Origin of the sequence: Coralloluteibacterium stylophorae, from assembly GCF_018122625.2 — a bacterium.
In the GTDB taxonomy this organism is placed as follows: Bacteria; Pseudomonadota; Gammaproteobacteria; order Xanthomonadales; family Xanthomonadaceae; genus Coralloluteibacterium; species Coralloluteibacterium stylophorae.
Genome location: NZ_JAGQFT020000001.1, coordinates 1 through 56699, shown reverse-complemented (window position 1 = coordinate 56699; position 56699 = coordinate 1). Strand labels below are relative to the sequence as shown.

Annotated in this window: 49 protein-coding genes (1 of these 49 running past the window's edge); 30 read left to right on the top strand and 19 right to left on the bottom strand. The window is 72.9% G+C overall.

Features of this window, described 5'->3' with window-relative positions; translation table 11 throughout:
* From KB893_RS00240 to KB893_RS00225, 4 genes are all read left to right on the top strand, one after another.
* A protein-coding gene (locus tag KB893_RS00240; RefSeq protein WP_211925158.1) for a tryptophan halogenase family protein crosses the window boundary here: on the top strand, window positions 1-599 show its 3' end. The gene continues 898 nt to the left of window position 1, outside the view; the window shows 599 of its 1497 coding nt (coding positions 899-1497); its start codon lies beyond the left edge, outside the window; it ends in the stop codon at window positions 597-599.
* Window positions 600-681: 82 nt separating this feature from the next.
* A complete protein-coding gene (locus KB893_RS00235; protein ID WP_213173285.1) occupies window positions 682-3264 on the top strand; it encodes a glycoside hydrolase family 3 protein in 2583 nt (860 codons plus the stop codon).
* 50 nt (window positions 3265-3314) lie between these two features.
* A complete protein-coding gene (locus tag KB893_RS00230; RefSeq protein WP_211925156.1) occupies window positions 3315-4088 on the top strand; it encodes a polysaccharide deacetylase family protein in 774 nt (257 codons plus the stop codon).
* 193 nt (window positions 4089-4281) lie between these two features.
* Window positions 4282-6186, top strand: a complete 1905-nt coding sequence (locus KB893_RS00225; protein ID WP_211925155.1) for a 3'-5' exonuclease — start codon at window positions 4282-4284, stop codon at window positions 6184-6186.
* A 319-nt stretch (window positions 6187-6505) separates the two neighbouring features.
* Here KB893_RS00225 and KB893_RS00220 read toward each other — a convergent pair whose 3' ends face one another.
* Complete coding sequence (locus KB893_RS00220; protein ID WP_211925154.1) at window positions 6506-7501, bottom strand: aldo/keto reductase; 996 nt, start codon at window positions 7499-7501, stop codon at window positions 6506-6508.
* Window positions 7502-8398: 897 nt separating this feature from the next.
* Here KB893_RS00220 and KB893_RS00215 point away from each other — a divergent pair.
* A complete protein-coding gene (locus KB893_RS00215) occupies window positions 8399-8956 on the top strand; it encodes a flavin reductase family protein (RefSeq protein ID WP_211925153.1) in 558 nt (185 codons plus the stop codon).
* Window positions 8957-8972: 16 nt separating this feature from the next.
* Window positions 8973-9368 carry a GFA family protein gene (locus KB893_RS00210; RefSeq protein WP_211925152.1) on the top strand — a complete coding sequence of 132 codons (396 nt, stop codon included), beginning with the start codon at window positions 8973-8975 and terminating at the stop codon, window positions 9366-9368.
* 101 nt (window positions 9369-9469) lie between these two features.
* On the opposite strand, the gene KB893_RS00205 is transcribed toward KB893_RS00210, so the two are convergent.
* Window positions 9470-10159 (bottom strand): SDR family NAD(P)-dependent oxidoreductase, encoded by a 690-nt coding sequence (locus KB893_RS00205; protein ID WP_211925151.1) that lies wholly within the window; start codon window positions 10157-10159, stop codon window positions 9470-9472.
* Between the two features lie 76 nt (window positions 10160-10235).
* A complete protein-coding gene (locus tag KB893_RS00200; protein WP_211925150.1) occupies window positions 10236-11480 on the bottom strand; it encodes a cation:proton antiporter in 1245 nt (414 codons plus the stop codon).
* A 118-nt stretch (window positions 11481-11598) separates the two neighbouring features.
* Between KB893_RS00200 and KB893_RS00195 the strand changes: the two genes are divergently transcribed.
* The 9 genes from KB893_RS00195 (at window position 11599) to KB893_RS00155 (ending at window position 20923) form a co-directional block, all read left to right on the top strand.
* On the top strand, window positions 11599-12420 hold the full coding sequence (locus tag KB893_RS00195; protein WP_211925149.1) for a methyltransferase domain-containing protein: 822 nt from the start codon (window positions 11599-11601) through the stop codon (window positions 12418-12420).
* 170 nt (window positions 12421-12590) lie between these two features.
* Window positions 12591-14513: a hybrid sensor histidine kinase/response regulator gene (locus KB893_RS00190; RefSeq protein WP_211925148.1), complete on the top strand. Its 1923-nt coding sequence runs from the start codon at window positions 12591-12593 to the stop codon at window positions 14511-14513.
* Window positions 14514-14803: 290 nt separating this feature from the next.
* Window positions 14804-15409, top strand: a complete 606-nt coding sequence (locus KB893_RS18765) for a cold shock domain-containing protein (RefSeq protein WP_211925147.1) — start codon at window positions 14804-14806, stop codon at window positions 15407-15409.
* A gap of 178 nt (window positions 15410-15587) precedes the next feature.
* Window positions 15588-16001 (top strand): hypothetical protein, encoded by a 414-nt coding sequence (locus tag KB893_RS00180; protein WP_211925146.1) that lies wholly within the window; start codon window positions 15588-15590, stop codon window positions 15999-16001.
* Window positions 16002-16110: 109 nt separating this feature from the next.
* Window positions 16111-16449, top strand: a complete 339-nt coding sequence (locus KB893_RS00175) for a four-helix bundle copper-binding protein (RefSeq protein WP_211925145.1) — start codon at window positions 16111-16113, stop codon at window positions 16447-16449.
* A gap of 322 nt (window positions 16450-16771) precedes the next feature.
* Complete coding sequence (locus KB893_RS00170; RefSeq protein ID WP_211925144.1) at window positions 16772-17131, top strand: DUF805 domain-containing protein; 360 nt, start codon at window positions 16772-16774, stop codon at window positions 17129-17131.
* Window positions 17132-17257: 126 nt separating this feature from the next.
* Window positions 17258-18064: an alpha/beta hydrolase gene (locus KB893_RS00165; protein WP_211925143.1), complete on the top strand. Its 807-nt coding sequence runs from the start codon at window positions 17258-17260 to the stop codon at window positions 18062-18064.
* A gap of 122 nt (window positions 18065-18186) precedes the next feature.
* The gene (locus KB893_RS00160) at window positions 18187-20568 is read left to right on the top strand and encodes a catalase (RefSeq protein ID WP_211925142.1); all 2382 of its coding nucleotides are present in this window, start codon (window positions 18187-18189) and stop codon (window positions 20566-20568) included.
* A gap of 94 nt (window positions 20569-20662) precedes the next feature.
* Window positions 20663-20923 carry a hypothetical protein gene (locus KB893_RS00155; RefSeq protein ID WP_211925163.1) on the top strand — a complete coding sequence of 87 codons (261 nt, stop codon included), beginning with the start codon at window positions 20663-20665 and terminating at the stop codon, window positions 20921-20923.
* Between the two features lie 623 nt (window positions 20924-21546).
* On the opposite strand, the gene KB893_RS00150 is transcribed toward KB893_RS00155, so the two are convergent.
* From KB893_RS00150 to KB893_RS00140, 3 genes are read right to left on the bottom strand one after another with little or no spacing between them, the layout of a single operon-like run.
* On the bottom strand, window positions 21547-23064 hold the full coding sequence (locus KB893_RS00150) for an efflux transporter outer membrane subunit (protein WP_211925141.1): 1518 nt from the start codon (window positions 23062-23064) through the stop codon (window positions 21547-21549).
* Complete coding sequence (locus tag KB893_RS00145; RefSeq protein WP_211925140.1) at window positions 23061-26162, bottom strand: efflux RND transporter permease subunit; 3102 nt, start codon at window positions 26160-26162, stop codon at window positions 23061-23063. Before KB893_RS00145 ends, KB893_RS00150 begins: the two co-directional genes overlap by 4 nt.
* Before the next feature lie 6 nt (window positions 26163-26168).
* Window positions 26169-27281: an efflux RND transporter periplasmic adaptor subunit gene (locus tag KB893_RS00140; protein ID WP_211925139.1), complete on the bottom strand. Its 1113-nt coding sequence runs from the start codon at window positions 27279-27281 to the stop codon at window positions 26169-26171.
* Window positions 27282-27429: 148 nt separating this feature from the next.
* Here KB893_RS00140 and KB893_RS18635 point away from each other — a divergent pair, with 148 nt between their 5' ends.
* The 3 genes from KB893_RS18635 to KB893_RS00130 are packed head-to-tail and all read left to right on the top strand — an operon-like array spanning window position 27430 to window position 29968.
* Window positions 27430-28023 carry an AI-2E family transporter gene (locus KB893_RS18635; protein ID WP_338026810.1) on the top strand — a complete coding sequence of 198 codons (594 nt, stop codon included), beginning with the start codon at window positions 27430-27432 and terminating at the stop codon, window positions 28021-28023.
* Complete coding sequence (locus KB893_RS18630; protein WP_338026809.1) at window positions 27924-28427, top strand: AI-2E family transporter; 504 nt, start codon at window positions 27924-27926, stop codon at window positions 28425-28427. The genes KB893_RS18635 and KB893_RS18630 overlap by 100 nt, the downstream gene beginning before the upstream one ends.
* Window positions 28424-29968 carry an FAD-dependent oxidoreductase gene (locus tag KB893_RS00130; protein ID WP_211925138.1) on the top strand — a complete coding sequence of 515 codons (1545 nt, stop codon included), beginning with the start codon at window positions 28424-28426 and terminating at the stop codon, window positions 29966-29968. Before KB893_RS18630 ends, KB893_RS00130 begins: the two co-directional genes overlap by 4 nt.
* Window positions 29969-30013: 45 nt before the next feature.
* Here KB893_RS00130 and budC read toward each other — a convergent pair whose 3' ends face one another.
* The 3 genes from budC to KB893_RS00115 form a co-directional block, all read right to left on the bottom strand.
* On the bottom strand, window positions 30014-30781 hold the full coding sequence (budC, locus tag KB893_RS00125; protein WP_211925137.1) for a meso-2,3-butanediol dehydrogenase: 768 nt from the start codon (window positions 30779-30781) through the stop codon (window positions 30014-30016).
* 121 nt (window positions 30782-30902) lie between these two features.
* A complete protein-coding gene (locus KB893_RS00120) occupies window positions 30903-32231 on the bottom strand; it encodes an MFS transporter (protein WP_211925136.1) in 1329 nt (442 codons plus the stop codon).
* A complete protein-coding gene (locus KB893_RS00115) occupies window positions 32228-33172 on the bottom strand; it encodes a LysR substrate-binding domain-containing protein (RefSeq protein WP_213173284.1) in 945 nt (314 codons plus the stop codon). The genes KB893_RS00120 and KB893_RS00115 overlap by 4 nt, the downstream gene beginning before the upstream one ends.
* A gap of 92 nt (window positions 33173-33264) precedes the next feature.
* Here KB893_RS00115 and KB893_RS00110 point away from each other — a divergent pair, with 92 nt between their 5' ends.
* Window positions 33265-34287: a YeiH family protein gene (locus tag KB893_RS00110; protein ID WP_211925134.1), complete on the top strand. Its 1023-nt coding sequence runs from the start codon at window positions 33265-33267 to the stop codon at window positions 34285-34287.
* Here KB893_RS00110 and KB893_RS00105 read toward each other — a convergent pair whose 3' ends face one another.
* Together KB893_RS00105 and KB893_RS00100 are read right to left on the bottom strand one after the other, a co-directional pair.
* The gene (locus KB893_RS00105; RefSeq protein ID WP_338026808.1) at window positions 34288-35958 is read right to left on the bottom strand and encodes an alpha-amylase family glycosyl hydrolase; all 1671 of its coding nucleotides are present in this window, start codon (window positions 35956-35958) and stop codon (window positions 34288-34290) included.
* Window positions 35955-37730, bottom strand: a complete 1776-nt coding sequence (locus tag KB893_RS00100; protein WP_211925133.1) for an alpha-amylase family glycosyl hydrolase — start codon at window positions 37728-37730, stop codon at window positions 35955-35957. The genes KB893_RS00105 and KB893_RS00100 overlap by 4 nt, the downstream gene beginning before the upstream one ends.
* Window positions 37731-37887: 157 nt before the next feature.
* Here KB893_RS00100 and KB893_RS00095 point away from each other — a divergent pair, with 157 nt between their 5' ends.
* The 5 genes from KB893_RS00095 to ypfJ all read left to right on the top strand — a co-directional run bounded on the left by KB893_RS00095 (window position 37888) and on the right by ypfJ (window position 43046).
* A complete protein-coding gene (locus tag KB893_RS00095) occupies window positions 37888-39114 on the top strand; it encodes an MFS transporter (protein WP_211925132.1) in 1227 nt (408 codons plus the stop codon).
* A 34-nt stretch (window positions 39115-39148) separates the two neighbouring features.
* Entirely contained in the window at window positions 39149-39511 is a 363-nt protein-coding gene (locus KB893_RS00090) for a DUF6164 family protein (RefSeq protein WP_211925131.1), read from the top strand.
* Between the two features lie 105 nt (window positions 39512-39616).
* A complete protein-coding gene (locus KB893_RS00085; RefSeq protein WP_211925161.1) occupies window positions 39617-41533 on the top strand; it encodes a monovalent cation:proton antiporter-2 (CPA2) family protein in 1917 nt (638 codons plus the stop codon).
* Between the two features lie 24 nt (window positions 41534-41557).
* Entirely contained in the window at window positions 41558-42127 is a 570-nt protein-coding gene (locus KB893_RS00080) for a CcdC protein domain-containing protein (RefSeq protein ID WP_211925130.1), read from the top strand.
* Window positions 42128-42185: 58 nt separating this feature from the next.
* Window positions 42186-43046 carry a KPN_02809 family neutral zinc metallopeptidase gene (ypfJ, locus tag KB893_RS00075; protein ID WP_211925129.1) on the top strand — a complete coding sequence of 287 codons (861 nt, stop codon included), beginning with the start codon at window positions 42186-42188 and terminating at the stop codon, window positions 43044-43046.
* Window positions 43047-43121: 75 nt separating this feature from the next.
* Here ypfJ and KB893_RS00070 read toward each other — a convergent pair whose 3' ends face one another.
* Window positions 43122-43982, bottom strand: coding sequence for a pirin family protein (locus tag KB893_RS00070; RefSeq protein WP_211925128.1), 861 nt, complete (start codon window positions 43980-43982; stop codon window positions 43122-43124).
* A gap of 302 nt (window positions 43983-44284) precedes the next feature.
* On the opposite strand from KB893_RS00070, the gene KB893_RS00065 reads away from it, so the two are divergent.
* Window positions 44285-45496 carry an endonuclease/exonuclease/phosphatase family protein gene (locus tag KB893_RS00065; protein ID WP_211925127.1) on the top strand — a complete coding sequence of 404 codons (1212 nt, stop codon included), beginning with the start codon at window positions 44285-44287 and terminating at the stop codon, window positions 45494-45496.
* A gap of 149 nt (window positions 45497-45645) precedes the next feature.
* On the opposite strand, the gene KB893_RS00060 is transcribed toward KB893_RS00065, so the two are convergent.
* The 3 genes from KB893_RS00060 to KB893_RS00050 form a co-directional block, all read right to left on the bottom strand.
* Complete coding sequence (locus KB893_RS00060) at window positions 45646-46419, bottom strand: SDR family oxidoreductase (protein WP_211925126.1); 774 nt, start codon at window positions 46417-46419, stop codon at window positions 45646-45648.
* 109 nt (window positions 46420-46528) lie between these two features.
* Window positions 46529-47179, bottom strand: coding sequence for a hypothetical protein (locus tag KB893_RS00055; protein WP_211925125.1), 651 nt, complete (start codon window positions 47177-47179; stop codon window positions 46529-46531).
* Between the two features lie 46 nt (window positions 47180-47225).
* Window positions 47226-47546, bottom strand: coding sequence for a hypothetical protein (locus KB893_RS00050; protein ID WP_211925124.1), 321 nt, complete (start codon window positions 47544-47546; stop codon window positions 47226-47228).
* A 133-nt stretch (window positions 47547-47679) separates the two neighbouring features.
* On the opposite strand from KB893_RS00050, the gene KB893_RS00045 reads away from it, so the two are divergent.
* On the top strand, window positions 47680-49128 hold the full coding sequence (locus KB893_RS00045) for an aminotransferase-like domain-containing protein (RefSeq protein WP_275945908.1): 1449 nt from the start codon (window positions 47680-47682) through the stop codon (window positions 49126-49128).
* Here KB893_RS00045 and KB893_RS00040 read toward each other — a convergent pair whose 3' ends face one another.
* On the bottom strand, window positions 49129-49335 hold the full coding sequence (locus tag KB893_RS00040) for a twin transmembrane helix small protein (protein WP_211925123.1): 207 nt from the start codon (window positions 49333-49335) through the stop codon (window positions 49129-49131).
* A gap of 202 nt (window positions 49336-49537) precedes the next feature.
* On the opposite strand from KB893_RS00040, the gene KB893_RS00035 reads away from it, so the two are divergent.
* The gene (locus KB893_RS00035) at window positions 49538-50254 is read left to right on the top strand and encodes a c-type cytochrome (RefSeq protein WP_211925122.1); all 717 of its coding nucleotides are present in this window, start codon (window positions 49538-49540) and stop codon (window positions 50252-50254) included.
* The gene (locus tag KB893_RS00030) at window positions 50251-51561 is read left to right on the top strand and encodes a c-type cytochrome (protein WP_211925121.1); all 1311 of its coding nucleotides are present in this window, start codon (window positions 50251-50253) and stop codon (window positions 51559-51561) included. Before KB893_RS00035 ends, KB893_RS00030 begins: the two co-directional genes overlap by 4 nt.
* Window positions 51562-51567: 6 nt before the next feature.
* Here KB893_RS00030 and KB893_RS00025 read toward each other — a convergent pair whose 3' ends face one another.
* Window positions 51568-52203, bottom strand: a complete 636-nt coding sequence (locus tag KB893_RS00025) for a glutathione S-transferase N-terminal domain-containing protein (RefSeq protein WP_211925120.1) — start codon at window positions 52201-52203, stop codon at window positions 51568-51570.
* A gap of 149 nt (window positions 52204-52352) precedes the next feature.
* Here KB893_RS00025 and KB893_RS00020 point away from each other — a divergent pair, with 149 nt between their 5' ends.
* Entirely contained in the window at window positions 52353-53417 is a 1065-nt protein-coding gene (locus tag KB893_RS00020; protein WP_211925119.1) for an NADP-dependent oxidoreductase, read from the top strand.
* Here KB893_RS00020 and KB893_RS00015 read toward each other — a convergent pair.
* Complete coding sequence (locus KB893_RS00015) at window positions 53414-54619, bottom strand: M23 family metallopeptidase (RefSeq protein WP_213173283.1); 1206 nt, start codon at window positions 54617-54619, stop codon at window positions 53414-53416. The genes KB893_RS00020 and KB893_RS00015 overlap by 4 nt on opposite strands.
* Window positions 54620-54644: 25 nt before the next feature.
* Window positions 54645-55670 carry an aldo/keto reductase gene (locus KB893_RS00010; protein WP_211925117.1) on the bottom strand — a complete coding sequence of 342 codons (1026 nt, stop codon included), beginning with the start codon at window positions 55668-55670 and terminating at the stop codon, window positions 54645-54647.
* 153 nt (window positions 55671-55823) lie between these two features.
* Between KB893_RS00010 and pssA the strand changes: the two genes are divergently transcribed.
* On the top strand, window positions 55824-56447 hold the full coding sequence (gene pssA, locus KB893_RS00005) for a CDP-diacylglycerol--serine O-phosphatidyltransferase (protein ID WP_246505145.1): 624 nt from the start codon (window positions 55824-55826) through the stop codon (window positions 56445-56447).
* Window positions 56448-56699 lie beyond the last annotated feature (252 nt).

The following is a 56699-nucleotide window of genomic DNA, read 5'->3' as shown; positions in this document are numbered from 1 at the left end:
GCCCGCTCGCCGAGCCGCGCCTGATCCGCTTCAAGCCCTGCCAGCGCCACCAGGCCTGGTCCGGCAACTGCGTCGCGATCGGCCTGTCCAGCGGCTTCCTGGAGCCGCTCGAATCCACCAGCATCCACCTGATCCAGCGCGGCATCCTGCGCCTGCTGCAGATGTTCCCGGGCAACGGCATCAGCCCGGCCGACGTCGCCGAGTACAACCGCCAGGTGGCGGGCGAGGTCGAGCACATCCGCGACTTCCTGATCCTGCACTACCACGTGACCCGCCGTGCCGACACGCCGTTCTGGCGTACCTGCCGCGAGATGGAGATCCCGGCGTCGCTGCGCCACCGCATCGATCTCTTCCGCGAGACCGGCCGTGTCTTCCGCGCACCGGGCGAACTCTTCACCGAGAGTTCGTGGACGCAGGTGATGCTCGGCCAGGGCCTGGTGCCGGAGCAGCGCCACCCGGTCGCCGACCTGATGGGCGACCAGGAGCTCGGCGGCTTCCTCAACGGCATCCGTGCCGGGATCGAACGCACCCTCGCCCAGCTTCCGCCGCACCAGACCTACGTCGAGCAGTACTGCGCCGCCGCGCGCCCGACGCCGTAGCACGCGGTGCCGCGCGGCCTGGAGCCGCACGGCATCGGACACCCACCGTCGACCTTCCCCGGTCGACACGCCAACCCTGGAGATGCATGTGAACCCCGTGCGCCCCACCCTGCTCCACGCCAGCCTGATCGCCGCCCTCGCCCTCGGCGCCTCCGCCGTCCACGCCCGGCAGGACGGAGCCCCGCTGAAGGACTGGCCGCGCATCCAGAGCGCCGTCGCCACCGACGCGGACATCGAGAAGGAGGTCGCCCGCATCCTCGCCGGGATGACGCTCGAGCAGAAGGTCGGGCAGATGACCCAGCCGGAGATCAAGTCGATCACCCCGGAGGAGGTCCGCCGCCACCACATCGGCTCGGTGCTCAACGGCGGCGGTTCGTGGCCCGGGATGGAGAAGCGCGCTTCCGTGCAGGACTGGGTGGAACTGGCCGACGCCTACTACGAGGCGTCGATGTCGACCGACGCGAAGACGCCGGTGCCGATCATCTGGGGCACCGACGCGATGCACGGCCACAGCAACGTGTTCGGCGCGACGCTGTTCCCGCACAACATCGGCCTGGGCGCCGCGCACGATCCGGCGCTGATCCGCGAGATCGCCCGCGCCACCGCGCACGCCACGCGTGCGACCGGCATCACCTGGGTGTTCGCGCCCACCGTCGCCGTCGCCCAGGATCCGCGCTGGGGCCGCACCTACGAGAGCTACTCGGCCAGCGGGGAACTGGTGCACGACTACGCCGTCGCCGCCGTCCAGGGCCTGCAGGACACGCTCGGCAGCGAGGGCAGCGTGGTCGCCACCGCCAAGCATTTCATCGGCGACGGTGCCACCGACCAGGGCCGCGACCAGGGCAACGCGCTGGTGTCGAAGGCCGAGATGATCAACGTCCACGGCCAGGGCTACTTCGGCGCGCTCGAGGCTGGTGCGCAGACGGTGATGGCGTCCTTCAGCAGCTGGCACGACGAGGAAGGCGGCGTCGACTACGGCAAGATGCACGGCGCCGGGCCGCTGCTCACCGGCGCGCTCAAGGAGAAGATGGGCTTCGACGGTTTCGTGGTCTCCGACTGGAACGGCATCGGCCAGCTCCCCGGCTGCACCGACTCGAGCTGCGCGCAGGCGATCAACGCGGGCATCGACATGGTGATGGTGCCCGATGCCTGGAAGGCCTTCATCGACAACACCGTGCGCCAGGTGCGCAGCGGCGAGATTCCCGAAGCGCGCATCGACGATGCGGTCAGCCGCATCCTGCGCGTCAAGCTGCGCGCCGGGTTGTTCGAGCACAAGCCCTCCGACAGCCGCTACGCCGGCGACGAGGAGGCCCTGCGCCATCCCGAACTCGCCCGCCGCGCGGTGCGCGAGTCGCTGGTGCTGATGAAGAACGCCGACGCCGCCCTGCCGCTGAAGGCGGGCCAGCGCGTGCTGGTGGTCGGCAAGAGCGCCGACAGCCTCTCCAACATGGCCGGCGGCTGGTCGCTGACCTGGCAGGGCACCGACAACACCAACGACGACTATCCGCACGGCACCAGCCTGCTCGATGCCCTGCGCAAGCGCCTGGGCCCCGACCACGTGGTCTTCAGCGAGACCGGCAAGGACGTCGAGGCGCGGGAGTTCGACGCAGTCGTGGCGGTGATCGGCGAGACCCCCTATGCCGAGGGCATCGGCGACATCATGTCGTCGGACACGCTGACCCACAGCCAGCGCCATCCCGAGGACCTCGCCGTGCTCGAGGCCGCCGCGGCCACCGGAAAGCCGGTCGTCACCGTGTTCCTGTCCGGCCGGCCGCTCTACACCAACGACCTGATCAACCTCTCCGATGCCTTCGTCGCCGCGTGGCTGCCGGGTACCGAGGGCGAAGGTGTGACCGATGTGCTGTTCGCCAGCGCCGGCGGCGCGCTCGACGCCAGCGGCCGGGTCGCCGCACCGATGGCCGCGGGCGATGCGTCGCTCGACTTCCGCGGCCGCCTGACCTTCCCCTGGCCCGGCACCCCGTGCTGGAAGCCGGGCGAGCAGGCGCAGTTCGCGCCGGGCTACGGCCTGAGCTACGCGCAGCCGGCCCGCCTCGGCGAGCTGCCGGTGTCGGATGTCGAGGCCTGCGGCGAAGCCACCGCGCTGCCGATCTTCCGCGGCTCCGACGCTCCGACCTTCACCATGCACCTGGCCGCGGGCAGCGAGATGCGCGCGCTGGGCAACGACCTCAACGCCACCGTGCGCTGGCCGGAGGCCGAGCCCGCCGTCGAGGTCCGCACCGTGCAGGTCAACGTGCAGCAGGACGCCAAGGAGGTCACCTGGCTGAAGCCGGCCCGCGTGTTCTCGCGCAGCGCCTCGCGCGACAACCTCAATGCCATGGCGGCCTCCGACGCCGCGCTGCAGTTCGACATGAAGCTGGTGCACGCCCCGGAGTCCGAAGTGATCCTGGCGATGGAATGCGGCCAGGACTGCGCCGCTGGCATCGATCTCGCCCCCGCGATCGCCGACATGCAGGCCGGGCAGAAGCGCACGGTCACGGTGCCGCTGTCGTGCTTCGCCGAGCGCGGACTCAAGCTCGACAGCGTCAACGTGCCCTTCAGCGTCGAGGCCGATGCACCGTTCGCCGCCGCCTTCACCGACATCCGCATCGCGGTCGACGCCGCGAACGAGTCCGGCGCGATCGACTGCGGGACGCTGGCGCAGTGACGGCACGCGCGCGCCGGGTCGCAGCGGGCGGGGCGCTGGCGTTCGCGTCGATGCTCCTCGCGGCCGTCCCGGCACGTGCCGACGGCTTCGCCTGGCCCGGCGGCGCCAGGGCCGCCGTCAGCCTCGCCTACGACGACGCCCTGCCCTCGCAGCTCGACCATGCCATCCCGGCGCTCGACCGCGCCGGGCTTCGCGCCAGCTTCTATCTCACCCTCGCCAGCGACACCGTCGCCACGCGCCTGCCCGAATGGCGCGCCGCCGCCGCGCGCGGCCATGAGCTCGGCAACCACACGCTCTTCCACCAGTGCTCGGCCAGCGCGCCGGAGCGCGACTGGGTGACGCCCGACGTCGACCTCGACCGCATCACCATCGCGCAGATGGCGGCGCAGGTGCGGCTCGCCAACGTGATGCTGCACGCGATCGACGGCCGCGATGCACGCACCCTCACCGTGCCCTGCGGCGACGCCGTCGCCGCCGATGGCAGCTACCTGCCCCAGGTGCGCGCGGAATTCGTCGCCATCAAGTACGGCCGCGGCGCGGTCGCGCCGGACATGGACTCGCTCGATCCCTGGGCGGTCACCATCGAGGCGCCGGTGGGCGCGAGCGGCGCCGACCTGATCGCCCTGGTCGACGCCGCCGTCGCCCGCGGCACCATGCTCAACCTGACCTTCCACGGCATCGGCGGCGACCATCTCGGCGTGTCGACCGAGGCCCACGAGCAGCTCCTCGCCCACCTCGCCGCCCATCGCGACAGCATCTGGACCGACACCTTCCTCGCGATCATGCGCCACGTCAGGACCGAACAGGCCGCGCCCGCGCCCTAGGCGGCCCGCCCTGTCCCCTGGCCGGAAGTCGGAATGAGGGCGGGCGCAACGCGCGCGGACGTGTCGGACCGGCACCGGCTCCCCGGCTGACGGCAGGACGCCGGCATGTCGGGCATCCCCCGATAGGCAGCCCGCACCACGATGTGGCACATCTCTCCGTCTGCCATGGACGGATGCCACTTTGGGGGCGTGGATGGCCACCTTCATTCCAGGACGGAACACCTGCCTGCCGCGCATGACCGCGGGCGAGCGCCGGTTCGCGCTGCGGCTCGAGGAGAAGCTCGAGGACGACTACCTCGTCTGGTACGACCTGCCGGTCGGGCCCAGGCGCCGGCAGCCGGACTTCGTGCTCCTGCATCCCAACCGCGGCCTGCTGGTGCTCGAGGTCAAGGACTGGAAGCTCGAGACCCTGCACCACATCGACAGGGCCTCCGCGCGCATCGCCACCGAGCGCGGCCTGGTCAGCGTCGCCAACCCGCTCGCCCAGGCCCGCGCCTATGCGCTCGAACTGAAGACGGCGCTCGAGCGCGACCCCGCCCTGCGCCACCTCTCCGACCACCGCCACGCCGGCAAGCTGATGGTGCCGATCGGCCACGGCGTGGTGCTGACCCACATCACCCGCGCCCAGTTCGATGCCCATGGGCTCGAGCACGTGCTTCCGCCCGACTGCGTCGTCTGCCGCGACGAGATGCTCGAATCCACCGACGCCGAGGAGTTCCAGGAGCGCCTGTGGACGATGTTCGACGCCTACTTCTGGCAGGCGCTGACGCTCCCGCAGATCGACCGCATCCGCTGGCACCTGTTCCCGGAGATCCGGGTGACATCGCCGGTGCAGGACGACATCTTCGGTAGCGACCAGTCCGGCAACGACGCGATCGGGGTGCCCGACCTGGTCCGTGTCATGGACCTGCAGCAGGAACAGCTCGCGCGCTCGCTCGGCGACGGCCATCGCGTCATCCATGGCGTCGCCGGCAGCGGCAAGACCATGATCCTCGGCTACCGTTGCCTGCACCTCGCCCAGGCGAGCCAGCGGCCGATCCTGGTGCTCTGCTACAACCGCACGCTCGCCGCGCGCCTGGCCCAGCTCATCGATGCCCGCGGCCTGCAGGCCAAGGTCAGCGTGCGCACCTTCCACGCCTGGTGCGGCGACATGCTGCGCACCTACGCCGTGCGCGGCCCGGCGCGGCCGGCGAAGCCGGACGGGGCCTTCTTCGCCGCCCAGGTGCAGGCCGTGATCGACGGCGTCGACGCCGGCGCCATCCCGCCCGGCCAGTACGGCGCGGTGCTGGTCGACGAAGGCCACGACTTCGAGCCCGAATGGCTGCAGCTGGTCGCCCGCATGGTGGACCCGGCGACCAACTCGCTGCTGCTGCTCTACGACGACGCCCAGTCCATCTACGCCGCGCCGAAGCGGAAGAAGTTCACCTTCGCCAGCGTCGGCATCCAGGCCCAGGGGCGCACCACCATCCTGCGGCTCAACTACCGCAACACGCAGGAGATCCTGGCGCTGGCCAAGGCCTTCGCCGGCGACGCCCTGGCCGGCACCGAGGGCGACGAGGACTCGCCGCACGTCGTCCCGCCCGAGAGCGCCGGCCGCCGCGGCCCGCCGCCCGAGGTGATCGAGTGCGCCTCGCCGCGCCATGAGGCCCAGCTCGTCGCCCAGCGCATCGCCGACGCCCTGGCGTCCGGCCAGCATCCGAACGACATCGCCGTGCTCTACCGCAACCACTGGACCCATGGCGTACTGGTGGAGACCGAACTGACCCGGCTGGGCGTGCCCTGGCGCAGCGCCAGCACTCCGCGCGGCAAGAGCACCCTCTTCGACGGCCCGCCCGCCGTGAAGCTGGTGACCCTGCATTCCAGCAAAGGCCTGGAGTTCGACTCCGTGTTCCTGCTGGGCCTGGGCGACCCGCCCCGCGAGCCCACCGACGCCACGACCGAGGCGCGGCTGGTCTATGTCGGGATGACGCGCGCGATGGGGAGGCTGGTGGTGACGCGCACCAACGGCGGAGCGGCTGCCCCGGCGGGCACGAACTCCGCGACCGCGCCGGGATGCAGGCGGCGTGCGACCGAGGGATCCATGGAGGGGATGGCATGAGCGCGCCATCCCGTACGGATTCGAGGGCCTCTCGCCTGCCGCACAGGTGGGTTGTGGTGGGCATCTGCCTCCACTTGATCGCGTTGATCACCTCCCTCGGCGCCTTGGCGCTCGCACCTCGCGCGCCCTCCCCGATCCTGCTGTCGGTCGGCGGGCTCCTGGGCTCGTGGAATCGCATGCATGGCGGTCGCCGTGCTTTCAGCGTTCTGACTTCGGTGCCGCGCGAGATGACGAGCGCCGCCTACTCCGCCTCGCGCATCCACTCACGACGCTACACAATCCGGTCCGTTGCGATGCGCGGATCGGCCGGGCGTGGCCCTCACCGATGCACGCTCCCCATCGTCGCATCCGGGTAGCGATTGCCGGAGGCCGCCTGCGGCGGGAACACGGCGTCGATACGCGACAGCTCCTCGGGCGTCAGCGCGAGCTCGAGGGCGGCGAGGTTCTCCTCCAGATAGGCGATGCGCTTGGTGCCGGGAATCGGGACCAGGTCCTGGCCCTGCGCCAGCACCCAGGCCAGGGCGAGCTGGCCGGGCGTGCAGCCGCGTGCCTGCGCAAGCTCGCGGACCTGCTCGACCAGGGCGAGATTGCGGCCGAAGTTGGCGCCCTGGAAGCGGGGGCTGTTGCGGCGGTAGTCGTCCGGCTCGAAGTCGTCGGGCGTGCGGATCGCGCCGGTGAGGAAGCCGCGCCCGAGCGGCGAGTACGGCACGAAGCCGATGCCGAGCTCGCGCACGGTGGCGAGCACGCCGTTGTCCTCCGGGTCGCGCGACCACAGCGAGTACTCGGTCTGCACCGCGGTCAGCGCATGCACCGCGTGCGCGCGGCGGATGGTCTCCGGCGCCGCCTCCGAGAGGCCGATATGGCGCACCTTGCCCGCCTCCACCAGGCGCGCCATCGCACCGACCGTGTCCTCGATCGGCACGTTCGGGTCGACGCGATGCTGGTAGTAGAGATCGATGTGCGCCACGCCCAGGCGGCGCAGGCTCGCCTCGCAGGCGGCGACGACATACTCGGGTCGGCCGTCGATGCCGCGCACGGACGGATCGGAGGGATCCATGCGGATGCCGAACTTCGTCGCGAGGAACACACGGTCGCGGCGATCGGCGATGGCCTTCCCCACGAGCACCTCGTTGGTGTGCGGGCCGTACATGTCCGCGGTGTCGAGCAGGCTGACGCCGCGCTCGAGCGCGCGATGGATCACCGCGATCGACGCGGCATCTTCGCCGCGCCCGCCGTAGAAGGCGCTCATGCCCATGCAGCCGAGGCCGAGGGCGGAGACGGCGGGGCCGTTGCGGCCGAGAGTGCGGGTCTGCATGGCTGACTCCTTGCGGCGATGGAGGAAGGGAGGACGCCACGCGACGATCTATCCAGGACGCGCCGCCGGCGACCACGGATCATGACTCCGGTGCGGTGACGGCGCGGCCAAGTCGTCCCGCATCATCCCGGCCCCGCTGCGTCCCCATGCACGGCCGCAGCGCCCCCGACCGCGGCGGCGCGGCTGGGCTCCAGGAGCATGTCGGGCGCGGTCGTCCGCGGCCCGGCGTCGCCCGGCAGTACCGCCTCGAATCCGCAGACCCGCGACGAGAGCCGGTGCCGGGGAGGGGGTGGCGGGCCGCGGCGGAAGCTCCAGCCCACCCTGCCTGTGCCGCCACCTCGTGACGCCAGGCTCCGCGGCTGTGATTCCGTCGATGCGACGGCGCCGGAGCAGCGAGGCCGGCGTCCTGCCGCGGGTATCGAGCCGGAGATGGATGACGCCCGGGGGACCAGGGCCGCGATCGCGGTCGCGGCACCGACGGCGGACACGACCGCGACGAACGAGCACACCGCCTCGCCGGTGCGCTCGCCGGAGCCTCTGGCAGGCGGACGCGGGCGCGCCGGGCTGGGGCGGCCGGGCGCCGTGCCCCGACAGCGTGTCGGGAACGTCCCGACAGGCGACCATCACCTTCGTCACATGGCGCACGGCGACGCGCCGCGCATGCTTTGCGGCTTACGCGGGCGCCGGCGCAGCCCTCGCAGTGATGCGCCAGCCGGTGCCTTCCCCGCACCCCGGGTCCCCTTTCCCCAACGCCCGTGCCCGGCGCCCGCGTCCCCTCCTCCGCCTCTCCAGCCTGCACGGCCCGCGGCATCCGGAGGCGAGCCTGCACGGCGCCATCGCAGTGGACATCGGAAGCTCCAGCGCCGCATCCGCGGCCACTGGAACGGAGACGGCTCGATGGCGCGCAGCGTCCGCACCCAGGACTTTCCGCTGGCCCAGGTCCGGCGCTGGCTCGAGCCGGGTGCGGTGGTGCTGATCTCCTCGCGCTGGCAGGGCCGCGACAACATCATGACCGCCGGTTGGCACACGGTCATGGACTTCACCCCGTCCCTGGTCGGCTGCGTGATCGCCCAGGGCAACCACAGCCACGCAATGATCCGCGACAGCCGCCAGTGCGTGATCAACCTGCCGACCACGGCGCTGACCGAGGCGGTGGTCGGCATCGGCAACAGCACCGGCGCCGAGGTCGACAAGTTCCGGACCTTCGGTCTCACGCCCGCGCCGGCGACCCGGGTCGAGGCGCCGCTGATCGGCGAGTGCCACGCCCAGTTCGAGTGCGTGCTGCACGACGACGCCCTGGTCGCGCGTTACGGCTTCTTCGTGTTCGAGGTGGTCGCGGCGCACGTCGCCGTCTCGCCGCAGCGCCCGGAGACCCTGCACTACCGCGGCGGCGGCGAGTTCATGCTGCCGGGCCGCTACGTGTCGCGGAAGGCGAAGTTCACCAAGGTGTCGTGACAGCGAGGGATCGGCGATGCTCGAAGGCGGTTGCTACTGCGGCGCGGTGCGCTACGCGACAGAGGACGAGCCGCGCAATCCGACCGTCTGCCACTGCACGGACTGCCGCCGCGTTGCCGGTGCGGCCTCGGTGGCCTGGTTCAGCGTGCGGCGCTCGGCCCTGCGGTGGACGGCGGCGGAACCTGCGAGCTTCCGCTCCAGTCCGGCAGTCGAGCGGACGTTCTGCGGGACCTGCGGCACCTGCCTGACCTGGTGGGGCCGCGACGAGGCGGCGTGGATCGACATCACCATCGCCAGCCTCGACGACCCGGACCGCGTGCCGCCGCAGGATCACACCTTCGTCGGGGAGCGCACCGACTGGGACGTCATCGGCGACGGCCTGCCCCGCTTCGAGCGCACGCGGCACGGTTAGGGCGTGTGCGGCGGACGCCGACCGGTACGGCAGAGGTCCGCCGGCTGCCGCGCGCGCCAGGGCGGGGCGGGCGCGTGCCGGCGGCGGCGCGGGCCGCGGTCCTAGCGCACGTAGCTGGCGCCGTTGATGTCGAGCACCGCGCCGGTCATCGAGGGCGGGGCCGCGAGCGCGGCGAAGGCGGCGACCTCGGCGACCTCGGTCGGATCGGCGACGCGCCCGAGCGGGATGTCGGCCAGCAGCCTGTCGCCGCCGCGGCTGGCCATGTAGTCGTCGGCCATGCCGGTCATGGTGAAGCCCGGGCAGATCGCGAACGCCAGCACGCCCTGCGCGGCATGTCCGCGCGCGATGGTCTTGGTCATCGCCACCATGCCCGCCTTGGAGGCCGCATAGTGCCAGTGGGCGGGGCTGTCGCCGCGATGGGCGGCGCGACTGGCGACGTTGACGATGCGGCCTCCGCCCTGCCCCGCGAACTGCCGCACCGCGTGTCGGCAGAGTTCGGCACTGGCGCTGAGGTTGACCTGCAGCGTGCGCGCCCAGCGCGCCGACCATTCTGCATCGGGCAGGTCGATCGGCGCGGCCTCGAAGATGCCGGCGTTGTTGATCAGCACGTCCACCCGGCCCCCGAGCCGTTCGTTGGCGTTCGCCCACAGCCGTGCCGGCGTGGCCGGGTCGGCGAGGTCGCCGTCGGCACTTCCGGTGGCGACAAGGCGCACGTCCTCGCGCTGCAGGCGCCTGGCGATGGCCGCGCCGATGCCGCGCGTGCCGCCGGTCAGGAGGATGTGGATGGGCATGGCCGCTCCCGGGGTCGAGAAGCCCCGCATTAGAGCGGTGTCCGGCGGATGCGGGCAACGCCCCGGTGGCGTCGCTTCAGCCGACATGCTCCTCGCGGAACACGCGGCGCACCACCTTCCCGATCGTCAGACCCTGGGCCAGGATCGAGAACACCACCACCATGTAGGTCAGCGCGACCACGATGTCGCGCTCCGGGCCGGCCGGCAGCGACAGCGCGAGCGCCACCGAGATGCCGCCGCGCAGGCCGCCCCAGGTGAGGATGCGCCACGACCCCCTGGGCAGGCGGAAGCGCTCGCCGAGCAGGCGGATCGGCAGGCCGACGGTCGCAAGCCGCGCGGTCAGCGTCAGCGCGATCACCGCCAGCCCGGTCAGCAGCAGTTCGCCGGAGAAGGCGATGAGGATCACCTCCAGCCCGATCAGCACGAACAGCACCGCGTTGAGGATCTCGTCGACCAGCTCCCAGAACATGTCGATGTGGCGACGCGTGGTGTCCGACATCGCCCGCGCCCGTCCCTGATTGCCGACGATCAGCCCCACCACCACCATCGCCAGCGGTCCGGAGACGTGCAGGTGGCTGGCGAGCGCGTAGCCGCCGATCACCGCCGCCAGCGTGATCAGCACCTCCTCCTGGTAGGAATCGATGCGCCTGAGCATCTGGTAGGTGACGAAGCCGATCGCCAGCCCCAGGGCGATACCGCCGCCGGCCTCCTCGAGCAGCAGCAGACCGCCCTCCGCCGCGCCCGGAACGTGACCGCCGGCCACCACCGCCAGCAGCAGCGAGAACACCACCACGCCGACGCCGTCGTTGAACAGCGACTCGCCGGCGATCACCAGCTCCACGCTGTGCGGCGCCCCGGCCGAGCGCAGGATGCCCATGACCGCGATCGGGTCGGTGGGCGAGATCAGCGCGCCGAAGATGAGGCAGTAGGCCAGCGGCAGGCCGATCGAGAACAGCGACAGCACGCTCCACAGCGCGAAGCCGACGACCAGGGTCGAGGCCACCGTGCCGACCACCGCAAGCAGGCCGATCTGCCAGCGGTAGGCACGCAGCTGGCTGAGGTCGATGTGCAGCGCGCCGGCGAACAGCAGCAGCGAGAGCATCCCCTCCATCAGCACGTCGGAGAAGTCGATCTCGCGCAGCAGCGACTCCTCGTAGCTGCGCAGCATGCCGAAGCCCAGCGCGTCCAGGCCGATCGCCAGCAGCGACAGCACCAGGGCGATGCCCATCACCCCGATCACCGACGGCAGCCCGACGAAGCGCCGGTTGAGGTAGGCCACGACCGCAGTGATGCAGAGGAAGACGGCGGCGAGGTCGAGCATCGGCGGTTCTCCAGCGGGCGGCGCGCACGGGACACGCATTGTGGCCCAGCATCGGGGCGCGTCGGCTATGCTTCGGACCCTGCCGCGTCGCCGGCGCCGCATCGTCACGGTCCAGGCCTTGAGACTCGGACGACTCCAGATCCGCCTGCTCCCGCGCGACGCCGGACGCGCACCGGGCGAGCCGCATGCCGCCCGCCTCGCCTTCCGCTGCAACGTCTGCGGACAGACGCAGGAACAGCCGGTCGCCGCCCTCGAGCGCGAGCGCCCCTCCTGTGCAGGATGCGGCTCCAACGTGCGCTTCCGCTCGCTGGTCGCTGCGCTCTCGGAGCGCCTGTTCGGGCGCAGCGTCGCGGCGGTCGACTTCCCGCAGCGCAAGGACCTCGCCGGCATCGGCATGACCGACTGGTCCGGCTACCGCGACATCCTCGGGCTGAAGTTCGACTACCGCAGCACCTACCTGCACAAGCCGCCCCGGCTCGACATCCTCGCTCCCGCCGAAGCCGACCTCGGCGCCCACGACTTCCTGTTGTCCAGCGACGTGTTCGAACACGTGCTCGCGCCGGTGCAGCGCGCCTTCGACAATGCCTGGCGCCTGCTGAAGCCCGGCGGCGTGTTCGTGATGACCGTGCCCTACTGCGTCGGCGCGCCGACGCGCGAGCATTTCGGGGAGATGACGTCGTTCGCCATCGAGGATGGGCCGGAGGGTCGCGTGCTTCGGGCCGCCTACGCCGATGGCGGCACGCGCAACTTCTCCGACCTGGTCTTCCACGGCGGCGACGGCACCACCCTGGAGATGCGCGTGTTCGGCCTGGCCGATCTCATCGGCCATTTCGAGCGCGCGGGCTTCGACGACATCCGTGTCCACGACGCACCCGACTACGACCACGGCATCCTCCACCACGGCGCGCCCTGCGTGCCGATCTCCGCCCGCCGACCCTGACCGGCCCTTCCCGTCCGCGGCGCCAGCGGCCGCGCATGCGGCACCGGACGTGATCGACCCGCGCGGATGAGGCAGACTTGCCGCCCGTTCCCACCGGGCACCGCCGCAGCGGGCCGGTCGATCCACCGGCATCGCCCGCGGGAGCGCGAATCGCTGGAGGGGTCATTCCGATGCACGAGCGCGATGCCGGCGCCGATCAGCTGCCGAGCGAGGCCTACCGATTCCTGGTCGACGCGGTCGCAGACTATGCGATCTACATGCTCGATCCCGGCGGCCGGGTGATCAGCTGGAACACCGGAGCCGAGCGCATCAAGGGCTACGCCCGCGACGAGATCCTCGGCCAGCACTTCTCCCGCTTCTTCACCGAGCCTGACCGGGCCGCGGGGCGGCCGCAGCAGGCGATCGAGGCGGCCCTCGGCAGCGGCCACCATCACGACGAGGGCTGGCGCCTGCGCAAGGACGGCTCCCGGTTCTGGGCGCTGACGGTGCTCGAGGTCGTCCACGACGACGACGGCAGGCTCGTCGGGCTGGCCAAGATCACCCGCGACATGTCGCAGCAGCGCGCGCTGCAGCAGGCGCTGGTCGACAGCGAGCGGGCGTTCCGCCTGCTGGTCGAAGGCGTCACCGACTACGCGATCTACATGCTGGACCCGCACGGCCGCATCAACAGCTGGAACACCGGCGCCGAGCGCATCAAGGGCTACGTCGGCGACGAGGTGATCGGCGCGCACTTCTCCATGTTCTACACCCCCGAGGATCGCGACGCCGGGCATCCGCAGCGCAACCTGCGCCTGGCCCTGGAGCAGGGCCGCTACGAGGCCGAAGGGTGGCGCGTGCGCAAGGACGGCAGGCGCTTCTGGGCCAACGTCGTCATCGACCCGATCCGCGCGCCGGGCGGTGGCCACGTCGGCTTCGCCAAGGTCACCCGCGACATCACCGAGCGCCGCGAAGCCCAGCAGCGCCTGGACGAGGTGCGCGAACAGCTGCAGCAGGCGCAGAAGCTCGAGGCGATCGGCCAGCTCACCGGCGGCGTCGCGCACGACTTCAACAACCTGCTGACCATCATCCGCGGCGCCGCCGACCTCGCCGGCCGCTTCGACTGCGACGAGCGCGTGCGCCGGCAGATCGACGTCATCGCCAGCGCCGCCGAACAGGGCGCGGCGATCACCCGCCAGCTGCTGTCCTTCGCCCGCCGGCAGCCCCTGCACACCGCGCCGGTCTCGCCCGCCGAGCTGGTGCGGCGCATCCTGCCCCTGCTGCGCCAGCCCCTGCGCCGCGGGATCACGCTCGGCAGCGAGATCGCGGACGACCTGCCCGAGATCGAGATCGACGCCCACCAGCTCGAGCTGGCCCTGCTCAACCTCGTCATCAACGCCCGCGACGCGATCCGCGGCGACGGCGAGGTGCGCATCGACGTCCGCCGCCTCCGACTGGACGGCGGGTTCGATGGCCTCGTCGGCGAGTTCATCGCCTTCGCGGTGCGCGACACCGGCAGCGGCATCCCTCCGGAGCTGCGTGCGCGCGTGTTCGAGCCGTTCTTCACCACCAAGCAGTTCGGCAAGGGCACGGGGCTGGGCCTCAGCCAGGCCTACGGCTTCGCCAGGCAGTCCGGCGGCACCGTGCGCATCGACTCCGAGCCGGGCGCCGGCACCACGGTGGCCATCCTGCTGCCCGCGGTGCCGCCGCGGGACCGCGGCCGCGACCCGGCGCCGGCACCTCCGGCATCTCCGGCGCGCCACGTGCTGCTGGTCGAGGACGACACCGACCTCGCCGCGATCGCCGCCGCCATGCTCGAGATGATGGGCTTCGAGGTGACCACCGCGCACGGCGCCGACGAGGCGCAGCGCGCGATGGCGGCGATGCCGCGGATCGACCTGCTGTTCTCCGACATCGTGATGCCGGGCGGCATGAACGGCATCGAGCTCGCCAACCACGCGCGCCGCCGCCTGCCCGAGCTGCCGATCCTGCTCACCTCCGGCTTCAGCACGATGCGCGACGACGGGCCCGCGCACTACCCGATCCTGGACAAGCCCTACACCTACGAGCGCCTGGAGCGGGCGCTGCGCGACGCGGTGGGCACCGCCGTCGACTGAGCGGCACCGGACGGTCCCGCGCGGATGCCGGTCCGCGTCTGCCGCTGCCAGCGCGGCGAGGCAGTACCGCCGGGGCCGTGCGCGCGCCGGCATCGACGCGCGCCGGGGTTGGAGCTGCATGCCGGGCCGCATGCGCGGGAGTCGGTGCGGCCGCGGAGCGGGCTACGCCGCGACCTCGACGAGCGGCCGCGCGACGGCGCACGTGAGGCGTCGCGACGCGACGCGCATGGCCCCACCCTCCGACGCGCGGCGTGCCGCGCCCGCGACATCGGGCCGGGCAGGCTGTCGCCATGACCGCCACGAGCGCATCGACCGACGGCCAGCGCCGCCGCGGCCGCCTGGTGGAATGGAGCGGCGAGCGCGGCACCGGCTTCATCCGCTGCGAGGGCGGTGACCAGCGGCTCTTCGTGCACATCCGCGCCTTCCCGCGCGGCGCTCGTCCGCAGGTCGGCGACGCGCTGGATTTCGCGATCGCCATGGGCGAGCACGGGCCCCATGCCGTCGCGGTCCGCTTCGCCACTCCGGCGGCGTGCGGCGCGCGACCGCGACCGGCGCCGGGTGGACGGCGGCACTCGCGCCCGCGGCGTCGGTACGTTGCGGCAGTGGTGGCCCTGCTGCTTGCCCTGCTGGGCTTCGCGCTGTGGCGCTGCCTGCAGCCGCCGCCCGCGGCGGCATCGCCGGAAGCCGCCTCGGCGCTTCAGCCGCAGCGCGCACCGACGTTCGCCGCTCCCGGGTTCCGGCGGAGGCAGGATGCGTTGCGGCCGCATGCGCTCCTGCGCGGAAGCGCGGCTCCGTCCCGTGCACGTCCAGGATGGCCGGCGCGCCGGAGTCGGCGACGGCATTCCCTGCGGGATGCCGCACCACGGTCGAGCCGACGCACGATGCGCCGGGGGTGACCCCAGGGCGCGGCTGCGGTAGCTTCCATTCGCGCCGCACGACACCGCGCCGCCGGCCTGGGGAGGCCGGCACGGCACGGGCGCTGCGCCGACCGGCCGCCGTCGCGGCCGCGCGGGAGGGACCGCACCGTATCAATCGCCCGGCTCCGGCCGGCGCCACGCCGAGGGGAACCACGTCATGACTGCCGCTTTCGCTTCCACATCCGCCCGTGCCGCCCTGCGCACGACGTTCGCCGCCTGCGTCGCCGCCGGCATGCTCGCCGCCTGCTCCAGCGGTCCGGAACCGCGCGCCGAGGTGGCCGCGCCGGCACCGCAGGTCGCCGCACCGCCGGCCGAGCCCCGCATCCTGCAGCTCGCGGCGAACCCGCGCGGCGAACTGCTGCGCGACGGCGCCCCGCTCGTGGCCGACGACCTGCGCCGCCAGGCCCGCTCCGAGGAACGGGATTTCGACAGGATCGAGATCCAGCTGCCGGAGTCCACCTCGATCGCGACCGTCGTCAGCGTCTGCTCGCAGATCGAGGGCATGGCCGTCGACACCTCGCTGTATGCGATGCGCGACGGGCGCCGCGCCCCCGTCGACTGCGGGCGCTGACGGCCTCGACTGCATCCGGTGCGCCTGCATCCGGGCGCGCCGGATGCAGGGCGTCCACCGCGCCTGCACCCTGGCGATGACAGGGTCGTGCTCCCTCCGGGAGCGCGTCATGGCCACCACACCCAGCATCGACAGCTGCATTGCCGCGTGCACCGCGTGCCAGCGCATCTGCATCGAGACCGTCGGGCACTGCCTCGCACGGGGCGGCGCGTACGCCGAACCGAAGCACGTGAACCTGCTGCTGGCCTGCGCCGACATCTGCGCGACCAGCGCCAACACCATGCTGCGCGACGTCGAGCTGCACACCGCGACCTGCGCCGCCTGCGCGCAGCTCTGCGGCGCCTGCGCCTCGGCCTGCGAGGGGATGGACGACGACGAGGCGATGCCGCGCTGCGCCGAAGCCTGCCGTCGCTGCGAGAGCGAATGCGCCGCGATGAGCGGCGAGTGATCCCGCTCCGGATCGACCCGGCACCGCCGGCTGTCATCGTCGGGCTGCGCCGCGCGCGACCTCGACCGCGTTGACCGATCCGCCTCGAGCGGGTTCAATCGCCGCCGCCTGCCGCTCGGACGACGCGGATCGGCAGGAGGGCATGCAGGAAGGGAGGCGTCCCGACGACGTCCCTGCTGCCATCGGTCCGTCGCAGCCAGCTGCCATGACACGACCCGATCGCCTCGCTCCGCCACCCGGCGGAGCGTCCGCGCGCGCGTCCTGCGGCATCCGGACGGGCACACACCCATCGCGTCCAAGCCAACGACAAGAAGGAAATCGAATGAACTGGTACGTCTCCGTCCTCAAGCAGTACGCGACCTTCTCCGGGCGCGCGCGGCGCACGGAATACTGGATGTACACCCTGATCAACCTGCTGATCCTGTTCGGGCTCATGGTGGTCGACGCGCTCATCGGCACCTCCGGCGGCATCGGCGTGCTGTCGCTGATCTACTCGCTCGCGGTGATGCTGCCGGGGATCGCGGTCACCGTGCGCCGCCTGCACGACACCGGCCGCAGCGGCTGGTGGGTCCTCATCGCCCTGGTGCCGGTGGCCGGCATCGTGCTGCTGGTCTTCATGTGCCTCGAGGGCGAGGCCGGCAGCAACGACTACGGCGTCGATCCGAAGCTCGCCGCGGCCTGATCGCGCAGCGCGCTCCACGGCCGTGGCATCGCCCGATGCCACGGCCGTTCTCGTTCCGGGTGCGCCTTTGCCCCGCCGTCGCGCGCGCACCGCCACGCTGGCCGCCCGCTCCCACGGCACCGCGACATGCAGCGCGACATCCGCACCAGCGCCCGCGGGCGCGACTACGAGATCCGTCTCCACCTGCCCCAGGCCGCCGCGCCCGAGGCCGGCTTCGCCGCGATCTGGCTGCTCGACGCCAACACCGACTGGGCCGCGATGCAGCAGGCGCTGCGCGAGGACGGCGCTGCCGATGTCGCGATCGTCGGCGTCGGCTGGCCGGTCGAGGGCAAGGACCAGGACCTGCGGCGGCGCGACTTCACCCTGCCCGCCCGCCATGCGCCGCCGGCGCCCCACGGCGGCGGCGAGTGGCACGTCGACGGCGACTGCGATGCCTTCCTCGCCTTCCTGGTCGACGAGCTGCGGCCCGCGCTCCTGCGCGCGCATCCGCTCGACCCCGCGCGCCAGGTGCTGCTCGGCCACTCGCTGGGCGGGCTGTTCGCGTTGCACACGCTGATGCGCAGGCCGCGCGCCTTCGCGGGGGTGGTCGCGGCCAGCCCTTCGATCTGGTGGGACCAGGCGGCGATCCTGGACGCGGCGGAGGCGCACGACTGGAGCCGGGCGCAGGCGACGCGCCTCGCCCTGCTGGTCGGCGCCGAGGAACAGACGGCGGGCCCGGAGAAACCGCCGGAGATCGAGGGCGAGGCGCGGGCGGCCACGCTGGGCATGCGGCACATGGTCGACAACGCGGCCGCGCTCGCCGCCCTGCTCCAGGCGCGCGGGATCGCGCCCGGTTTCGGGGTGCTCGAAGGCGAGACCCACGCTTCGGTCGTGGTGCCGGCGGCGCAGGCCGCGCTCGCCATGGCGCGGGCGCTGCCGGTCGACGGCATCTGAGACGCTGCCTATCGCATCGGCCGCCTGCGATTCACCGAAAGGCGGCGTGCCGACACCGCGCCTTGATCTCCCCCTCCCTAGCGTCGGACGGACCCTTCCGACCGCCCAGGACGCGACGCGACATGGCCACCTCGAAGAAGACCTCAGCCAAGACCACCTCAGCCAAGGCCTCCGCCCGCAACACCGACAGCGCGCCCGCCAGCCCGCCGCCGGGCGGCCTCGACGACCTCGCCGCCCGCCAGGCCGCCGACACCCAGACCACCTCGGCCGGCATCCCGCACAACGCCAACAAGAAGGCCGAGCACGGGCTCGCCAACGCCAAGGCGCCGCCCGAGGGCCAGCACGTCGAGCCGCCCTCCGACCTGCCGACCGCGAGCTCGCTGAGCGAGGGCAACGTCTCGCCCAAGACCGGTCCGGCGGTCGCGGCCGGCGTCAACCGCACGGTGGAACCGCTGGACCGGGTGCGGGTGAACTCCGATGGCGAACGCCTCACCACCAACCAGGGCGTGCCGGTCGCCGACAACCAGAACTCGCTCAAGGCCGGGCTGCGCGGCCCGGCGCTGCTGAAGGATTTCATCCTCCGCGAGAAGATCACCCACTTCGACCACGAGCGCATCCCGGAGCGCATCGTGCACGCGCGCGGTTCCGGCGCGCACGGCTACTTCGAGGCCTACGAGTCGCTGGCCGACATCACCCGCGCCGCGCCGTTCCAGGAGAAGGGCAAGATCACCCCGGTGTTCGTGCGCTTCTCCACCGTCGCCGGCGAGCGCGGCTCCAAGGACACCGCCCGCGACGTGCGCGGCTTCGCGGTCAAGTTCTACACCGACGAGGGCAACTGGGACCTGGTCGGCAACAACATTCCGGTGTTCTTCATCCAGGACGCGATGAAGTTCCCCGACCTGATCCACTCGGTGAAGCCCGAGCCGCACCACGCGATGCCGCAGGCCGCCTCCGCGCACGACACCTTCTGGGACTTCGCCTCGCTGATGCCGGAGATCGCGCACATGCTGATGTGGGTGATGTCCGACCGCGCCATTCCGCGCAGCTACCGCACGATGCAGGGCTTCGGCGTGCACACCTTCCGCTTCGTCAACGCCGCGGGCGAATCGTGCTTCGTCAAGTTCCACTGGAACCCGAAGCTCGGCACGCACTCGCTGGTGTGGGACGAGGCGGTCAAGATCGCCGGCGCCGACCCCGACTACAACCGCCGCGACCTGTGGGAGGCGATCGAGGCCGGCGAGTATCCCGAGTGGGAGCTCTGCGTGCAGACCTTCACCGAGGCCGACGCCGACAGGTGGAGCTTCGACGTGCTGGATGCGACCAAGCTCGTGCCCGAGGAGCTAGTGCCGCTGCGCCCGGTCGGGCGGATGGTGCTCAACCGCAACCCCGACAACTTCTTCGCCGAGACCGAGCAGGTCGCCTTCTGCGCGGCGCACGTCGTGCCCGGCATCGACTTCACCAACGATCCGCTGCTGGCCGGGCGCATCCATTCCTACGTCGACACCCAGATCTCGCGCCTGGGCGGGCCGAACTTCCACGAGATCCCGATCAACGCGCCGGTCGCGCCGGTGCACAACAACCAGCGCGACGGCATGCACCGGCAGGCGATCAACCGCGGCCGCGTCGCCTACGAGCCCAATTCGCTGGGCGGCGGCTGCCCGTTCCAGGCGGGCAAGGCCGGCTTCGTCTCCTTTCCCGAGCCGGTGCAGCAGGACGAGGTGCGCGGCAAGCCGGAGAAGTTCGCCGAGCACTACAACCAGGCGACCCTGTTCTACGACAGCCAGACGCCGGCGGAGCAGAACCACATCATCGCCGCCTTCCGCTTCGAGCTCAGCAAGGTGACGGTGCCGGCCATCCGCGAGCGCATGCTGTCGATGCTGCGCAACGTGTCCGAAGCGCTCGCGCAGGGCGTGGCCGAGGGCCTGGGCATGCGGCTCCCCGAGCCGATGCCGCGCGCGCTCGACAACCCGCCGCAGCCGGAGGTCGCGACGTCGCCGGCGCTGTCGCTGATGTTCCGCCCCGGCGAGGGCGGCATCCGCACGCGCAAGATCGCGATCCTCGTCGCCAACGGCATCGCCGGCGCGCCGATCGCCGACCTGCAGGCGACCCTGCTCGCGCAGGGTGCGATCCCGCGCCTGATGGCCGCCCGCATCGGCCCGGTCGAGACCAGCGACGGCACGCCGCTCGAGGCGGACGTCTCCACCGAGAACGAGCCGGGCGTGCTGTTCGACGCCCTGGTCCTGCCGGACGGCGACGCCGTGGTGCAGGCGCTCGCTGCGGACGGCCACACCGACGAGCACATCCGCGACCAGTACCGCCACGGCAAGACCCTCCTCGCGCTCGGCGCCTCGGTGCGCCTGCTCGAGCAGGCCGGGGTGCCGAAGGACGGCAGCGATCCGGGTGTGATCGTGCTCGAGGCGGGCGTGAGCGACTGGAGCCGCTTCATCGAGGCGGTGGGGAAGCACCGCCACTTCGAGCGCGAAACCGATCCGCCGCTGGTGTGAGCCCGCTCGCGCCTGGATGCCGATGGCGGCGGCGCCGCGCACGCGGTCGCCGCCGGTCGAGGGCGCGGCACGTGGGCCATCGCCCGTGTCCGCATTGAGGCGCTACGGCAATCGCCATGGCGACAGCGGCGTGCGCGCCTGGGCCGTGGTCCCCGACGGGATCGCGGTCGAGTTCCGTGGCGGCGGCGTCTACGTCTATACGCACGAGAGCGCCGGCGCCGCTGCCGTCACCGAGATGCGGGCGCTCGCCGAGGCCGGCCGCGGCCTGAGCAGCTACATCAGCCGACACGTCAGCGAGGCCTACGCGGCGGTCCACCCGGACCGCCGCGCCTGGCGCGCGGCCGTCCGCTCGTAGGAGGTGGTGAAGCGGGACTGGGGAATCGGGAATCGGGACCTGGGACGGCGCGGGCTCGGGCGAGTCTGCTGAGCCCTGGGTGGTCGGCGATGTGGGGCTGAAGCCCCTCCAACAGGTGCCTCGCCATCCAGCGTGTCGCGGCTGAAGCCGCTCCTACAGGGGGCGCGACGGGTGCCGTGCCGGGCTTCGGGTCCCCCGCTCCCATTCCCCATTCCCCATTCCCCCGCTCCCGCATCCCGCTTCGCCAGCATCGGTGCCGCACCGACGTCGGGGCTGAAGCCCCTCCCACAGGAGCGCTCGCCACCCGGGCGCGTGGTCGCGGCTGAAGCCGCTCCTACGGGGAACGGGACGGGGTGTCGTGCCGGGCTTCGGGTCCCGATTCCCGATTCCCGGTTCCCGCTCCATCGCTACCGCTGTCTCGGCGATGTCGGGGCTGAAGCCCCTCCCACAGGTGCCTCGCCATCCAGCGTGTCGCGGCTGAAGCCGCTCCTACGGGGGAATGGGACGGGGTGACGTGCTGGGCTTCGGGTCCCGATTCCCGATTCCCGATTCCCGGTTCCCGCTTCATCGCAACCGCCGTCTCGCCACGGTCGGGGCTGAAGCCCCTCCTACAGGCGCCACGCCTACGGGGTGGGCTCGGGACGGCGGATGCGGTCGGGGACGGGCTCGGACTGCAGGTCCTGGCGGACGGCCTCGACGCCGTCGGGGGCATCGGGGTGCGGGTTCCAGCCACCGCCGAGGGCGACGTAGAGGGCGATCTGCGCCAGGGCCAGCGCGCGCTCGGTGTCGAGCAGCTGGCGGCGCGCGTCGAGCAGGCCATTCTGCGCGTCCAGCACGTCGGCGAGGTTGGCGAGCCCGACCTCGTAGGTCCGCCGCGCCATCCGCCAGGCGGTCTGCGCCCGTTCCCGCGTCTCGCGCCGGGCGGCGAGCTGGGCGCGGCGCGCGTCGAGCTGGGCGCTGGCGACCTCGACGTCCTCCAGCGCGCCGGCCAGCGCCTGGCGCAGGGCGACGTAGCCGCTGTCGGCCTGCGCGTCGGCCAGGTCGATGGCGGCGCGGCGGGCGCCGAAGTCGAACCAGGGCACGCTCACCTGCCCGGACAGCGACTTCAGGTCGGAGGCGGCGGAGAACTCGCCGAGGCCGAGCCCGGTGCGCCCGAGGGCGGCGCTGAGGCCGATCTTGGGGAACAGGTCGCGCCGGCTCGCCAGGGCCTGCAGTTCGGCGGCCTCCAGCCCGGCGGCGGCGGCGATCACGTCGGGACGGCGCCGCAGCAGGTCGACCGGCTGCCCGCGCGGAACCACCGCGTCGGCCAGCGGCACCCTGCCCTCGTCCGCCAGGCGCGCGCGCACCGTGCCGGGCGGGCGGTCGATCAGGGTGTCGAGGGCGAAGGTCGCCTGCGCGAGGGAGGCGTCGATGTCGCCCAGGCTGGCCTCGATGCCGGCCCGCTGCGCGGCCGCGGCCTCGACGTCGAGGCGGGTGACTTCGCCGAGGCGGAAGCGCGCATCCGCCACGCGCTCCAGTTCGCGCGCGACCTCGATGCTCTCGATGAGGATCGCGCGCTGCGCGATCAGCGCGCGCGCCTGCACGTAGCCCTGGGCGAGGTTGGACGCCACCGCCAGCCGGGTCGCGACCAGCTGCGCCTGCGCCGAGCCGAGCTGGGTGCGACCGGCCTCGGCGCGCAGGCGGTTGGCGCCGAACAGGTCGATCTCCCACTCCGCCTGCAGGGCGAGCTGCCACATGTCGAAGTTGACCTCGTCCTCCTCGAAGCCGAACTGCTGCCCGATCGCGCTGTCGGCGAGGCGCTCGGTGTCGATGAACTGGCGGCTGCCCTGCCCGGCCACGTCCAGCCGCGGGTACAGCGCCGAGCGCGCCTGGCGCAGCTGCGCGCGCGCGAGGCGGATGTCGGCCAGCGCCGACTGCACGTCGAGATTGCGCGCCAGTGCGGTGCGGACGAGCTCGGTCAGCGGCGGGTCGTCGAAGGCCTGCCACCAGTCGGCGAGCGCCGCCGGATCGCGCGCGTCCGCCGCGCCCGGCGCGGCGGTGAAGTAGCGATCCGGCAGCGGCGGCAGCTCGCGCACCGGCGGCGTGCTGCAGGCGGCGAGCGCGACGGCGGCCGCCGCCGCGAATGCGGTGACGCGCCTCATGCCCGCGCCTCCGCGGTCTCGTCGCCGTGCACCCGGAAGAACAGCGCGTACAGGCAGGGCACCACCACCAGGGTCAGCACGGTGGCGAACGCGAGGCCGCCCATGATCGTCACCGCCATCGAGGCGAACAGCGCGTCGAACAGCAGCGGCACCATGCCCAGCACCGTGGTGCCGGCGGCCATGGTCACCGGCACCAGGCGGCTGGTGGTGGCCTCCACGACCGCGGTATGCCGCGGCACGCCCTCGTCGATCTGGCGGTCGATCTCCTCGACCAGGACGATCGCGTTCTTCAGCAGCAGGCCGGTCAGGCTCAGCAGGCCGAGCAGCGCGACGAAGCCGAACGGCTGCCCGCTGACCGCCAGGCCGATGGTGACGCCGCAGATCGCCATCGGCACCACCAGCCAGATCACCACCGGCTGCCTGACGCGGGCGAACAGCAGCACGGTCACCAGCAGCATGCCCAGATACGGCAGCGCCAGCGTGCTCATGAGCGCGCTCTGCGCATCGCCGGATTCCTCGTACTCGCCGCCCCACTGCATGCTGTAGCCCGGCGGTAGCTGCATCGCCTCGATCTCCTCCTTGATGCGCCTGTGCGCCTCGTTCGCCTGCAGGCCCACCGCCGGCTCGCCGCGGACGGCGATGGTGCGTTCGCGGTCGCGGCGGTGGATCAGGGCCTCCTGCTGGACGGCCTCGACGCCGTCGGCGACCTGCGCCAGCGGCACGTAGCGCTGCGCGCCGGAACTCCACACCAGCCGTCGCGGCAGTTCGTCGGCGTCGGCGCGTTCGGCGTCGGGGGCGCGCAGCATCAGCGGGCGCTGCTCGTCGCCATCGCGCAGCACCGAGACCTGCACGCCGGCGGTGGCCATCGCCAGCGCCTGCGCGACGTCCTGGCGGCTCATGCCGGCGTCGGCCATGCGCCGCAGGTCGAGCTGCGGGCGCAGCACGATCTCGCGCTGGCGCCAGTCGTCGCGCACGTTCACCAGGCCACCGTCGGCCTTCATGATCCGCTGCGCCTGCGCGGACAGGCGCCGCAGCTCCTCGTACGACGGGCCGCTGAAACGCGCCTCGACGCGCGCCTCGGGATTGGAGCCGAACACCACCCGCTCGCCGTGCAGCTGCAGGTCGGGGAAGCGCTCCGGCGCCTCGGTGTTGAAGCGGTCGAGGATGTCCTCCAGCACGTCCGCCTCCTCGACCAGCACGATGATCTGGCCGTACGACGGCTCCGGAGTCTCCGGGGCATAGGTCAGCATGAAGCGCGACGCGCCCTGGCCGACGAAGCTCACCCGGTGCTGGATCTCCGGGAAGGTCTCGCGCACGTAGTCCTCGACCCGCGCCAGCGCGTCGGAGGTGGCGCGGATGTCACTGCCCTGGCGGGTCTCGACGTCGATGAAGGCCATCGGCGTCGACGACGGCGGGAAGAACGACTGCGGCAGGAAGCCGAAGCCCACCACGCACAGCACGGTCAGCAGCGCCGCCGCGCCGACGGTCAGCCCGCGGTGCGCGAGGCTGCGGCCGACGATGCCGCGGAAGCGATCGTAGATGCGCCCCTGATACGGCGATTCCGCGCCGCCGTCGCGGTCCTCGCCGTCCCCGTCCCCGTCCCCGTCCTCGCGCCGCTGGTCGCCGGTCACCAGCCAGCGGTAGCCGAACAGCGGCACCACGCTCACCGCCAGCACCCAGCTCAGCAGGAGCGAGATCAGGATCACCATGAACAGCGAGAACATGAACTCGCCCGTGGTGTCCTGCGACAGGCCGATGCCGGCGAAGGCGAGGATGCCGATGATGGTCGCGCCCAGCAGCGACCACTGCGTCAACCGCACCGACTCGCTCGCCGCGCGCAGCGCCGACATGCCCTGGCGCAGGCGCACCTGCATGCCGTCGCAGATCACCACCGCGTTGTCCACCAGCATGCCCATGGCGATGATCAGCGCCGCCAGCGAGACCCGCTCGAGCTCGAGGCCGAGCATGTACATCGCCAGCAGCGTGCCGCCGACGGTGAGCAGCAGGATCGCGCCGATGATCACGCCCGCGCGCCAGCCCATCACCAGGCACAGCACGGCGATGACGATGGCCAGCGACTCGCCGACGTTGAGCGCGAAGCCCGAGACCGCCTCGTCGACCACCTGCGGCTGCTGGTAGATCGGATGCAGCTCGACGCCCAGCGGGATCCGGCCCTCGAACTGCTTCAGCGCGCGGTCGACGTTGGCGCCGACGTCGACGATGTTCACCGACGGCAGCCCGGCGATGCCGATGGTGATCGCCTCCCTGCCGTCCCAGCGGATGAGCTGGTTCGGACGCTCGACCGGTTCGCGGCTGACCGTGGCGATGTCGCCGAGCACCACGCGCGATTCGCCGCGGCCGACCGGCAGCTGGCGGATCGCCTCGATCGAGTCGTAGGCGCCGGTCGGACTGACGCGCAGGAACAGGTCGCCGCTGCGCAGGCCGCCGGCGTAGAGCTCGCGGTCGGCGTCGCCGATGGCGCCGGCGATCTCCTCCGGCGCGATGCGCAGCGCCGCCAGCCGCGCCTGCGGGATCGAGATCACGAACTGCTCGTCGACCGCGCCGGCGATCTCGACCTGGCCGACGCCGTCGACCGTGATCAGGCCACGGCGCAGGTCCTTGGCGACCTCGTTGAGCTCGCTGCGGGTCAGGCCGTCGCCGGTCAGCGCGTAGTAGATGCCGTAGACGTCGCTGAAGTCGTCGTTGACCGTCGACGGCTGCGCGCCCGGCGGCAGCTGGCCCTGCGCATCGTTGATCTTGCGCCGCAGCTCGTCCCAGATCTGCGGGATGTCCTCGCTGCGGAAGCTGTCGCGGATCTCGATGCGCATCTCGGAGTAGCCGGCCATCGACTGGGTCCGCACCTCCTTGAGCTGCGCCATCTGCTGCACGGCGCCCTCCAGCACGTCGCTGACCTCGGTCTCGACCTCCTCGGCGCTGGCACCGGGGTAGATCGTGGTCACGATCGCCTCCTTGATCGTGAACTCGGGATCCTCCAGGCGTTCGATGTTGAAGTAGGCGAACAGGCCGCCGACGAGGCAGACCAGGACCAGCAGCCAGACGTTGACCGGGTGGCGGATCGAGTAGCGCGCGATGTCCATGCGCGGTCAGTCCCGCATCCGCGGCTCGACCTGCTGCCCCTCGTGCAGCATGCGCGCGCCGGCCACGACCACGCGCGCGTCGGCATCGAGATCGCCTCCGACCAGCGCCGCGCCCTCGTCGACCTGCACCAGCTCGACCGCGACCGGATGCGCGCTGCCGTCGGCGGCGACGGTCCAGACCACCGACCGGCCGCCCTCGTCGGTCAGCACCGCCGCCAGCGGCACGCGGGCACGGCCGGGACCGAGCTCCGGCGGGTTCGGATCCGGGATCGACACCCGCACCGCCATGCCGGGCAGCAGGTTGACGCCCTCCGGCGGCACGCCGCGCAGCACCAGACGGTAGGTGCGCGACTGCTGCTCGGGGACGGTGGCGTGCTCGTGGTAGCGCAGCTCCATCGCCGGCTGGCCCTCGGCCGCGAGCACGCGTCCGGTCGCAGCGAGGCCGGCGTCGAAGTCGAGTCGCGCCGCGTCGGTTTCCGGCACGTCGACCGCGATCTCCACGATCCCGCTGTCCTGCATGGTGAAGATCGGCTGCCCGGCCTGCACCACCACGCCCTCCTCGACCTCGCTGCGGGCGACGCGGCCGTCGTAGGGCGCCTCCAGGCGGGTGTAGGCGACCTGGCGCTCGGCCTGTTCGCGCGCCGCGCGCGCCGAGGCGAGCTGCGCCTGCGACTGTTCGAGCGCGGCCGGCGAGAGGATGCCCTCCTCCTCGAGCTGGCTGCGGCGGGCGAAGTCGGCCGCCGCGGTGCGTTCGTTGACCATGGCCTCGCGCAGCCGCACGCGGTAGTCGGTGTCGTCGAGCTCGGCGAGCAGCTCGCCGCGCTCGACGTCCTCGCCGTCGCGGACATGGATCGTCTCCACGCGACCGCTCACCTGGAACGAAAGCTGCGTGCCCTCCGCCGCCTCGACCCGCCCTGAATAGTCCAGCGTCTGCCGCTGGCTGCGCGCGGTCTGCGGGTGCTCGACGACGACCGGGCGCGGCCCCTGCGGCGGCGGCGGCTCGCCGCCGCAGGCGAGGAGAGCCAGACACAGCGCCACGCTTCCCCCGCAACGGCCATGCGCGGCACGGAAGCGCCACGCGCGGGCGTGGTGCCGCGGCAGGGAGTGGCTGCGCTGCATCGGATCTCCATCGGGACGCGGACAAAGTCCGCAGGTGTAGCGGCCGCGGCATCAGCGGGCGGTGAACGTACGCCGGCGTGCGGTCGGTGACGCGGCCTTGCCGCCGCCCCCGCTCCAATGGGTGCCGGACATCGCACAGGGGAACCGCATGGCCGCGGCCTCGGACCATCGCGTCTTCATCGAGCGGATCGTGATCGCGCTCGCGCTCGTGGCGCTGGCGCTGGTGCTGTGGACGCTGTCGAGTCTGCTGATCCTGGTGTTCGCCGCCATCGTGGTCGCGATCGTGCTGAACGCGCTCGCAGGCCCCCTCGCGCGGCACACGCGGCTGTCCGAGGGCGTCGCCCTGGTGCTGGTGGTGGTGGCGCTCGGCGTCGCGCTGGTGGCCGCCGGCTGGGCCTTCGGCGCACAGCTCGGGCGCGAGCTGCGCACCCTGCAGGACACCCTTCCCGCGGCCTGGGCCGCGCTGCAGCAGCGGCTGGCGCAGTCGGATCTCGGCTCGGCCCTGCAGGATTCGGTCGGCGGCCTCGGCGATGCCGTGTCGGAAGTGGTCTCGCGCGCGGGCACCCTGGCCATGTCGTTCGGCGGCGGCATCGCCAATCTGCTGGTGGTGCTGGTCGGCGCGGTCTACCTCGCGGCGCAGCCGTGCGTGCACCGGCGGCCGAGGCGCTCGCCGACAGCGGCCGCGCGCTGCGGCTGTGGCTGGGCGGGCAGGCCGTCGCCATGCTGGCGGTCGGGGTGCTGACCGGGCTGGGCCTGTGGGCGCTGGGCGTGCCCGCCGCGCTGGGCCTGGCGATCATCGCGACGCTGCTGGATTTCGTCCCCCTGGTCGGGCCGATCGCCGCCGCGGTGCCCGCGATCCTGCTCGCGCTCACCGTCGACCCGCGCACCGGCCTGCTCACCACGCTGCTGTATCTCGTGGTCCAGCAGATCGAGGGCAACCTGCTGCAGCCCCTGGTGCAGCAGCGCGCGGTCGAACTGCCGCCCGCCCTGCTGCTGTTCGCCCTGATCGGCGCCGGCCTGCTGTTCGGCGTGCTCGGCGTGCTGCTCGCCGCGCCGCTGACGGTCGTGATCTTCGTGCTGGTCAAGCGCCTGTACGTGCGCGAGACGCTCGGCGAGGACACCGACGTGCCCGGGGAAGCGTCGTGAGCCGCTGCGCCGTCGCCCGCCTGGACGCGCTGCCCGAGCACCACGGCACCCGCGTGCGCATCGGCGACACCGAGGTCCTGCTGCTGCGCCGCGGCGATGCCGTGTTCGCCTACCAGGCGGACTGTCCCCACGCCGGCGCACCGCTGGAAGGCGGAGCCGTCTGCGCAGGGCGCCTGGTGTGTCCGTGGCACAAGGCGCAGTTCCGGATCGAGGACGGCGGCCTGTGCGAACCGGCGGCGCTCGACGGACTGCGCCGGTACGACGTCGAGGTCCGCGATGGCCTCGTCCACCTCGACCCCACGCCGCGTGCGGCGGCGACCGTGCATGCGCGCCGCGGCGGCGACGCGCGCCGCTTCGCGATCGTCGGCGGCGGCACCGCGGGCACCGCCGCAGCAGCGGCGCTGCGCGAGTTCGGTTTCGCGGGCCGGATCGTGATCGTCGAGCGCGAGCGCGCCGCTCCCTACGACCGCACCGTGCTGTCGAAATTCGTTCCCGCCGGCGCGATGGCGCCGGACGACGTCCCGCCGATCCGCGAGCACGCCTGGTTCGCGGCGCACGACATCGAGCGGATCGAGGCCGAGGTGGTGGCCGTGGACGCGGCGGCGCGCGAGATCGCGCTGGCCGACGGCCGCCGCATCGACTACGACGCCGCCCTCCTCGCCACCGGGGCGACCCCGGTCAACCTCGACCTGCCCGGCGCGCATCTGTCCGGCGTGCATACCCTGCGCAGCCGCGACGATGCGGCGGCGCTGCTGCGCGATGCCGCGCCGGGCCGGCGCGCAGTGGTGATCGGCGACAGCTTCATCGGCATGGAATGCGCCTCGGCGCTGACCGAGCGCGGGCTCGGGGTCACCGTCGTCGGCCGCCATCCGCTGCCCTTCGCGCGCCAGTTCGGCGAGGAGGTCGCAGCGGCGATCAAGGGCCTCCACGGCGCGCACGGCGTGCGCTTCCTGACCGGGGCGGAGCCGGTGGCGTTCGAGGGCTGCGGCCGCGTCGAACGCGTGTGCCTCGCCGACGGCGGCGAGGCGCTCGCCGACCTGGTCGTGGTCGGCATCGGCGTGCGGCCGGCGACCGCCCTGCTGCGCGGGGTGGCGCTGGCCGAGGACGGCGGCGTCCCGGTCGACGCCGGCCTCTGCGCGGCCCCGGGCCTGTACGCCGCCGGGGACATCGCGCGCTTCCCGCTGCCCGGCCATGGCGCGCTGCGCATCGAGCACTGGCGCCTGGCCGAGCAGCACGGGCGGCTCGCGGCGCGCAACATGCTCGATCCGGAGCGGCCGCGTGCGTACGAGGCGGTGCCGTTCTTCTGGACCCAGCACTTCGGCAAGCGCTACGACTATCTCGGCCACGCCCGGAACTGGGACGGGGTGGAGATCCACGGCGACCTCGCCGAGCACCGCTTCGTCGCCCTGCTGCACCGCGACGGCGCCGTCGTCGCCGCCGTCGGCTGCCAGCGCGAGCGCGTCACCGCGGCATTGGTCCGGGCGATGCGCGACCGCCTCGACCTCGCGACCGCGCGGCACCTGATCGCGCATTACGGCTGAGCGGCCGCGGCGCGTCGATGCACGCGCCGCGCCGCCCGAGCCGCCTCACTCGGTCTCGTACAGCGGCTGCCCGTTGGCCGCGCTCAGGCCACCGTCGACCGGGACGATCGCGCCGTTGACGAAGCCGGCATCGTCGCTGGCCAGGAACAGCACCACCTTCGCCACGTCCTCCGGCTCGCCGTAGCGGTTCATCGGGATGCGGTCGGTGAAGGCGTCGACCGTCTTCGCGTCGGAGACGATGTCGGTGGTCATCCCGGTCCGGGTGAGCGATGGCGCCACCGCGTTGACGCGCACGCCCTCACGGCCGTGGTCGATCGCCATCGCGCGGGTGAGGTTCACGATCGCGCCCTTGTTGGCGTTGTAGGCGGCCATGCCGACATCGCCGCCGAGCCCCGACACCGAGGCCGTGTTGACGATGCAGCCCCTGCTCCTGCGCAGGTGCGGCAGCGCGGCCTTGGCGCCGAAGAACATGCCGTCGACATTGGTCGCCATCGCGCGATGCCAGTCGGCGGCGCTGGTATCGGCGATCGTGCCCTCCACCAGGATCCCGGCGTTGTTGTGGATCACGTCGAGCCGGCCGAAGCGCTCGACCGCGGCCCCGACCAGCGCCTCGACGTCCTCCTGCTTCGATACGTCCGTGGTGCGGGCGAGCGTGCGCTCCGCCGGCAGCCCCTTGGCGACCTCCTCGAGGGCGCCGGCGTCGATGTCCGCCAGCACCACCCTGGCGCCCTCGGCGGAAAAGCGCTCCGCGGTCGCCCTGCCGATGCCGGACGCCGCGCCGGTGACGATCACCACCTTGTCGTTGAACCGCATGAGCCTGTCCTCCTGGCTGTTGCTACGACGCGCCCGCGCTCGGCCGACGCTGGAGCCGCCCATGCTGGGCGGAGCGGCTCCAAGGCCAGGTGACGGAACCGGGGGTGCGGAGTCCGGGGGCTTACTCCACGGGCGCCGGACGCCGCGCGAAGGCGTGGCCGAAGTCGCGGTCCAGGTGCGTCTCGGCGCGGTTGCGGAAGCCGAACAGGTAGACCAGCAGCGAGACCGCGATGCAGGCGGTGACGTACCAGAAGAACCAGGATTCGTGGCCGATGCGCTTGAGCCACAGCGCCACCGTCGGCGCGGTGCCGCCGAATACCGCATTGGCGATCGCGTACGGCAGGCCCACGCCGAGCGCGCGCACGTTCGAGGGGAACAGCTCGGCCTTCACGATGGCGTTGATCGAGGTGTAGCCGGCGACGATCACCAGCGCCGCCAGCATCAGCGCGAAGGCGGCCAGCAGCGACTGCGTTCCGGCGAGCGTGCCCAGGATCGGCACCGTGCCGAGGGTCCCGGCGATGCCGAAGAACACCAGCAGCGGCTTGCGCCCGATGCGGTCCGACAGCGCGCCGTAGAGCGGCTGCAGCACGATGAACACCAGCAGCGCGAGGAAGTTGACCACCGCCACGTCGGGCTTGGCGAAGCCGACGGTGTTGACCATGAACTGCTGCATGTAGGTGGTGTAGGTGTAGAAGGCGACGGTGCCGCCAAGGGTCAGCCCCAGCACCATGAAGAAGGCCCGCGGATAGCGGAACAGCAGCGCGAGCGAGCCGTCGCGAAGCGTGCGGCCGCGGCGGTCGGTCAGCGTGTCGACCGTCGCCTGCGGCTTGCTCTCGGCCATGCCGCGGCGCAGCCACAGCACCGTGAGCGCGCCCACCGCGCCGACGGCGAAGGCGATGCGCCAGCCCCAGGCGCTCATCTGCGCCTCGTCGAGCACCTGCTGCAGCGCGATCTGCAGGCCGAGGGCGAGGAGCTGGCCGGCGATCAGGGTCACGTACTGGAAGCTCGAATAGAAGCCGCGCCGCGAGGGCGTGGCGACCTCCGAGAGATAGGTCGCCGAGGTGCCGTACTCGCCGCCCACCGACAGGCCCTGCAACAGGCGCGCCAGGACCAGCAGCACCGGTGCGCCGATGCCGATCGAGGCGTAGGTCGGCGCGAAGGTGATGATCAGCGAGCCCGCGCCCATCATCAGCACGCTGAGGGTCAGCGCGGCGCGGCGGCCGTGGCGGTCGGCGAAGCGGCCGAAGAACCAGCCGCCGATCGGCCGCATCAGGAAGCCGACGCTGAACACCGCGAAGGTCTCCAGCAGGCGCGAGGAATCGTCCTCCGCGAAGAACGACCTCGCGAAGTAGACCGCGAAGGCCGAATAGGCATACCAGTCGTACCACTCGATCAGGTTGCCGAGCGACCCCCGTACCACGTTGCCGGCCACGCCGGGCTGCTTGCTCATCGCTGCTCCTTTCCGGATGACGGCCGCCGGGGCGATCCCGCGACCGATGCCTCCTCCGCCCCCGGCGCCAGCGACGCCAGGAACGCCTCGATCAGCCCGCCACGGTAGCGCGTGCGATGCAGGATCAGCCACAGGCGCCGGCGCAGGTCGAGGAAGGGCGTCGGCAGCACCGCGAGCCGTCCGACCCGGACCGCATCGGCCACCGCCACCGCCGGCAGGCAGGCGATGCCGAGTCCGGCGGCGACCGCCTGCTTGATCGCCTCGACCTGGTCGAGCTCCATCGCGATCTTCCCCGGCGGCAACTGCGCCAGCGCGCGTTCGGCCTGGATGCGGGTGGCCGAGCCCGGCTCGCGTACGATCCAGCGCGCGTCGGCGAACAGCTCCGCGCGCAGCCGTCGCCGCCGCGCCAGCGGATGCGCCACCGCCGCGCAGACGACCAGCGCGTCGTCGCGCCAGGGCCGCAGCTCGAGTTCGGGATGCGACACCGGGCCCTCCACGCAGCCGAGGTCGAGCTCGTGCGCGAGCACCGCGGCGGCGATGGCGTCGGTGTTGCCGACCCGGAGCTGCAGCGCCACCTGCGGATGCGCGGCGGCGAAGGCGCCGAGCAGTTCACCGATACGATAGTTGCCGACGGTGTTGCTCGTGCCCAGGCGCAGCGTGCCGGCGAGGGTCGCCGGGCGGTCGCCGGCGCGTCGCACCAGCTCCTGCATGCGTTCCAGGACCTCCTGCGCCAGCGGCAGCAGCTCGCGCCCGCGCGCGTTGAGCCGCAGTCGCCCGCGCTCGCGGTCGAACAGCGGTGCAGCGAGCAGGCGCTCGAGCTCGGCCAGGGCCATGCTCGCCGCCGGCTGGGTCAGGTGCAGCTGCTCCGCCCCGGCGCGCACGCTGCCGCCGCGCGCCACCGCGACGAACACCTCGAGCTGGCGCGGGGTGATCGCGATCATCAGCCGATCTTATTCATCGACTAAGCCATTTCAAAGCGACTTATCGGGATGCGGCACCTAGGATCTTCCGCGTGTCTCCACGCCGGTCCGTCATGTCCGCTTCCGCACCCGTCGCCGCCGATCCGCCTGCCCCGCCGCGCTGGCCGGGGCTGGCACTCGCCTCGGCAGTGGCGCTCGTCGCGCTCGGCCTCGGCCATCTGTTCCCGCTCGTCGGCGGACCGGTGTTCGGCATCCTGCTCGGCATCGCGGTCGCCACGCTGCGCCGGGCGAACGCCGCCCTGCGTCCGGGCATCGCCTTCGCCGCGCGCAACGTGCTGCAGTGGGCGATCGTCGCGCTCGGGCTCAACGTCGGGCTCGGGCAGGTGGCGCGCACCGGGCTCGATTCGCTGTCGGTGACCCTGGTCACCACCACCGCGGCCTTCGCCGCCGCGCTGCTGCTCGGCCGGCTGCTGCGGGTGCCGAACATGCTGGTCGCGCTGATCGGCATCGGCACCGCGATCTGCGGCGGCTCGGCGATCGCCGCGGTGGCGCCGATCCTGCGCCCGGACGAGCACGAGACGGCCTACGCGCTGTCGACCATCTTCCTGTTCAACCTGGCCGCGGTGCTGCTGTTCCCGGCGCTCGGCCACCTGCTCGACCTGTCGCAGCTCGGCTTCGGCCTGTGGGCCGGGACGGCGATCAACGACACCTCGTCGGTGGTGGCCGCCGCCTACGGCTACGGCGCCCGGGCCGGCGACCACGCCACCATCGTCAAGCTCACCCGCGCCACGCTGATCGTTCCGGTCTGCCTGGTGGCGGCCGGTGTCATGGCATGGCGGCAGCGCCGCGCCGGCGGCGGGGGCTTCCGCCTGTCGCGGGTGGTGCCGTGGTTCATCGTGTGGTTCGTGGCCGCCTCGGCGCTGCGCAGCCTCGGGCTGGTGCCGGCGGCGTGGACGCCGGGCATCCACCTGCTCGCCGAGGTGCTGATCGTGATCGGCCTGACCGCGGTCGGCCTGTCCTCCGACCTGCGCCGCATGGCGGCCGCAGGACACCGCCCCATCCTGCTGGGCCTGGGCACCTGGGTCGCGGTGGCCGCCAGCGGCCTGGCGGTGCAGTTCGCCACCGGCCAGATCTGATCACGCGCTCTCCGGGGCGAGCAGGAAGGCAGCGCCGAATGGCGGCAGGCGCAGGCGGTCGCCATCGAGCTCCACCTCCGGCGACACCCCGGCGCACAGCGTGTAGGACGCCGCCGCGTCGTGCAGGCGGCCGAGCGCGAGCGCGGCCGGCTCCGGGCCGAAGTTGTAGGCGCACAGGATCCGCCCGCGCCCGTCGCCGCGCTCCAGCGCCAGCACCTCGCCCTGCACGTCGAAGAGCGTCGTCTCGCCGCCGCGCAGCGCCGGCGTGTCGCGACGCCAGCACAGCATCCGCCGGTAGTCGGCGAGCAGCGAATGCGGATCGGCGTCCTGCCGCGACACCGCGAGCGCGAGGTGCTCGGCCGGCATCGGCAGCCACGGCCGGCGCGCGCTGGTGAAGCCACCGTTGGGCACCTCGTCGGTCCACGGCATCGGCGTGCGACAGCCGTCGCGGCCGAGGATGTGCGGATAGTTGGCGATGCCGTAGGGATCGCGCATGTCCTCCAGCGCGAGCTGGGCCTGCGGCAGGCCGAGCTCGTCGCCCTGGTAGATGCAGCAGGCACCCGGGAGGCCGACCAGGAGCGCCGCCAGCAGCGCGTCCAGGCGGCGCTCCAGCGCCTCCTCGCGGCGGCCGTGCGCGGCCCAGCGCCCCTTGAGACGGGGAAAGTCGTGGGTGCCGAAGGTCCAGCACAGCCGGTTGTGCGGGAACAGCTCGAGGCTGCGCGCGAGCAGGTCGTGCAGGCCGGCGGCGGTGAAGGGCTCGTCGCTGACCAGGGCCGCGTTGTAGGCGAGGTGCAGGCGGCCGTCGGCGACGTAGCCGGCGGCGTCGCGCAGCGCGTCCTCGGCCGAGGAGATCTCGCCCAGCAGCAGCGTGCCCGGATAGGCGTCGGCCATCGCGCGCAGCTCGCCGAGCAGCTCCAGCGTCTCCGGCCGGCACACGGTGCCGCGGTTGATCCAGTCGAAATAGGGATCGCTGCGCCCCGCCCCGGCCGGCCGCGGTGCGTCGGCGGGGCGCGCGGGGTTGTCGGCGAGGCTGCGGTCGTGGGCGTAGAAGTTGACGACGTCGAGGCGGAAGCCGTCCACGCCGCGCTCGAGCCAGAAGCGCCCGGTCTCGATCAGCGCGGCGCGCACCTCGGGGTTGTACCAGTTGAGGTCGGGCTGCGATTCGAGGAAGTTGTGCAGGTAGTACTGGCGGCGGGTCTCGTCGAACTGCCAGGCGCTGCCGCCGAAGGTCGCGCGCCAGTTGTTGGGCGGGCCGCCGTCGGCGGCGGGGTCGGCCCACACGTACCAGTCCGCCTTCGGATTGCTGCGGTCGCGGCGGCTCTCCACGAACCAGGGATGCCGGTCGGAGGTGTGGTTCCAGACCTGGTCCATCAGCACCCTGAGGCCGAGCGCATGCGCCTCGGCGACCAGCGCGTCGAACGCGGCCAGGTCGCCGAACATCGGCTCGATGTCGCAGTAGTCGCTGACGTCGTAGCCGAAGTCCTTCATCGGCGAGCGCACGAACGGGCTGATCCACACCGCGTCCGCGCCGAGCGCCGCGGCATGGCCCAGGCGCTCGCGGATGCCGCCGAGGTCGCCGACGCCGTCGCCGTCGGAATCCATGAAGCTGCGCGGATAGATCTGGTAGATGACGGCGTCGCGGCGCCAGTCGCGCAGGGATGCGTCGCTCACGATGCGCAGGCCTCCGCCTTGCCCGGGGCGTCCGGCACCGACACCTCGGCATCGGCCAGCAGCACGCCCCAGGGTTCGAGTTCCAGGGTATCGGCGAGCACGTCGCGCTGGCCGTAACCCAGCCCCTGCGCCGGGCACAGCGGCCCGTAGGCACGCAGGTCCACCGTCACCGGCCGTTCGGAGATGTTGAAGATCGCCAGCAGGCGCTGCTCGGTCTCCTCGCGCAGCAGGCCGAACAGCTCGTCGCCCAGGTCGAGCACGCGGGTCGTACCCATCTGCAGCGCCGGTTGGGTCAGGCGCCAGCGCAGCAGGGCGCGCCAATGGTTGAGGATGGACCCGGGATTGGACTGCTGCGTGGCGACGCTGCACTCGCGGTGCGCCTGCGGGATCGGCAGCCACGGCGCGTCGCCGGCGGTGAAGCCGCACTGCGGCCCGTCGTCCCACGGCATCGGGGTACGCGAGCCGTCGCGGCCGTTGAGCCGCGGATACATGGCTTTGCCGAAGGGGTCCTTGAGCTTCTCCGGCGGGATGTCCTCGGGGATGCGCGCCTCGCCGAGGCCCAGCTCGTCGCCCTGCCACAGGCAGAACGCGCCGGGCAGCACCAGCAGCAGCGCCGCCATCATCCGGTAGAAAGCCGGTGGATAATGCTCGTCGGCCGCATTCCACTGCGAATGCAGGCGGCCGAAGTCGTGGTTGCCGACGATCCAGCAGGCCCCTTTGTCGCCGAACGCGCCCAACGCGCGCCGCACCACCTCGCGCAGCTTGCCTGCGCTCATGCGCTCCTTGAACAGCAGCGCGCCATGGTAGGCCAGGTGCAGGCGGTCGTCGCCGGCGGTGTAGTCGGCCGCGGTGCGGATGGAGTCGTCGGCCTCGATCACCTCGCCCAGCAGCATCACGCCAGGGTAGGCGTCCACGAGTTCGCGCAGCGGCGCCAGCAGTTCGAGCGTCTCCGGGCGGCAGAAGCTGTTGGTGAACATCTGCTCGGCGAGCGGGTTGTCCAGCGAGATGCCGTCCGGCGGCGGGCCCTGCCTGTCGCGCGGCGGGTTGTCGGCAAGCTCCGGGTCGTGGCAGAAGAAGTTCACCGCGTCCAGGCGCATGCCGTCGATGCCGGCATCGAGCCAGAACTTCGCGCGTTCCAGCACCGCGGCGCGCACCTCCTCGTTGAACCAGTTGAGGTCGGGCTGGCTCTTGAGGAAGTTGGCGAAGTAGTACTGTCCGCGCGCCTCCTCCCAGTGCCAGCCGGATTCGCCGGAGAAGGACGACAGCCAGTTGTTCGGCGGCCCGCCGTCGGGACCGGGGTCTGCCCACACGTACCAGTCCGCCCTGGGGTTGTCGCGGCTCGAGCGACTCTCGACGAACCAGCGGTGCTGGTCGGAGGTGTGGTTCCAGACCATGTCCAGCACCACGCGCAGGCCCCGACCGTGGGCCAGGTCGAGAAGACGCTGGAAGTCGCCCATGCTGCCGAACAGGGGCGAGACGTGGCGCATGCCGGTGACGTCATAGCCGAGGTCGTCCATCGGCGAGTCGAAGATCGGCGTCAGCCAGATCGCGTCGACGCCCAGCGAGCCGATGTAGTCGAGCCGCTCGATGATGCCCTGCAGGTCGCCGATGCCGTCGCCGTCGCTGTCCTGGAAGCTCCACGGCGTGATCTGGTAGATGACCGCGCTGTCCCACCATTCGCCCTTGCGCCGACGGCTGTCGGCCGGACCGAGAATCGATGCGCGGCGGTTGATCACCGTGTCGCGCCACCAGGGCCTGGCCTTCTCGCTCATCGCTGGATCGTCTCCTGTCGTTGCGCGTGTCGACTACGCACTCTAGGTGGGAGGAAGTGATCGTCGATTGAAGCGCGGGGGAAGCCGCCGCGTTGCAGCGACGGCAACGCTGCATCGCGACCGGCAGCGGCACCGCCGCTTTATACTGCGGTGCAACATGAGCAGCGAGCAGTCCCCCGTGCAGCCCTCCGCCGACGCTTCTTCAAACCGCAGCCGCACCGGCCTGTCGGAGTTCGCGCTCGCGGTCGGCGGCTTCGGCATCGGCACCGGCGAGTTCGCGATCATGGGCCTGCTGCCCGACGTGGCCACCGACCTGGGGGTCAGCGTGCCCACCGCCGGCCACGTGATCAGCAGCTATGCGCTCGGCGTGGTGGTCGGCGCGCCGGTGCTGGCGGTGCTCGGCGCCTCGTTCCCGCGACGCACGGTGCTGCTGGTGCTGATGGCCCTGTTCGCGCTGGGCAACCTCGCCAGCGCGCTGGCGCAGGACTACGGCCAGCTGATGCTGTTCCGCTTCCTCGCCGGGCTCCCGCACGGGGCGTACTTCGGCGTCGCCTCGCTGATCGCCGCGGGCATGGTGGCGCCGAACCGGCGCGCAGCCGCGATCGGCCGGGTGATGCTGGGCCTGACCATCGCCGTGCTCGTCGGCACGCCGCTGGCGACCTGGTTCGGGCAGGGCCTGGGCTGGCGCGCCGCCTTCGCCATCGTCGGCGCGATCGCGGCGGCGACCGTGGTGCTGGTGCGCGTCTTCGTCCCGTTCGAGGCCGCACGCGCCGGCGCCAACCCGCTGCGCGAGCTCGACGCCCTGCGCCGCGGCCAGGTGTGGCTGACGCTGGCGATCGGCGCGGTCGGCTTCGGCGGCATGTTCGCGGTCTTCAGCTACATCACCCCCACGCTGACCGAGACCGCCGGAGTCCCGCCGCACCTGGTCCCCTTCGTGCTGTCGGTGTTCGGCGCCGGCATGATCCTGGGCAACGTCGTCGGCGGCCGGCTCGCCGACCACGCCCTGCTGCCGACCATCGGCGGGGTGCTGCTGTGGAGCGCGCTGGTGCTCGGCGCCTTCGTGTGGACCTCGCAGCATCCCTGGACCGCGGTGGCGACGGTGCTGCTGGTCGGTACCGGCGGCGCCCTGGTGCCGGCGCTGCAGATCCGGCTGATGGACGTCGCCGCGGAGGCGCAGACGCTCGCCGCGGCGCTGAACCACTCGGCGTTCAACGTCGCCAACGCGCTCGGCGCCTGGCTGGGCGGACTGACCATCAGCGCCGGCTTCGGCTGGAACTCGACCGGCTGGGTCGGCGCCCTGCTCGCCCTCGGCGGGCTGCTGGTGTTCGCCCTGGCGTGGTCGCTCGAGCGTCGTCGCGCACAGCCCTGCGCGCAGGCCGCCTGAGGCGGACGCCGCCGCGCTCCGTATCATCCGCGGCATGGCGAAACTCCTGCTCGACCTGCGCCACGTCCCGGGGGACGAGGCCGACGACGTCCGCGTATTCCTCGACGCAGCCGGGATCGGCTACTACGAGACCCGGCCGAACCGCTGGGGCATCACCGCGGGCGGGATCTGGATCGCCGACGACGGCGAGCATCCTCGCGCGCGCGAACTGATGGATGCCTACCAGGCCACGCGGCGCGAGCGCGCCCGCGCCGAATACGCCGCCGCGCGCAGCGAAGGCCGCCTGCCCGGCCTCGGCGCGCAGTTCCGCGACGACCCACTGCGCGTGGTCGGCATCCTCGCGGCGATCGCCTTCGTTGCCGGTCTGGCGGCGCTGCCCTACTTCCTCCTGCGCTGAGCAAGGACATCCGCTGTACGGCGCGGGTGGCTGCGGCATCATGGGCCTCCCGACGCCGGCGCGCGTCCGCGAGCCTCTCCCGTGCACGGCAACGACAACGAACTCATGCAGGTGGTCATCCTGCTCGCCGCCGGCGTGGTCGCGGTGACCCTGTTCCGGCGCCTGCGCCTGGGCTCGGTGCTGGGCTACCTCGCCGCGGGCGTGCTGGTCGGGCCGTCGGTGCTGGGCGTGGTGTCGGAGCCGCAGGCGATCCTGCACGTCGCCGAGCTCGGCGTGGTCCTGCTGCTGTTCGTGATCGGTCTGGAGATGGATCCGGATCGGCTGTGGGCGCTGCGCCGGCAGATCTTCGGCCTCGGCGTGGCCCAGGTCGGCATCTGCGGCGCCCTGCTGAGCGGCGTCGGCCTGCTGTTCGGGCTGCCGGGGCCGGTGGCCTTCGTCGCGGCGATGGGCTTCGTGCTGTCGTCGACCGCGATCGTCGCCCAGATCATGGAGGAACGCGGTTCGACGGCGAAGCCGCACGGCCAGCGCGTGGTCTCGATCCTGCTGCTGGAGGACCTCGCCATCGTGCCGCTGCTCGCGGTGGTCGCCTTCATCGGCCCCTACGACACCGGCGACCACGGCTCGCGGCTGGTCGACATCGCCATCGCCGTGGGCGCCCTGGCCGGCCTGGTCGCCGCCGGGATCTGGCTGCTCAATCCGCTGTTCCGGCTGCTGGCGGCCTCGCGCGCGCGCGAGGTGATGACCGCGGCGGCGCTGCTGGTGGTGCTCGGCGCCGCGCTGCTGCTGGAGATGGGCGGGCTGTCGATGGCGCTGGGCGCCTTCGTCGCCGGGGTGCTGCTGTCGACCTCCTCCTTCCGGCACCAGCTCGAGGCCGACATCGAGCCCTTCCGCGGCCTGCTGCTCGGCCTGTTCTTCCTGAGCGTCGGCATGGCTCTCGACCTGTCGATCGTGCTGGCGCACTGGGCGACGGTGCTGGCGTCGGTGGCCGTCTACATGGCGGTGAAGTCGGCGGCGATCTACGCCATCGCGCGCGCCACCGGGCGCAGCCATGTCGAGGGCCTGTTCCGTGCGGCGCTGATGGCGCAGGGCGGCGAATTCGCCTTCGTGCTGTACTCGGCGGCGCAGGATGCCGGCGTCGTCGACGGCGAGACCAACGGCGTCCTCAGCGCCACCGTGATCCTGTCGATGGTGGCCACGCCGTTCCTGGTCATGCTGATGAGCCGCCTGGTGCGCCGGCACAAGGCCAAGGCGCCGGCGAGCATGGACGGCGTCGAGAGCGCGCGCGGCCTCGACGGCAACGTGCTCATGATCGGCTTCGGCCGCTTCGGCCAGGTCGCCAGCCAGCAGCTGCTGGCGCGCGGCCTGCGCATCTCCATCCTCGACATCGACACCGAGATGATCCGCAGCGCCGAGGAGTTCGGGTTCAAGGTCTACTTCGGCGACGGCCGCAGGCTCGACGTGCTGGAGGCATCGGGCGCGGCCTCCGCCGACGTGCTGTGCATCTGCGTGGATTCGCCGCAGACCACCGACCGCATCGTCGCGCTCGCCCGGCACGCCTTCCCGAGCACCCGGATCATGGCCCGCGCCTTCGACCGCGAGCACGCGGTCAAGCTGATCGACGCGGGTGTCGAATACCAGGTGCGCGAGACCTTCGAATCGGCGATGGCCTTCGGCCATGCCGCGCTGCTCCTGCTGCAGGTGCCGCCGGGCGAGGCGCGCGAGATCAACGACGACATCCGCCGCCGCGACCAGCAGCGCCTGCAGCTCGAACTCGCCGCCGGCGACTCGCGGGCCGGGATCCCGCTGATGTTCGGCAACGTCGACCGCCCCCGGCCGCGCCCCACGCCCCTGCTGCCGGCCCGCCGCGACCCGCTCGAGGGCGACGGGGCGGCGCCACAGGGACGCGACGGCGCCTCGGTCCGGCGCGGCCTGGCCGCCACGTCGTCAAACGCGCGCGAGGCGCGCGCGGACGCGGACGCACGGCGCGAGCATTCCACCGCGGGCGACGACGATGCGCGCTGATCCGGCCCGCCGCAGGCGCCACGCATGCCGCTCCTGATCCTGCTCCTGGTTCCGCTCGGGCTGGTCGTCGCCTGGCTCGCCCTGCTGCCGCTCGGCCTGGCGCTGCGCTACCGCGCCGGCCGCATGCGCCGCGTGCTCCGCCGCTGGGAAGTGCGCCTCAACGTCGGCGTGCTGCTGGTCGCCGCGGCGCTGGCGCTGGCGAGCGCGGGCATCGCCCAGCTGTGGCTCGCGCACGCGCTGCCGAGCCTGCTCACCGGCCTGGCCTGCGGCGCGCTGCTGGCCTGGCCCGGGCTCGCCCTGACCCGGTTCGAGCGCCAGGACTACACCGTGCGCTACACGCCGCATGCCGGCATCGCGCTGGCCCTGACCCTGCTGTTCGCGCTGCGGATCGGCTACGGGTTCTGGCAGCTCTGGGGCGGCGCGCCGCGTCCGGCCGAGGGCGGCACGCTGGCGCTCGTCGCCGGGGCGCCGACGGCGCTGGTGGCGGGCCTGCTGATCGGCTACCACCTCGGCTACCAGACCGGCCTGCTGCGGCGCCTGCCGCGCCGGCTTCCGCGCATGCGCGACGGCGACCGCGACCGCGTCGTCGGCTGAGCTTCACGCCGCCGCGGCGCCGCGGCCCGAGACTCGCCGCTTTCCACAGGAGACGCCCATGCGCTGGAGGACCGGCAGGACCAGCACCCACGTCCAGGACCGCCGCGGGCGCGGCGGCGGTCTGCGCCTGGGCGGCGGCCTCGGCATCGGCGGCATCGTCGTGGTGCTGCTGATAGGCATGCTGATGGGCGGCGACCCGCTGCAGATGCTGGCCATGCTCGGCGACGGCGGCGGTGCGCCGGCGGACACGCAGGCTCCGGCACCGGGCGCGCCCGACCGCGACCTCGCCTTCGTCAACGCCATCGTGGCCGACACCGAGAGCACCTGGGGCGCGCTGTTCGCGCGTGCCGGGCAGACCTACGCACCGCCGGAGATGGTGCTGTTCTCGGGCTCGGTGTCCTCCGGCTGCGGCAGCGCCACGGCGGCGGTCGGACCGTTCTACTGCCCCGCCGACCGCACGGTCTACCTCGACACCGGATTCTTCGACGAGATGCGCCAGCGCCTGGGCGGCGGCGGCGACTTCGCCGAGGCCTACGTGATCGCCCACGAGGTCGGCCACCACGTGCAGACGCTGACCGGCAGCACCGCCGAGGTCGACCGCCAGCGCGCCGCGGGCCGCGACGTGGCCGGAGCGAGCGGCCCGCTGGTGCGCCAGGAACTGCAGGCGGACTGCCTCGCCGGCGTGTGGGCGCACCACGCCCAGCGCAGCAACCACTGGCTGGAGCCGGGCGACCTGGAGCGGGCGATGGACACCGCCGCGGCGATCGGCGACGACCGCCTGCAGCGCCAGTCGCGCGGCACGGTCACCCCGGACAGCTTCAGCCACGGCACCTCCGAGCAGCGCACGCGCTGGTTCCGCGCCGGCTTCGACAGCGGTGCGCTGGCGCGCTGCGATACCTTCGCCAGCGGGGCGCTGTAGGCCTCCGAGGGCCCGGGCCCCGACACGGCCCGGGCCGCCCGGTCGCGGCTGAAGCCGCTCCTGCGGCAGTTCCGATCAGTCGGGCACGGCGTCGAAGCGGCCGGCCTGGTAGTCGCGGACCGCTTCGCGGATCTCCTCGGCCGTGTTCATCACGAAGGGACCGTGGGCGACGATGGGTTCGGCGAAGGGCTCCGCATGGCCGAACAGCACGCTGGCCTCGCCCTGCGCGTGCAGTTCGACCTCGTCGGCGCCGTCGTCGAGCGCGACCAGGTGATGCGGGCGCACCGGCGTGCCGCCGACGTGCAGCGCGCCGCGCACCACGTACAGGAACACGGTGTGCGTGCGCGGCGCCGGCAGGACGACGCGGCCGCCTTCGCGCAGCTCGACCACGGCCATGGCGACGTCGACCAGCGGCTTCACCGGTCCGCTGATGTCGTGGAAGCGGCCCGACACCAGCCGCACGCAGACGCGACCGTCGTCGGCGTCGACCGCCGGGATGTCCTCGCGCTGCAGCCCGACGTAGCGCGGGGCGGTCATCTTCAGCCGTGCCGGCAGGTTGACCCAGAGCTGCAGGATCTCCAGCGGACCACCGCCACGGCGGAAGGCCTCCGGCGACAGCTCGGCATGCACCAGACCGCGGCCCGCTGTCATCCACTGCACGCCGCCGGCATCGATGACGCTCTCGTGGCCGCCGCTGTCGGAGTGCGCCAGCGCGCCGGCGAGGATGAAGGTCACAGTCTCGAAGCCGCGGTGCGGATGCGGGCCGAACGGCAGGCCGCGGTTGTCCGGCGGGTAGACCTGCGGGCCGTGGTGGTTGAGGAACAGGAAGGGATCGAGATGCGGCAGCCCCGGCCCGGGCAGCGGGCGCCGCGTGACCAGGTCGGCGATGTCGTCGCGGTGGGCTGGATGCTGGGCGATGACGCGGCGGTAGGGCATGGCGGGCGGCGGCGGAGCGACAGGTCCTACAGGATGCCGCCCACGGTGCCAGCGCCCAACCGCGGCGCTGCAACGGTGCGGGACGCGCATGCGCCGCGGGCGCGAGCGCCGGCGCGGCGGGCGATGCAGGCTCCTGCGGGAGGGGCTTCAGCCCCGATCCCGCTGCGCCTCGAGCGGGGCGATCGCGGCTGAAGCCGCTCCCACAGGGGACGTGGCAACGCCGCGCTCGACGTCCCGGGTGCCGGTTCCCGCATCGCCACCACCGCCTTTCCCACCATCGCCGCATGCGAGAATCCGCGGCCATGAAACCACTGCTCGCGGCGCTCGTCGCCCTCTCGCTCGCGGCCTGCGCCGCCTCGCCCTCGCCCCGTACCGCGTCCGATCCCGTGTCCGCCCCGTTGCGCATCGCGACCTACAACACCTCGCTCAACGACGACCGGGCCGACGGCCTGGTGCGGCGGCTCGAGGCCGGCGACGACAGGGCGCGCGACATCGCCGCGGTGATCCAGCGCGTGCGCCCGGACATCGTGCTGCTCAACGAGTTCGACTACGACGATGCGCATCGCGCGGCGGACCTGTTCGCCGCGGACTATCTCGCGCGCGGCCAGCACGGCCAGGCGCCGATCCGTTATGCGTACCGCTACCTGGCCCCGGTCAACACCGGCGTGCCCAGCGGCATGGACCTCGACCGCAACGGCCGCGCCGAGGGCCCCAACGACGCCTGGGGCTTCGGCCGGCACCCCGGCCAGTACGGGATGCTGGTGCTCTCGCGCTTCCCGATCGACGCCGCGCAGGCGCGCACGTTCCGGCTGCTGCCGTGGAGCGCGATGCCGGATGCGCTGGCCCCGGTCGACCCGGCGACCGGGCAGGCCTGGTATCCGCCGCAGGTGTGGTCGCGCCTGCGGCTGTCCTCGAAGTCGCACTGGGACCTGCCGATCGACACCCCGCAGGGTCGCCTGCACCTGCTGGCCGCGCATCCCACGCCGCCGGTGTTCGACGGCCCCGAGGACCGCAACGGCGCGCGCAACCACGACGAGATCCGGTTCTGGGCCGAGTACGTCGGCACCGGCGCGCGCGACTGGATCGTCGACGACGCCGGCCGCCGCGGCGGTCTCGGCGCCGATGCGGCCTTCGTCATCGTCGGCGACTACAACGCCGATCCGGTGGACGGCGACAGCACCCGCGGCGCGATCCTGCAGCTCCTCGAGCATCCGCGCGTGCTCGACTACCCGGCGCCGTCGAGCGCCGGCGCGGTCCAGGCCGCGGCCCGCGACGGCGGCGCCAACCTCGCCCACCGCGGCGACGCCGCGCATGACACCGGCAACTTCGGCCCGCAGGGCGGCAACCTCCGCGTCGACTACGTCCTGCCCTCCGCCGGCACCCGCGTGCTCGACGGCGGCGTGTTCTGGCCGGCCGCCGGTGACACCGGCCATGCCTGGACCCGGGCCAGCGACCACCATCTGGTGTGGGTGGAGGTGGTGCTGGGTGAAGCGGGAATAGGGAATAGGGAATAGGGAAGGAGCGCATGCGTTGGCCGGAGCTCCGTGGCTCCGGCGTGCGACGCTCCAGGCAATGGGAGGCAGCTACCGAAGGTGCAGGACGTAACGATCCGTCGTCCTCACCCTTCCCGATTCCCCATTCCCCGTTCCCGCTCTTCCCCCGGTCACGCCCCCTGCCCCCAGTTCATCTCCAGCCCGCCGTCGATCACCACGCTCTGGCCGGTGATGTAGTCGGCGTCGTCGGAGGCGAGGTAGACGGCGAGCCTTGCGACCTCCTCCGGCCTGCCCGGGCGCTTCCAGGGGATGTTGGGGAGCTCGCGGGCGCGGGTGTCGGGGTCGTCGAGGCGCTTCTGGGTCATCGGCGTGGCGATCATGCCCGGCGCGATGGCGTTGACGTTGATCCGGTGCGGCGCGGCCTCGAGGGCGACGCTGCGGGTGAAGGTGAGCATGCCGCCCTTGGCCGCGCCGTAGTCGGCGGAGCCGGGGCTGGGGATGGAGTCGTGCACCGAGGTGATGTTGACGATGCGCCCGCCGCCGCCGGCCTCGATCCGGCGCCTGAGGAAGGCGCGGGTGCAGAAGAACGGGCCGTAGAGATCGGTGCGCACGACCTTGTCGAACTGTTCGCTCGACATCTCCGCGACCGGCGTCCCGCCGGAGCCCATGCCGGCGTTGTTGACCAGGATGTCGGGCAGGCCCAGCACCTCCTGCGCATTGGCGAAGGCGTCGTCGACGGCGGCCTCCTCGCGGACGTCGAGCTGCAGCACGAAGGCCCGACGCCCGGCCGCCTCGATGCGCCGGCGGGTCTCGTCCGCGCCCTCGCGGTCGCTGTGGTAGGTGATGGCCACATCGGCCCCGGCCTCGGCCAGGGCCACCGCGATGGCCTGGCCGATGCCCGAATCGGCGCCGGTGACGAAGGCGGTCTTGTCCTTGAGCTGCATGGGAATGTCTCGGGTTGGCCGCTGCGCCGGCCCGACCGCTGACGGCGCGTGCACGGGGAGCGCGATGCTGGCGCGGGCGCCGTCGGGCGCGCGTGATCCGCGCCGTCCTTCAGCCGCCGGCAGCGGCCGCGTCGGCGAGGCGCAGGGTGCGCACCATCGCCTGCAGGCGCGCGATCGCCTCCTCGCGGCTGAACGGTGCCGCGCGCGGCGGCTCGTACACCTCGGGATTGGTGCCGGCGACAACCAGGTCGATCGCGTAGCAGACACGGTCGCGCACGGTGCGGTAGGCGCGCACGAAACGGTAGTGGTTCATGCCGGAGTCGCCGGCGTCGAAGCGCACGAAGTCGATGCCATTGATCGCGACGTCCGCCCGCGTCTGCGGCATTGCCGCATCGGGCGATTCGCCGCAGGTGGCGAGGGCGCGGTTGTCGCGGCTGCTGCCGATGCGGAGCTCGGCGCGGGTGATGTCGTCGGAACCGGGCAGCACCAGGGCAACCAGCGGCTGGCCCGGCACGTCGTCCGGCGCATAGGCCTTCCACCGTCCCGGCCCGAAATAGCCGCCGTCGAAGCGATGCTCGATGCGCACGCCGGGCGGGTGCTCCAATGAGATCCCGTCCTGCGCGAAGGTCACCGTGTCCGGAGCCGTCGCCGTCGACGTTGCGGCACGTGGCGCGTCCTCGGCGGCATGCCGGCAGCCGCTGGCGGCGAGGATCAGGACCAGCGCGGTGACGAGGCGGGACGACGCGGAAGCGCGGGACATGCCGCCAGCCTCGGTGGCCGCGCGTGGCGGCCGCGTCGGCGCGGCATCAAGGCTTCGTCGAGACGAGCCCCGTGCGCAGCGGCCACGCCGCGGCCAGCACGGCGAGGAAGGCGCCGTAGGCGACCAGGCTGGCGAGGACCTGCTTCCAGATCGCACCGGCGTCTGGATGCAGGGCGCCGAGGCGATAGCTCCAGTGATTCGCTACCACGCTGGCGACCGCCGCCAGCGACAGTGCGGCGATGTCGAAGGCCCGGCGGCGGGCGGCGCGCCGCGGCGGTCGCGGATAGCGCCAGAACAGCAGCCCCAGCACCAGGAACCACGGCAGGAACAGCACCACGGCGAGGTTGAGTTCGGCGAAGGAGGACATGGCGGACGGCGACGGCGGGAGACGGGCATTGTCGCGGCGGCGCACGCCCGCCTGCGGTGCAGACGGCCGCAGCGGACTGCGGTGCAGATCGCCCTGCCCGGCCACGCCGCGACCGGCCGCGGCTGCGCTAGAGTTGCCGGCCGCGCGATCCGGAGAGCCGCAACTGAAGCGCTACGAGCTGCTGGCCGACGACATCGCCCGTTCGATCGCGCAGGGCGTGCTGCGCCCGGGCGAGCGCCTGCCCTCGGTGCGGCAAACCAGCCAGCGCCGCTCGGTCAGCCCGTCGACGGTGTTCCAGGCCTACTACCTGCTCGAGGCGCGCGGGCTGGTGCGTCCGCGCGACCGCTCCGGCTACTACGTGGCGAACGAAGTGGCGGCGCTGCTGCCGGAGCTCGACACCGCCTCGCGCCCGACCGGCGACGTCGGCGATCTCGACGTCAGCGCGCGCGTGTTCGAGATCCTGGAGTCCACCCGCCAGCGCGAGGTCGTGCCGCTCGGCTCGGCCTTCCCGAGTCCGCTGCTGTTCCCGCTCGATGCCCTCGCACGCGCGCAGGCCACGGCGACGCGGACGCTCGATCCCTGGGCCAGCGTCGACGACCTCACCCCGGGCAACGCCGAGCTGCGGCGGCTGATCGCGCGGCGCTACCTCGCCGACGGGATCGAGCTCGACGTCGCCGAGATCGTCATCACCAACGGCGCGCTGGAGGCGCTGAACCTGTGCCTGGCGGCGGTGACCCGGCCGGGCGACACGGTGCTGGTGGAATCGCCCACCTTCTACGCCGCGCTGCAGGCGCTCGAGCGCAACGGGCTGCGCGCGGTGCAGGTGCCGACGCACCCGCGCGACGGCATCGATCCCGTCGCGCTGGAGGCGGCGGTCGAGCGCCACCGGCCGCGCGCCTGCTGGATCATGAGCTGCTTCCAGAACCCGCTCGGCAGCCTCATGCCCGAGGCCTCGCGGCGCGCGCTCGCCGCGCTGCTGGCGCGCCACGGGATCCCGCTGATCGAGGACGACGTCTACGGCGAGCTGTACTTCGACGAGCGCCGGCCGCTGCCGGCCAAGGCCTTCGATGCCGACGGCGGGGTCCTGCACTGCGGCTCGTTCTCCAAGAGCCTGGCGCCGGGCTACCGGATCGGCTGGGTCGCCGCCGGGCGCCATGCCCGCAGCGTGGCGCGACTCAAGCTGTCGACCAGCCTGGCGACATCGGCGCCCGGCCAGGCCGCGCTCGCGCACTACCTGCAGCAACCGGGCTACGACCGCCACCTGCGCCGCCTGCGGCACACCCTCGCCCTGCAGCAGACCGCGTTCGCGCAGGCGATCGCGCGCCACTTCCCGCCCGGGACGCGGGCGACGCGGCCGCGGGGCGGCTACTTCATGTGGCTGGAGCTGGATCCGCGGGTCGATGCCCTGCGCCTGCACCGCCAGGCCCTGGACGCGGGCATCAGCATTGCGCCGGGGCCGATCTTTTCCGCCCGCCAGGAATTCCGGAACTGCGTGCGGCTCAACTACGGACACATCTGGGACGCGCGCACCGAGGCCGCGCTGCGCACCCTGGGCGAACTGGTACGGGCGCAGGCGGGCTGATCAGCCGCCCACCCCGTGCGGCTGCACGATGCCGGTGAGGATGCCCAGGCCGACCAGGGCGATCAGCGCCACCGACAGCGCGATGCGCCAGGTCAGCGCGCGCAGCGTGCGACCGGTCGTGCCGCGGTCGGCGATCATGTAGTAGAGGCCGGCGCCGAGGTTCCACAGGATCAGGGCGAACATGGCGAGGATGAAGGCGGTTTTCATGGCGACGGAGCCGTGCGTGGACCGTCGCGCAGTCTCCGCCGACGGCGGCGCGGGGACCGGATCAGTTGCGCCCGCGCGCAGCCGGATCAGACCCGGCGCCTCCTGGGCCGACGTTATGGTTCCTGCCGCCGTCGCCGCACGGCTGCGATAATCGCCAGCCGCCGCCCGCGGTGGATGCGTCCGTCCCGTCGAAGAGTCCTTCGTGATCCGAACCCTGATCGCCCTGCTCGCGCTCGCCACCGGCGCCGGCCTCGCCGCGCCCGCCGCCGCGCAGTCGCCCGATATCGGCGAGCGCCTCGAAGGCTGCGCCGCCTGCCACGGCGAGCGCGGCGAGGGCGTCGGCGGCACCGTCTACTACCCGCACCTGGCGGGCAAGCCGGCGGGCTATCTCTTCGAGCAGCTGCGCGGCTTCCGCGACGGGCGCCGGCACTTTCCGCCGATGACCTACCTGGTCCAGTACATGGACGACGCCTGGCTGCGCGAGATCTCCGGCTTCTATGCCGCACAGCCGGTGCCGCGCGCGCTGCCGCATGCGGAGGCCGCGCCGATGACGGCGACGCAGCAGGCGCGCGCACGCATCCTCGTGCGCGAGGGCGATCCGGACCGCGACATCCCGCCCTGCAGCGCCTGCCATGGCGAGACGCTCGAAGGCCTGGAGCCGGGCGTCCCGGCCATCGTCGGCCTGCCCGCGGACTACGTGATCGCGCAGATGGGCAGCTGGCGAACCGGCCTGCGCCAGGGCGCACCGCCGGACTGCATGGCGACGGTTGCGAACAGGCTCTCGCTCGCCGACATCACCCTGATCGCGCAGTGGCTCTCGCGCCAGCCGCACGCCGCCGACGCACGGCCGGCGCCGGCCGCCAGCTTCGAACCGCCGCTGGCCTGCGGCAGCCTCTCGCACGCGGAGACGGCGCGATGAGGCCGCTGCTCACACGCCTGCGCTGGGCGGCGCTGGCCCTGGTGCCGCTGGCGATCCTGCTGGCGGTGGCGGCGGCCTTCCTGTTCATGCGCCAGGGCGGACTGGAGCCGCTGCGGGTCCCGGACGGCGGCGCGACCGCCATCGCTGCCGAGCCGGCGCTGGTCGAGCGCGGCGCCTATCTCGCCCGCCTCGGCAACTGCCTGACCTGCCACACCACCCGCGGCGGCACGCCCTATGCCGGCGGCCGCGGCTTCGCCACGCCCTGGGGCACGCTGTACTCGAGCAACCTCACGCCGGATGCCGCAACCGGCCTCGGCGACTGGTCGCTGGATCAGTTCCGCCACGCCATGCGCCACGGCGTGACCGAGGAGGCCGGCTTCCTCTACCCCGCCTTCCCGTTCGCCAACTTCGCGCTCCTCACCGACCCGGACCTCGAGGCGCTCTACGCCTTCCTGCGCACGCAGGCGCCGGTGCGCGCGCCGCAGCGGCCGGACACGCTGGCGTTCCCGGCCGGCAGCCGCGGCGCGATCCTGGCCTGGCGCATGCTGTTCCACCGGCCCCGAGCGCCGTTCGAGCCGCGCCCCGACCGCTCCGCGGCCTGGAACCGCGGCCGCTACCTCGTCGACGGCGTCGGCCACTGCGACATGTGCCACGGCGAGCGCGGCGCGTTCGGATCGCTGCCCGCGGACCGCTACATGGCCGGCGGGCGCATCCCGGGCGAGGGCTGGTATGCGCCGCCGCTCGGACGGCAGGCTCTGGCGCGCTACGGGGTGGACGAGCTGGCGCAGTTCCTTCGCACCGGCGTGTCGCCGCACGGCGCGGCCTACGGGCCCATGGCGGAGGTGGTCTACAGCAGCCTGCGCGCCCTGACGCCGGAGGACGCGCAGGCGATGGCGGTGTACCTGAAGGACATCCCGGACCGCCCGCGCACCGCCTACGCCGGCATCGTCGGCGGCACCCGCGCCGGCGAACTGGCCGCGGACGGGCGGAGGCTGTACGCACGGCACTGCGCCGAGTGCCACGGCGCCGACGGCCGCGGCCGCGGGCTCGACTACCCGCCGCTGGCCGGGAACCCGTCCCTGGCCGAGGGCCATCCGGTGAACACGGTGCGGATGGTGCTCTACGGCGGCGTACCGCCGGTCACCGCAGGCAACCCGCGCCCCTACTCGATGCCCCCGTTCGCCCACCAGCTCTCCGATGCCGAGGTCGCCGCGGTGGTGACCTACGTCCGCCAGGCCTGGGGCAACCGCGGCGGCGCGGTGTCGCCGGACCAGATCGAGGACCTGCGCGGGCTGCCGCTGCAGTAGCGGCGCTCAGTCCTCGAGGACGCGCATGCCCTTGCGCACCGCCGGGCGCGCGCCGACCTCCTCCAGCCAGCGTGCCGTCGCCGGGCGTCGCTCGAACGGCGCCGACAGCGCCTCGGCAAGCATCGTCCCGGCGGCCTGCATCCACGGATAGGCGGCGATGTCGGCGATGCCGTAGTCGTCGCCGCCGAGGTAGCGGCTGTCGGCCAGGCGCCGCTCGAGCACGTCGAGCAGGCGGTTGGCCTCGTCGGTGAAGCGATCGACCGCCAGCGGCGCCTTCTCCTTCGAGCGCACGGCGAAGAAGCCCAGCTGGCCGAGCATCGGGCCCAGTCCGCCGATCTGCCAGTGCAGCCACTGCAGGGCGACGTAGCGCGCCGCGCCGGCACCCGGCAGCAGCGCCCCGGTCTTCTCGGCGAGATAGGTCAGGATCGCGCCGCTCTCGAAGATCGCCACCTCGCCGCCGGGACCGTCGTCGTCGACGATGGCCGGGATCTTGTTGTTGGGCGAGATGGCGAGGAACCCCGGCGCGAACTGCGCGTCGGCGCCGATGTCGACCGGATGCACGCGGTACTCGAGCCCGAGCTCCTCCAGCGCGATCGGCACCTTGCGGCCGTTGGGCGTCTTCCAGGTGTAGAGGTCGATCATCGGCGGCTCCTGGCGGTGGCGGGACGACGATGCTGGCGCGCGCCGGCTCCTCGCTGCGTGAGCGGACCTCCGGCGCCATGGCTCGCGCGATGTTGATGGCCTTGGAGCTAGCCTCGCCGGCTCATGCCGCAGCGACGAAAGGAGATCCCATGTCCGCATCCGCACCGGCCCGGCGCAACCGCCGCATCGTGCTGGCGAAGCGCCCGGAGGGCGCGCCGCAGACCGACGACTTCCGCCTGGAGGAGGCGCCGCTGCCGGAGCCGCGCGAGGGCCAGGTCCTGCTGCGCACGCTGTTCCTGTCGCTCGATCCCTACATGCGCGGGCGCATGAACGCGGGCCGCTCGTACGCGAAGCCGGTCGAGGTCGGCGCCGTGATGGAAGGCGGCACCGTGGCCGAGGTGGTGGCCTCGGAGGCCGCCGAACTGCAGCCGGGCGACCTGGTGCTGGCGCACGGCGGCTGGCAGGCGTTCTCGCTGGCGCGCCCCGAGCACCTGCGCCGGCTCGATCCCGACCTCGCGCCGCCCTCCACCGCGCTCGGCGTACTGGGGATGCCCGGCTTCACCGCCTACAGCGGGCTCAAGGTGATCGGCAAGCCGCGCGAGGGCGAGACCTTGGTGGTCGCCGCGGCGACCGGCCCGGTCGGCTCCGCGGTCGGCCAGATCGCGAGGATCCTCGGCCTGCGCGCGGTCGGCATCGCCGGCGGCGAGCGCAAGTGCCGGGCGCTGACCGAGGAGTTCGGCTTCGATGCCGCCGTCGACCACCGCGCCGACGACTTCCCCGAGCGCCTGCGCGCAGCCTGCCCCGACGGCGTCGACATCTACTTCGAGAACGTCGGCGGTCCGGTGCTGGAGGCGGTGCTGCCGCTCCTCAACGACCACGCGCGGATCCCGGTGTGCGGGCTGGTCTCGCAGTACAACGCGAGCTCGCCGCCGCCCGGGCCGGATCGCTCGCCGGCGCTGATGGGGGCGATCCTGACCCGCCAGCTCACCGTGCGCGGCTTCATCCAGACCCAGTTCGTCGATGCCCTGCAGGAGCCCTTCCTCAAGGAGATGGGCGCCTGGGTCCGCGAGGGCCGCGTGCGCTATCGCGAGGACATCGTCGACGGGCTGGAGAATGCGCCCGAGGCCTTCATCGGCATGCTCGGCGGGGCCAACTTCGGCAAGCAGCTGGTGCGCGTGGCCGAACCGATGGGCACGACGCGCGCCGCCGGTTAGGGCGCCGGCGCCCGGGCGCCCCCCTCTTCCGGGGGGCCGTCGGCCGCCGTCGCCTCCGCCAGGTAGCCGCCGTGCACGAACCCCTGCACCCCGCCCGCCCGCACGCGCAGCCACGGAGCGCGGTCGGTCGCGGCGAGCACGCGCAGCCGCGCGCCCCGCTCCAGCCGCTCGCGCACGGCGCCGTCGTCGCCCGGCGCGGCACGCAGGTTGAGGGCGGAGGCGTCGACGCGAGCCTCAGGCCACGCCGGCGGCTCGATCGGCTCGAAGGCTTCCTGCGGAGGCGCCGCCAGGCTCGGCAGCGGGTCGATCGAACCTCGGCCGCGGCGGTAGATCCCGAAATGCAGGTGCGGTGGCGTGCCCTGCGCATTGCCGCTGCTGCCGACCCCGCCCAGCACCTCGCCCTGCTCCACCCGCGCCGCGGGCTCGATCGCGACCTCGTCCAGGTGCGCGTAGTAGTAGCTCAGCCCGGAGCCGGCGCGCAGCCACACCGTGCGCCCGCCCAGGTCCGACTGCCGCTGCATCGCCACGCCCTGCTCCGCGGCCAGCACCGGGGTGCCGCGCTCGGCGAACACGTCGATGCCCTCGTGGATGCGCCCGCCCGGACGCGGGTCGCCGTAGACGCCGCCGATGTCGTAGCGCGCCGCGCCCTCCACCGGGAACATCGCGCGCCCGCCGCGCGACAGCTGGAGGGTGTAGCCGGCGCCGGCGCCGGGATCGGCCTGCACCAGCGCGGCGTGCACGCCCTCCTCGACGCGGCGCGCCGCGCCGGCCGGCACGCTGTCGCCGAGCCGCCGCCAGGTGGCCCCGTCGAGCCGGTAGAGCTCGGCCAGCGGAGGCGCAGCGGGCTGCCCGTGTACCTGCAGCCGGATGCGTCCGACCTGCCCCGGCGGCACCTCGATCCGCAGCGCGACGGCCTCGCCTGGCTGCAGCCGGCCGCGTTCGGCATAGGCATCGCCCGGGGCCGTCGGCGCCTGCGCCAGCGCCTCCTCGGCGGCGGCGGTCCAGGCCGCGCGCGCAGCCTCGTCCTCGATCCGCGCGAGGCGCCGCTCGCGCTCGCTGCGCGTCCACGGCAGGGCGGCGGGCGCCTGCGACACGCCCTCGCCGTTCCCGCCGCGCGGCCCGCAGCCGGCGACTGCCGTCAGCACGCACAGCGCCGCCAGGACGATGCGGAAGCCGCGGCGGGCGGGGGCAGACCTGGTCATGACGCGCCACCGCCTGCCGTGCCGGTCAGTGCTGCGGCCGTGTCGGACCGTAGCCCGCGCCGGTCCGCGCGATCGCCTCGCCGATGAAGTCGAGGTCCTGCGAGTCCAGCACGCGGATGGCCGCGTCGATCCAGCCGTCGACCTGTTCCGCATTGCGCGCGCCGACGATGGCCCCGGTCACGCCCGGCCACGCCAGCGTCCACGCGCAGGCGATGCTCGCCGTGCTCGTGGCGTGCTTGGCGGCGACGTCGCCGAGCGCCTCGGCCAGCGCCAGGTTCCGCGCGAGGCCGTCGCCCCTGAAATCGTCGGACTGCGAGCGCCAGTCGTCCGCCGGCAGCGACGCCGCGCGCTCGGCACTGAAGGCGCCGGTGAGCAGGCCCGACTGCATCGGGCTGTAGACGATGACGCCGGTCCCATGCGCCGCACACCACGGCAGCACCGATTCCGCCGCCCCGCGCCGGATCGCCGAGAACGGCGGCTGCAGGCTGTCGACATGGCCGAGCCTCGCGGCCGCCTCCAGTTGTCCGGCGTCGTGGTTGGAGAGGCCGACCGCGCGCAGCTTGCCGGCCTGCTTCAGGTCGAGCAGGGCCTGCCAGTACTCCTCCAGCGGCGTGCCGTCCTGCGCCGGCCAGTGCATCTGGTAGAGGTCGATGCAGTCGGTGCGCAGCCGCCGCAACGAGGCCTCGACCTCGCGCTGCAGGCTGTCGGGCGCGCCGACCAGGCGCGGCGCTGCGGCGCGGTCGTTCTCGTCCCAGACCAGGCCGCCCTTGGTGAACACGAACGGCCGCTCGCTCTTCGGGATGTCGGCCAGCGCCCGCGCCACGACCTCCTCGGAATGACCGAGGCCGTAGATGGCCGCGGTGTCGATCCAGTTGACCCCGAGGTCGACGGCGCGGCGGATGGCGGCGATCGAATCGGCGTCGTCCTGCGCGCCCCAGCCGTGCGACCAGCCGCTGCCCCCGATCGCCCAGGCGCCGAAGCCCACGCGGGTCAGCGCCATGCCGGTGCGGCCGAGCGGACGGGTGGGGAATGCGGATGCGGTGCTGGCCATGGACGGCTCCTGACGTGACGAGCCGCCACCCTAGTGGCGCGCGCCTGAAGATCGCATGTGGATCGGCACCACACGCCCGCGACACGCCCGGTTCACCGCGACGTGATCGCGACCGCGCTGTCATGCATGGCCGATGCTGCCTACGATGACGCGATGACCGAACCCCGCCGTCACTTCTCGATGCTCCGCGGCTTCTGCCTCGCGGACTGGTTCACCCTCGGCAACGCCGCCTGCGGCACCGCCGCGGTGCTCGCCGTGCTGTGGTCGATGTCGCACGCCAGCAGCCACGGGCTGATGGCGGCGGTGGCGCTGATCCCGCTGGCGCTGGTGTTCGACGTGCTCGACGGCCGCATCGCGCGCTGGCGGCACGAGGATTCGCCGCTCGGCCGCGAACTGGATTCGCTGGCCGACGTGATCTCCTTCGGCGTCGCCCCCGCTGCGCTGGCCTGGGGCGCCGGCATGGACGGCGGCTGGGATGCGGCGATCCTGGTCTACTTCGTGTGCTGCGGCGTGAGCCGGCTGGCGCGCTACAACGTCAGCGCCGCAGCGCTGTCGGCCGAGAGCGGAAAGGTGACCTACTTCGAGGGCACGCCGATCCCGAGCAGCACCTTCCTCGTGCTGCTCCTCGGCGTGGCCATCGGCGGCGGCCGCTGGGGCGAGGCGATCTGGCTCGGCGCCCTGCAGCTCGGCCCCTGGCAGTGGCATCCGCTGAGCCTGCTGTTCGCGGTCTCCGGCTCGCTGATGATCAGCAAGACCATCCGGATCCCGAAGCCGTAGTGCGTCGCGCACCGTCGCCCCCACGGGGCGCGAGCGTGCTCTTCGCTGCGAGCGGCTTCAGCCGCGACGTCTTCCGTGGGAGGGGCTTCAGCCCGCCCCGCGCCCGCATCGGAGCCCGAGGCGCAGGTCGCGGCTGAAGCCGCTCCTTGTATCTCGACAGCGCCCCGATGAAGGGGCACTGTCCCCGACCGATCATCGGGGGAGGGTGGGACGCCCGAGCCGCTCCTGAAGCCATCGAGCTTGCATCGTAGA

Excerpts from the sequence above, each read along its gene's own strand:
- KB893_RS18635 (WP_338026810.1), top strand. The coding sequence starts at position 27,430 with ATGGCCGCGGCCTCGGACCATCGCGTCTTCATCGAGCGGATCGTGATC.
- KB893_RS00085 (WP_211925161.1), top strand. The coding sequence starts at position 39,617 with ATGCAGGTGGTCATCCTGCTCGCCGCCGGCGTGGTCGCGGTGACCCTG.
- KB893_RS00140 (WP_211925139.1), bottom strand. The coding sequence starts at position 27,281 with ATGCAGCGCAGCCACTCCCTGCCGCGGCACCACGCCCGCGCGTGGCGC.
- KB893_RS00060 (WP_211925126.1), bottom strand. The coding sequence starts at position 46,419 with ATGCAGCTCAAGGACAAGACCGCCTTCGTCACCGGCGCCGATTCGGGC.
- KB893_RS00160 (WP_211925142.1), top strand. The coding sequence starts at position 18,187 with ATGGCCACCTCGAAGAAGACCTCAGCCAAGACCACCTCAGCCAAGGCC.
- KB893_RS00080 (WP_211925130.1), top strand. The coding sequence starts at position 41,558 with ATGCCGCTCCTGATCCTGCTCCTGGTTCCGCTCGGGCTGGTCGTCGCC.
- KB893_RS00205 (WP_211925151.1), bottom strand. The coding sequence starts at position 10,159 with ATGCCCATCCACATCCTCCTGACCGGCGGCACGCGCGGCATCGGCGCG.
- KB893_RS00010 (WP_211925117.1), bottom strand. The coding sequence starts at position 55,670 with ATGGCCAGCACCGCATCCGCATTCCCCACCCGTCCGCTCGGCCGCACC.
- KB893_RS00100 (WP_211925133.1), bottom strand. The coding sequence starts at position 37,730 with ATGAGCGAGAAGGCCAGGCCCTGGTGGCGCGACACGGTGATCAACCGC.
- KB893_RS00150 (WP_211925141.1), bottom strand. The coding sequence starts at position 23,064 with ATGAGGCGCGTCACCGCATTCGCGGCGGCGGCCGCCGTCGCGCTCGCC.
- pssA (WP_246505145.1), top strand. The coding sequence starts at position 55,824 with ATGACCGAACCCCGCCGTCACTTCTCGATGCTCCGCGGCTTCTGCCTC.
- ypfJ (WP_211925129.1), top strand. The coding sequence starts at position 42,186 with ATGCGCTGGAGGACCGGCAGGACCAGCACCCACGTCCAGGACCGCCGC.
- KB893_RS00200 (WP_211925150.1), bottom strand. The coding sequence starts at position 11,480 with ATGCTCGACCTCGCCGCCGTCTTCCTCTGCATCACTGCGGTCGTGGCC.
- KB893_RS00030 (WP_211925121.1), top strand. The coding sequence starts at position 50,251 with ATGAGGCCGCTGCTCACACGCCTGCGCTGGGCGGCGCTGGCCCTGGTG.
- KB893_RS00220 (WP_211925154.1), bottom strand. The coding sequence starts at position 7,501 with ATGCAGACCCGCACTCTCGGCCGCAACGGCCCCGCCGTCTCCGCCCTC.
- KB893_RS00095 (WP_211925132.1), top strand. The coding sequence starts at position 37,888 with ATGAGCAGCGAGCAGTCCCCCGTGCAGCCCTCCGCCGACGCTTCTTCA.
- KB893_RS00055 (WP_211925125.1), bottom strand. The coding sequence starts at position 47,179 with ATGTCCCGCGCTTCCGCGTCGTCCCGCCTCGTCACCGCGCTGGTCCTG.
- KB893_RS00090 (WP_211925131.1), top strand. The coding sequence starts at position 39,149 with ATGGCGAAACTCCTGCTCGACCTGCGCCACGTCCCGGGGGACGAGGCC.
- KB893_RS00020 (WP_211925119.1), top strand. The coding sequence starts at position 52,353 with ATGTCCGCATCCGCACCGGCCCGGCGCAACCGCCGCATCGTGCTGGCG.
- KB893_RS00110 (WP_211925134.1), top strand. The coding sequence starts at position 33,265 with ATGTCCGCTTCCGCACCCGTCGCCGCCGATCCGCCTGCCCCGCCGCGC.
- KB893_RS00225 (WP_211925155.1), top strand. The coding sequence starts at position 4,282 with ATGGCCACCTTCATTCCAGGACGGAACACCTGCCTGCCGCGCATGACC.
- KB893_RS00165 (WP_211925143.1), top strand. The coding sequence starts at position 17,258 with ATGCAGCGCGACATCCGCACCAGCGCCCGCGGGCGCGACTACGAGATC.
- KB893_RS00025 (WP_211925120.1), bottom strand. The coding sequence starts at position 52,203 with ATGATCGACCTCTACACCTGGAAGACGCCCAACGGCCGCAAGGTGCCG.
- KB893_RS00040 (WP_211925123.1), bottom strand. The coding sequence starts at position 49,335 with ATGAAAACCGCCTTCATCCTCGCCATGTTCGCCCTGATCCTGTGGAAC.
- KB893_RS00210 (WP_211925152.1), top strand. The coding sequence starts at position 8,973 with ATGCTCGAAGGCGGTTGCTACTGCGGCGCGGTGCGCTACGCGACAGAG.
- KB893_RS00015 (WP_213173283.1), bottom strand. The coding sequence starts at position 54,619 with ATGACCAGGTCTGCCCCCGCCCGCCGCGGCTTCCGCATCGTCCTGGCG.
- KB893_RS18765 (WP_211925147.1), top strand. The coding sequence starts at position 14,804 with ATGACCGCCACGAGCGCATCGACCGACGGCCAGCGCCGCCGCGGCCGC.
- KB893_RS00180 (WP_211925146.1), top strand. The coding sequence starts at position 15,588 with ATGACTGCCGCTTTCGCTTCCACATCCGCCCGTGCCGCCCTGCGCACG.
- KB893_RS00170 (WP_211925144.1), top strand. The coding sequence starts at position 16,772 with ATGAACTGGTACGTCTCCGTCCTCAAGCAGTACGCGACCTTCTCCGGG.
- KB893_RS00215 (WP_211925153.1), top strand. The coding sequence starts at position 8,399 with ATGGCGCGCAGCGTCCGCACCCAGGACTTTCCGCTGGCCCAGGTCCGG.
- KB893_RS00050 (WP_211925124.1), bottom strand. The coding sequence starts at position 47,546 with ATGTCCTCCTTCGCCGAACTCAACCTCGCCGTGGTGCTGTTCCTGCCG.
- KB893_RS00070 (WP_211925128.1), bottom strand. The coding sequence starts at position 43,982 with ATGCCCTACCGCCGCGTCATCGCCCAGCATCCAGCCCACCGCGACGAC.
- KB893_RS00115 (WP_213173284.1), bottom strand. The coding sequence starts at position 33,172 with ATGATCGCGATCACCCCGCGCCAGCTCGAGGTGTTCGTCGCGGTGGCG.
- KB893_RS00175 (WP_211925145.1), top strand. The coding sequence starts at position 16,111 with ATGGCCACCACACCCAGCATCGACAGCTGCATTGCCGCGTGCACCGCG.
- KB893_RS00065 (WP_211925127.1), top strand. The coding sequence starts at position 44,285 with ATGAAACCACTGCTCGCGGCGCTCGTCGCCCTCTCGCTCGCGGCCTGC.
- KB893_RS00190 (WP_211925148.1), top strand. The coding sequence starts at position 12,591 with ATGCACGAGCGCGATGCCGGCGCCGATCAGCTGCCGAGCGAGGCCTAC.
- KB893_RS00235 (WP_213173285.1), top strand. The coding sequence starts at position 682 with ATGCATGTGAACCCCGTGCGCCCCACCCTGCTCCACGCCAGCCTGATC.
- KB893_RS00120 (WP_211925136.1), bottom strand. The coding sequence starts at position 32,231 with ATGAGCAAGCAGCCCGGCGTGGCCGGCAACGTGGTACGGGGGTCGCTC.
- KB893_RS00230 (WP_211925156.1), top strand. The coding sequence starts at position 3,315 with ATGCTCCTCGCGGCCGTCCCGGCACGTGCCGACGGCTTCGCCTGGCCC.
- KB893_RS00145 (WP_211925140.1), bottom strand. The coding sequence starts at position 26,162 with ATGGACATCGCGCGCTACTCGATCCGCCACCCGGTCAACGTCTGGCTG.
- budC (WP_211925137.1), bottom strand. The coding sequence starts at position 30,781 with ATGCGGTTCAACGACAAGGTGGTGATCGTCACCGGCGCGGCGTCCGGC.